This is a genomic window from Citrobacter sp. Cc139 (genome assembly GCF_030334645.1).
Lineage (GTDB): Bacteria > Pseudomonadota > Gammaproteobacteria > Enterobacterales > Enterobacteriaceae > Citrobacter > Citrobacter werkmanii.
The window spans coordinates 113,486-170,067 of sequence record NZ_JAOWDM010000090.1; the positions used below are offsets into that span (position 1 = coordinate 113,486).

Annotated in this window: 59 protein-coding genes and 1 pseudogene (2 of these 60 running past the window's edge); 29 read left to right on the plus strand and 31 right to left on the minus strand. The window is 52.1% G+C overall.

Annotated elements, in window-relative coordinates:
- Positions 1-735: the 3' end of an alpha,alpha-trehalase gene (locus tag OGV69_RS16720; protein WP_286469413.1), read on the plus strand. It extends 978 nt beyond the left edge of the window; the window shows 735 of its 1,713 coding nt (coding positions 979-1,713); its start codon lies off the left edge, out of view; its stop codon occupies positions 733-735.
- Positions 736-781: 46 nt separating this feature from the next.
- Here OGV69_RS16720 and OGV69_RS16725 read toward each other — a convergent pair whose 3' ends face one another.
- Positions 782-1,036 carry a GlsB/YeaQ/YmgE family stress response membrane protein gene (locus OGV69_RS16725; protein ID WP_069324680.1) on the minus strand — a complete coding sequence of 85 codons (255 nt, stop codon included), beginning with the start codon at positions 1,034-1,036 and terminating at the stop codon, positions 782-784.
- A 198-nt stretch (positions 1,037-1,234) separates the two neighbouring features.
- Here OGV69_RS16725 and ycgR point away from each other — a divergent pair, with 198 nt between their 5' ends.
- Entirely contained in the window at positions 1,235-1,969 is a 735-nt protein-coding gene (gene ycgR / locus OGV69_RS16730) for a flagellar brake protein YcgR (protein ID WP_038641216.1), read from the plus strand.
- A gap of 11 nt (positions 1,970-1,980) precedes the next feature.
- Here ycgR and emtA read toward each other — a convergent pair whose 3' ends face one another.
- A complete protein-coding gene (emtA, locus tag OGV69_RS16735; RefSeq protein ID WP_069324681.1) occupies positions 1,981-2,592 on the minus strand; it encodes a membrane-bound lytic murein transglycosylase EmtA in 612 nt (203 codons plus the stop codon).
- A 98-nt stretch (positions 2,593-2,690) separates the two neighbouring features.
- On the opposite strand from emtA, the gene ldcA reads away from it, so the two are divergent.
- The gene (gene ldcA / locus OGV69_RS16740) at positions 2,691-3,605 is read left to right on the plus strand and encodes a muramoyltetrapeptide carboxypeptidase (protein WP_069324682.1); all 915 of its coding nucleotides are present in this window, start codon (positions 2,691-2,693) and stop codon (positions 3,603-3,605) included.
- Positions 3,606-3,702: 97 nt separating this feature from the next.
- Positions 3,703-5,436 carry a potassium/proton antiporter gene (locus tag OGV69_RS16745; RefSeq protein WP_038641221.1) on the plus strand — a complete coding sequence of 578 codons (1,734 nt, stop codon included), beginning with the start codon at positions 3,703-3,705 and terminating at the stop codon, positions 5,434-5,436.
- On the opposite strand, the pseudogene OGV69_RS25365 reads toward OGV69_RS16745, so the two are convergent.
- From OGV69_RS25365 to OGV69_RS16755, 3 genes and pseudogenes are all read right to left on the minus strand, one after another.
- A pseudogene (locus tag OGV69_RS25365) lies at positions 5,374-5,526 on the minus strand (hypothetical protein); the annotation flags it as partial. The gene OGV69_RS16745 and the pseudogene OGV69_RS25365 overlap by 63 nt on opposite strands.
- Positions 5,487-6,557, minus strand: a complete 1,071-nt coding sequence (dadX, locus tag OGV69_RS16750; RefSeq protein ID WP_069324683.1) for a catabolic alanine racemase DadX — start codon at positions 6,555-6,557, stop codon at positions 5,487-5,489. The gene dadX and the pseudogene OGV69_RS25365, both read right to left, overlap by 40 nt.
- A 12-nt stretch (positions 6,558-6,569) precedes the next feature.
- Positions 6,570-7,868: a D-amino acid dehydrogenase gene (locus tag OGV69_RS16755; protein ID WP_069324684.1), complete on the minus strand. Its 1,299-nt coding sequence runs from the start codon at positions 7,866-7,868 to the stop codon at positions 6,570-6,572.
- 322 nt (positions 7,869-8,190) lie between these two features.
- On the opposite strand from OGV69_RS16755, the gene OGV69_RS16760 reads away from it, so the two are divergent.
- On the plus strand, positions 8,191-9,723 hold the full coding sequence (locus tag OGV69_RS16760) for a SpoVR family protein (protein ID WP_069324685.1): 1,533 nt from the start codon (positions 8,191-8,193) through the stop codon (positions 9,721-9,723).
- Positions 9,724-9,816: 93 nt separating this feature from the next.
- Here OGV69_RS16760 and fadR read toward each other — a convergent pair whose 3' ends face one another.
- Positions 9,817-10,536: a fatty acid metabolism transcriptional regulator FadR gene (gene fadR / locus OGV69_RS16765; RefSeq protein WP_038641229.1), complete on the minus strand. Its 720-nt coding sequence runs from the start codon at positions 10,534-10,536 to the stop codon at positions 9,817-9,819.
- Between the two features lie 237 nt (positions 10,537-10,773).
- On the opposite strand from fadR, the gene nhaB reads away from it, so the two are divergent.
- From nhaB to OGV69_RS16780, 3 genes are all read left to right on the plus strand, one after another.
- Positions 10,774-12,318, plus strand: a complete 1,545-nt coding sequence (nhaB, locus tag OGV69_RS16770) for a Na(+)/H(+) antiporter NhaB (RefSeq protein WP_069324686.1) — start codon at positions 10,774-10,776, stop codon at positions 12,316-12,318.
- Between the two features lie 141 nt (positions 12,319-12,459).
- Complete coding sequence (dsbB, locus tag OGV69_RS16775) at positions 12,460-12,990, plus strand: disulfide bond formation protein DsbB (RefSeq protein WP_042307884.1); 531 nt, start codon at positions 12,460-12,462, stop codon at positions 12,988-12,990.
- 110 nt (positions 12,991-13,100) lie between these two features.
- Positions 13,101-13,442, plus strand: a complete 342-nt coding sequence (locus OGV69_RS16780) for a TehB family protein (protein WP_069324687.1) — start codon at positions 13,101-13,103, stop codon at positions 13,440-13,442.
- Positions 13,443-13,471: 29 nt separating this feature from the next.
- Here OGV69_RS16780 and ycgN read toward each other — a convergent pair whose 3' ends face one another.
- The 3 genes from ycgN to OGV69_RS16795 form a co-directional block, all read right to left on the minus strand.
- Entirely contained in the window at positions 13,472-13,918 is a 447-nt protein-coding gene (ycgN, locus tag OGV69_RS16785; RefSeq protein WP_069324688.1) for a cysteine cluster protein YcgN, read from the minus strand.
- Positions 13,919-14,010: 92 nt separating this feature from the next.
- Positions 14,011-14,670 (minus strand): fumarylacetoacetate hydrolase family protein, encoded by a 660-nt coding sequence (locus OGV69_RS16790; RefSeq protein WP_038641240.1) that lies wholly within the window; start codon positions 14,668-14,670, stop codon positions 14,011-14,013.
- 69 nt (positions 14,671-14,739) lie between these two features.
- Positions 14,740-15,033, minus strand: coding sequence for a YcgL domain-containing protein (locus tag OGV69_RS16795; protein WP_038641242.1), 294 nt, complete (start codon positions 15,031-15,033; stop codon positions 14,740-14,742).
- 126 nt (positions 15,034-15,159) lie between these two features.
- On the opposite strand from OGV69_RS16795, the gene minC reads away from it, so the two are divergent.
- Genes minC through minE form a run of 3 tightly spaced genes read left to right on the plus strand, consistent with a single transcriptional unit; the run spans position 15,160 to position 16,973 of the window.
- Positions 15,160-15,867 carry a septum site-determining protein MinC gene (minC, locus tag OGV69_RS16800; RefSeq protein WP_286469414.1) on the plus strand — a complete coding sequence of 236 codons (708 nt, stop codon included), beginning with the start codon at positions 15,160-15,162 and terminating at the stop codon, positions 15,865-15,867.
- Between the two features lie 23 nt (positions 15,868-15,890).
- Positions 15,891-16,703 (plus strand): septum site-determining protein MinD, encoded by an 813-nt coding sequence (minD, locus tag OGV69_RS16805; RefSeq protein ID WP_038641246.1) that lies wholly within the window; start codon positions 15,891-15,893, stop codon positions 16,701-16,703.
- Between the two features lie 3 nt (positions 16,704-16,706).
- Positions 16,707-16,973 (plus strand): cell division topological specificity factor MinE, encoded by a 267-nt coding sequence (minE, locus tag OGV69_RS16810; RefSeq protein ID WP_003833739.1) that lies wholly within the window; start codon positions 16,707-16,709, stop codon positions 16,971-16,973.
- Between the two features lie 86 nt (positions 16,974-17,059).
- On the opposite strand, the gene OGV69_RS16815 is transcribed toward minE, so the two are convergent.
- Entirely contained in the window at positions 17,060-17,977 is a 918-nt protein-coding gene (locus OGV69_RS16815) for a LysR family transcriptional regulator (protein ID WP_038641248.1), read from the minus strand.
- A gap of 103 nt (positions 17,978-18,080) precedes the next feature.
- Here OGV69_RS16815 and OGV69_RS16820 point away from each other — a divergent pair, with 103 nt between their 5' ends.
- Entirely contained in the window at positions 18,081-19,166 is a 1,086-nt protein-coding gene (locus tag OGV69_RS16820) for a tartrate dehydrogenase (RefSeq protein ID WP_069324690.1), read from the plus strand.
- 48 nt (positions 19,167-19,214) lie between these two features.
- On the opposite strand, the gene rnd is transcribed toward OGV69_RS16820, so the two are convergent.
- The 5 genes from rnd to yoaA form a co-directional block, all read right to left on the minus strand.
- On the minus strand, positions 19,215-20,330 hold the full coding sequence (gene rnd, locus OGV69_RS16825) for a ribonuclease D (RefSeq protein WP_038641255.1): 1,116 nt from the start codon (positions 20,328-20,330) through the stop codon (positions 19,215-19,217).
- An 84-nt stretch (positions 20,331-20,414) separates the two neighbouring features.
- Positions 20,415-22,100, minus strand: coding sequence for a long-chain-fatty-acid--CoA ligase FadD (gene fadD / locus OGV69_RS16830; protein WP_123261005.1), 1,686 nt, complete (start codon positions 22,098-22,100; stop codon positions 20,415-20,417).
- A 204-nt stretch (positions 22,101-22,304) separates the two neighbouring features.
- A complete protein-coding gene (locus tag OGV69_RS16835) occupies positions 22,305-22,889 on the minus strand; it encodes a Slp family lipoprotein (RefSeq protein ID WP_038641259.1) in 585 nt (194 codons plus the stop codon).
- 95 nt (positions 22,890-22,984) lie between these two features.
- Positions 22,985-23,680: a tRNA (adenosine(37)-N6)-threonylcarbamoyltransferase complex dimerization subunit type 1 TsaB gene (tsaB, locus tag OGV69_RS16840; RefSeq protein WP_227409083.1), complete on the minus strand. Its 696-nt coding sequence runs from the start codon at positions 23,678-23,680 to the stop codon at positions 22,985-22,987.
- Positions 23,681-23,738: 58 nt separating this feature from the next.
- Positions 23,739-25,649: a DNA repair helicase YoaA gene (gene yoaA / locus OGV69_RS16845; RefSeq protein ID WP_038641263.1), complete on the minus strand. Its 1,911-nt coding sequence runs from the start codon at positions 25,647-25,649 to the stop codon at positions 23,739-23,741.
- Between the two features lie 140 nt (positions 25,650-25,789).
- Here yoaA and OGV69_RS16850 point away from each other — a divergent pair, with 140 nt between their 5' ends.
- On the plus strand, positions 25,790-26,134 hold the full coding sequence (locus OGV69_RS16850; RefSeq protein WP_042307863.1) for a RidA family protein: 345 nt from the start codon (positions 25,790-25,792) through the stop codon (positions 26,132-26,134).
- A 6-nt stretch (positions 26,135-26,140) separates the two neighbouring features.
- On the opposite strand, the gene OGV69_RS16855 is transcribed toward OGV69_RS16850, so the two are convergent.
- Positions 26,141-26,320, minus strand: coding sequence for a YoaH family protein (locus OGV69_RS16855; protein ID WP_003020986.1), 180 nt, complete (start codon positions 26,318-26,320; stop codon positions 26,141-26,143).
- A gap of 83 nt (positions 26,321-26,403) precedes the next feature.
- Between OGV69_RS16855 and pabB the strand changes: the two genes are divergently transcribed.
- From pabB to pdeD, 4 genes are all read left to right on the plus strand, one after another.
- A complete protein-coding gene (gene pabB, locus OGV69_RS16860) occupies positions 26,404-27,765 on the plus strand; it encodes an aminodeoxychorismate synthase component 1 (RefSeq protein ID WP_038641267.1) in 1,362 nt (453 codons plus the stop codon).
- 3 nt (positions 27,766-27,768) lie between these two features.
- On the plus strand, positions 27,769-28,347 hold the full coding sequence (locus OGV69_RS16865; protein WP_069324692.1) for a CoA pyrophosphatase: 579 nt from the start codon (positions 27,769-27,771) through the stop codon (positions 28,345-28,347).
- A 183-nt stretch (positions 28,348-28,530) separates the two neighbouring features.
- Positions 28,531-29,895, plus strand: coding sequence for an L-serine ammonia-lyase (sdaA, locus tag OGV69_RS16870; protein WP_038641271.1), 1,365 nt, complete (start codon positions 28,531-28,533; stop codon positions 29,893-29,895).
- A 130-nt stretch (positions 29,896-30,025) separates the two neighbouring features.
- Positions 30,026-31,627, plus strand: a complete 1,602-nt coding sequence (gene pdeD, locus OGV69_RS16875; protein ID WP_069324693.1) for a cyclic di-3',5'-guanosine monophosphate phosphodiesterase PdeD — start codon at positions 30,026-30,028, stop codon at positions 31,625-31,627.
- 6 nt (positions 31,628-31,633) lie between these two features.
- Here pdeD and yoaE read toward each other — a convergent pair whose 3' ends face one another.
- Both yoaE and OGV69_RS25370 read right to left on the minus strand, forming a co-directional pair.
- On the minus strand, positions 31,634-33,193 hold the full coding sequence (gene yoaE / locus OGV69_RS16880) for a CNNM family cation transport protein YoaE (RefSeq protein ID WP_038641275.1): 1,560 nt from the start codon (positions 33,191-33,193) through the stop codon (positions 31,634-31,636).
- Positions 33,181-33,390 carry a protein YoaL gene (locus OGV69_RS25370; RefSeq protein ID WP_072014731.1) on the minus strand — a complete coding sequence of 70 codons (210 nt, stop codon included), beginning with the start codon at positions 33,388-33,390 and terminating at the stop codon, positions 33,181-33,183. The genes yoaE and OGV69_RS25370 overlap by 13 nt, the downstream gene beginning before the upstream one ends.
- Positions 33,391-33,652: 262 nt before the next feature.
- Here OGV69_RS25370 and manX point away from each other — a divergent pair, with 262 nt between their 5' ends.
- From manX to mntP, 5 genes are all read left to right on the plus strand, one after another.
- Positions 33,653-34,615 carry a PTS mannose transporter subunit IIAB gene (manX, locus tag OGV69_RS16885; protein ID WP_005122176.1) on the plus strand — a complete coding sequence of 321 codons (963 nt, stop codon included), beginning with the start codon at positions 33,653-33,655 and terminating at the stop codon, positions 34,613-34,615.
- Between the two features lie 58 nt (positions 34,616-34,673).
- Positions 34,674-35,474 carry a PTS mannose/fructose/sorbose transporter subunit IIC gene (locus tag OGV69_RS16890; protein ID WP_005122174.1) on the plus strand — a complete coding sequence of 267 codons (801 nt, stop codon included), beginning with the start codon at positions 34,674-34,676 and terminating at the stop codon, positions 35,472-35,474.
- Between the two features lie 12 nt (positions 35,475-35,486).
- Positions 35,487-36,338, plus strand: a complete 852-nt coding sequence (locus tag OGV69_RS16895; RefSeq protein WP_006684184.1) for a PTS mannose transporter subunit IID — start codon at positions 35,487-35,489, stop codon at positions 36,336-36,338.
- A 60-nt stretch (positions 36,339-36,398) separates the two neighbouring features.
- Positions 36,399-36,857 (plus strand): DUF986 family protein, encoded by a 459-nt coding sequence (locus OGV69_RS16900; protein WP_038641277.1) that lies wholly within the window; start codon positions 36,399-36,401, stop codon positions 36,855-36,857.
- 432 nt (positions 36,858-37,289) lie between these two features.
- Positions 37,290-37,856, plus strand: coding sequence for a manganese efflux pump MntP (gene mntP / locus OGV69_RS16905; protein WP_038641279.1), 567 nt, complete (start codon positions 37,290-37,292; stop codon positions 37,854-37,856).
- Here the strand turns inward: mntP and rlmA are convergent.
- The 6 genes from rlmA to mgrB form a co-directional block, all read right to left on the minus strand.
- Positions 37,853-38,662 (minus strand): 23S rRNA (guanine(745)-N(1))-methyltransferase, encoded by an 810-nt coding sequence (rlmA, locus tag OGV69_RS16910; RefSeq protein ID WP_069324694.1) that lies wholly within the window; start codon positions 38,660-38,662, stop codon positions 37,853-37,855. The genes mntP and rlmA overlap by 4 nt on opposite strands.
- 63 nt (positions 38,663-38,725) lie before the next feature.
- The gene (gene ftsI2 / locus OGV69_RS16915) at positions 38,726-40,471 is read right to left on the minus strand and encodes a peptidoglycan DD-transpeptidase FtsI2/PBP3(PARA) (RefSeq protein WP_038641283.1); all 1,746 of its coding nucleotides are present in this window, start codon (positions 40,469-40,471) and stop codon (positions 38,726-38,728) included.
- Positions 40,472-40,690: 219 nt separating this feature from the next.
- Positions 40,691-40,900, minus strand: a complete 210-nt coding sequence (cspE, locus tag OGV69_RS16920) for a transcription antiterminator/RNA stability regulator CspE (protein WP_001062678.1) — start codon at positions 40,898-40,900, stop codon at positions 40,691-40,693.
- 12 nt (positions 40,901-40,912) lie between these two features.
- Positions 40,913-41,056 carry a DUF2627 domain-containing protein gene (locus tag OGV69_RS16925; RefSeq protein ID WP_006684179.1) on the minus strand — a complete coding sequence of 48 codons (144 nt, stop codon included), beginning with the start codon at positions 41,054-41,056 and terminating at the stop codon, positions 40,913-40,915.
- Between the two features lie 634 nt (positions 41,057-41,690).
- Positions 41,691-41,975, minus strand: coding sequence for a YebO family protein (locus OGV69_RS16930; RefSeq protein ID WP_069324695.1), 285 nt, complete (start codon positions 41,973-41,975; stop codon positions 41,691-41,693).
- 74 nt (positions 41,976-42,049) lie between these two features.
- A complete protein-coding gene (gene mgrB, locus OGV69_RS16935; protein ID WP_038641290.1) occupies positions 42,050-42,193 on the minus strand; it encodes a PhoP/PhoQ regulatory lipoprotein MgrB in 144 nt (47 codons plus the stop codon).
- A gap of 164 nt (positions 42,194-42,357) precedes the next feature.
- Between mgrB and OGV69_RS16940 the strand changes: the two genes are divergently transcribed.
- The gene (locus OGV69_RS16940; RefSeq protein WP_038641292.1) at positions 42,358-42,597 is read left to right on the plus strand and encodes a YobH family protein; all 240 of its coding nucleotides are present in this window, start codon (positions 42,358-42,360) and stop codon (positions 42,595-42,597) included.
- A 114-nt stretch (positions 42,598-42,711) separates the two neighbouring features.
- Here OGV69_RS16940 and kdgR read toward each other — a convergent pair whose 3' ends face one another.
- Complete coding sequence (kdgR, locus tag OGV69_RS16945; RefSeq protein WP_006684175.1) at positions 42,712-43,503, minus strand: DNA-binding transcriptional regulator KdgR; 792 nt, start codon at positions 43,501-43,503, stop codon at positions 42,712-42,714.
- A 174-nt stretch (positions 43,504-43,677) separates the two neighbouring features.
- Here kdgR and OGV69_RS16950 point away from each other — a divergent pair, with 174 nt between their 5' ends.
- Positions 43,678-45,051 (plus strand): MFS transporter, encoded by a 1,374-nt coding sequence (locus tag OGV69_RS16950; protein WP_038641296.1) that lies wholly within the window; start codon positions 43,678-43,680, stop codon positions 45,049-45,051.
- A gap of 46 nt (positions 45,052-45,097) precedes the next feature.
- Here OGV69_RS16950 and htpX read toward each other — a convergent pair whose 3' ends face one another.
- The 4 genes from htpX to msrC form a co-directional block, all read right to left on the minus strand.
- A complete protein-coding gene (htpX, locus tag OGV69_RS16955) occupies positions 45,098-45,979 on the minus strand; it encodes a protease HtpX (RefSeq protein WP_003034964.1) in 882 nt (293 codons plus the stop codon).
- A gap of 192 nt (positions 45,980-46,171) precedes the next feature.
- A complete protein-coding gene (prc, locus tag OGV69_RS16960) occupies positions 46,172-48,220 on the minus strand; it encodes a carboxy terminal-processing peptidase (RefSeq protein ID WP_069324696.1) in 2,049 nt (682 codons plus the stop codon).
- Between the two features lie 19 nt (positions 48,221-48,239).
- The gene (gene proQ / locus OGV69_RS16965; protein WP_003833781.1) at positions 48,240-48,926 is read right to left on the minus strand and encodes an RNA chaperone ProQ; all 687 of its coding nucleotides are present in this window, start codon (positions 48,924-48,926) and stop codon (positions 48,240-48,242) included.
- 96 nt (positions 48,927-49,022) lie between these two features.
- Complete coding sequence (msrC, locus tag OGV69_RS16970) at positions 49,023-49,520, minus strand: free L-methionine (R)-S-oxide reductase MsrC (RefSeq protein ID WP_038641301.1); 498 nt, start codon at positions 49,518-49,520, stop codon at positions 49,023-49,025.
- A gap of 128 nt (positions 49,521-49,648) precedes the next feature.
- On the opposite strand from msrC, the gene yebS reads away from it, so the two are divergent.
- The 5 genes from yebS to OGV69_RS16995 all read left to right on the plus strand — a co-directional run bounded on the left by yebS (position 49,649) and on the right by OGV69_RS16995 (position 55,666).
- A complete protein-coding gene (gene yebS / locus OGV69_RS16975; protein ID WP_038641303.1) occupies positions 49,649-50,932 on the plus strand; it encodes a membrane integrity lipid transport subunit YebS in 1,284 nt (427 codons plus the stop codon).
- Entirely contained in the window at positions 50,901-53,534 is a 2,634-nt protein-coding gene (locus tag OGV69_RS16980; RefSeq protein ID WP_069324697.1) for a PqiB family protein, read from the plus strand. The genes yebS and OGV69_RS16980 overlap by 32 nt, the downstream gene beginning before the upstream one ends.
- 79 nt (positions 53,535-53,613) lie before the next feature.
- Entirely contained in the window at positions 53,614-55,035 is a 1,422-nt protein-coding gene (gene rsmF, locus OGV69_RS16985; RefSeq protein WP_071888146.1) for a 16S rRNA (cytosine(1407)-C(5))-methyltransferase RsmF, read from the plus strand.
- Between the two features lie 100 nt (positions 55,036-55,135).
- Complete coding sequence (locus OGV69_RS16990; RefSeq protein WP_029139506.1) at positions 55,136-55,372, plus strand: YebV family protein; 237 nt, start codon at positions 55,136-55,138, stop codon at positions 55,370-55,372.
- Between the two features lie 102 nt (positions 55,373-55,474).
- Complete coding sequence (locus OGV69_RS16995; protein WP_032939629.1) at positions 55,475-55,666, plus strand: YdfD/YebW family protein; 192 nt, start codon at positions 55,475-55,477, stop codon at positions 55,664-55,666.
- Here the strand turns inward: OGV69_RS16995 and pphA are convergent, their stop codons facing one another.
- Together pphA and OGV69_RS17005 are read right to left on the minus strand one after the other, a co-directional pair.
- The gene (gene pphA / locus OGV69_RS17000) at positions 55,667-56,308 is read right to left on the minus strand and encodes a protein-serine/threonine phosphatase (protein ID WP_069324698.1); all 642 of its coding nucleotides are present in this window, start codon (positions 56,306-56,308) and stop codon (positions 55,667-55,669) included. It abuts the gene before it with no gap.
- A gap of 73 nt (positions 56,309-56,381) precedes the next feature.
- Positions 56,382-56,582, minus strand: partial view of a hypothetical protein gene (locus tag OGV69_RS17005; protein WP_069324699.1) — the 3' portion only. 1,080 nt of this gene lie beyond the right edge of the window; the window shows 201 of its 1,281 coding nt (coding positions 1,081-1,281); its start codon lies off the right edge, out of view; the stop codon is at positions 56,382-56,384.

Consider the following 56,582-nt stretch of genomic DNA (forward strand, 5'->3'; position numbering starts at 1 on the left):
AACCAGCTAGGTACCCTGCGTACCACCAGCATTGTGCCGGTCGATCTCAATGCGCTGATGTACAAAATGGAAAAAATGATCGCCCTCGCCAGTAAAGCCGCTGGTGATGATGCCAAAGCTGCTCAATATGACGGTTTTGCCAATGCCCGACAAAAAGGGATCGAAAAGCACCTGTGGAACGACAAAGAAGGCTGGTATGCCGACTACGATCTAAAGAGCCACAAAGTACGTAACCAACTCACTGCCGCCGCCCTGTTCCCGCTGTATGTTAATGCAGCGGCAAAAGATCGCGCCAGTAAGGTCGCCGCGGCAACCCAGGCACATTTGCTGCAGCCCGGCGGTCTAGCTACCACCTCGGTGAAAAGCGGTCAGCAATGGGATGCGCCAAACGGCTGGGCCCCTCTCCAGTGGGTCGCGGCATCCGGGTTACAGAATTACGGTCAGGATAACGTCGCCATGGACGTAACCTGGCGATTCCTCACCAACGTGCAGCACACTTACGATCGCGACAAAAAGCTGGTTGAAAAGTATGACGTGAGTACCACTGGCACCGGCGGCGGTGGCGGTGAATATCCGTTGCAGGATGGGTTCGGCTGGACTAACGGCGTAACGCTAAAAATGCTCGACCTGATTTGCGCCAAAGAAAAACCGTGTGACAGCGTCCCCGCATCGCGTCCAGCCCCGGCTGGGACGGCATCAACTGAGCCTCAAAAGCAGACGCAACCGACGCCATAACGAACTTTCTATTCCAAAGAAACGGCCCCCAGAGGGGGCCGCTCACTCAATCTCGTCGCACAAGCCGGAAAACACCCAGCACAACAATCGCGCCGACTACGGCCACCAGGAAGCTGTGGAGATTAAATCCGCTGACATCACCGCCGATACCAAACATTGTTGCCAGCCATCCGCCGACCACAGCGCCGACAATACCGAGAATACAGGTCAGGATAAATCCACCGCCATCGCGCCCCGGCATAATCAGTTTGGCGATAATACCTGCAATCAGACCAAAAACAATCCAGGCAATAATTCCCATTTTCAGGCCCTCTTTCCAGTGAATGTGCGCTCGTTATTCCCGCGCCAGTGCATTAAGTATAGGCAAGCTGTTGGATGACGTTTTTCCACATAGACTTAATTCATTGGCTTTGGCAAAAAATTTCATTCATTTGTCTTAAGTTCCGTCGTTTGATGCCGATAATCCAACGATAAACCAGGCATCCAGGAGTCATTAGGTGTGAGCAACTACAATGAGCAGTTCCTGAAGCAAAATCCGTTAGCGGTGTTAGGCGTTCTCAGGGACTTAAATTCGCAGCAGGTTCCGCTGCGTATCTCCTGGTCAGGTGGCCAGTTCATTAGCAAAATACTGGCGGTCACCCCGGACGAACTGATCATGGACTTTGGCAGTCAGGAATATGAAAACCAGGCCGTGCAGCGGGCCAGCCAGATCTCAATTATCGCCGAAACGCAGGGCGCCAAAGTGGAATTCACGCTGCCGCAGCTTAAAAAAGGCGAGTATCAGCGACTACCGGCATTTATCTCAACGCTGCCGCCTTCCCTGTGGTTCATACAGCGTCGGGAGTATTTCCGTATCGGCGCGCCGCTGCATCCTCCCTATCGCTGCGCGGCAAAGATGCCGGACAACAGCATTCTGCATTTTCGCCTGTTCGATTTGTCTCTCGGCGGCATGGGTGGACTGTTAGAAACGGCAAAGCCAGAGGGACTGGTAGAAGGCATGCGCTTCTCACAAGTTGAACTGAACATGGCGCAATGGGGTGTGTATCACGTTGACGCCCAGCTGATTTCCATCAGCGAGCGCGTGGTTATCGACAGCAAAAACGAAACCATTACCACTCCCCGCCTGAGCTTTCGTTTTCTCAACGTCGGCCCGGCGGTGGAGCGGAACTTACAGCGGATTATTTTTTCCCTTGAGCGCGAAGCCCGGGAAAAAGCCAATAAGGTGCGCGGGTAGCATTACATGAACTACATGACATCCAGCGCTTGCTGGAGCTTCCAGATATAGCGTGGAGCCTGCGGCGCCGGATGATTATCAGCCACATGTTCAATAAATTCATCCGCGCTGAGATCGTTGATCTTATTAATGGCTTTTTTTCTGTCGGAGGAGAATGTTCGCAGCAGTGCGCCCGCCCCGTTAGCGTACGACACCACCAGCGCATATTGCATCACCTGAGGATCTTCAATTCCGGCCAGAGGCCCGGTCTCAAGAATACTCAGGTAGGCGGCTCCCATCGAAATATTACGCTCAGGATTTTTCAGCTCGCTGGTCGACGGCTCTCCGCTCCATCCCATACGACGGTAAACATCGCGTCCTGACGTGGACGCTTTTAACTGCATCAGACCAATCGCATTCGATTTACTGACCGCATTCGGGTTTCCGCCAGATTCAATGGCGATGATAGCGGTAATCAATTGTGGGCTGACACCCCAGGCCGCACCGGCTTTTTCACTGATCGGCATCCATTGCATTGCGCGTTTGACCGGAACTTCAGCATTCCATGGCGGATTTTTGTAATCCTGTTTTGAACTACAGCCCGCAAGTAATACAACCAAAAAAGCAAACCATCTCAATTTCACGTCATCTATCCTTATAGCCGGAACCTGTCGCTGAGGTGACAACGACATACCTACGCGGCATGATATACATTTGGTTTTAGTTGTAGCAAGGAAATGCCATGTCCCGGTTTCACTTAATTGCCCCTTCGGGCTACTGTATCAACCAGCAGGCTGCATTACGTGGGCTTGCGCGGCTTACTGAGGCCGGTCACCAGGTCGATAATTCAGCGGTTATTGCGCGCCGCTGCCAGCGTTTTGCGGGCACAGAAGCAGAACGTCTGGCAGATGTGAACTCGCTCGTTAATCTGCACACGCCTGACACTATTGTGATGGCGGTACGCGGCGGCTATGGCGCGAGCCGTTTACTGGAAGGGATCGACTGGCAGGGACTGGCTGCTCGTCAGCAACAAAACCCGCTACTGCTGTGCGGGCACAGCGATTTTACGGCGATTCAGTGCGGTTTGCTGGCGCAGGGCAATGTGATTACCTTCAGCGGCCCAATGCTGGCGGCTAACTTCGGGGCCGAGGAGATGAACGCGTTTACCGAGCACCATTTCTGGCAGGCTTTGCGTCATCCCCAATTTACCCTCGAATGGCAGAGTAACGGCCCGGCGTGTGCGACCGAAGGTACGCTATGGGGCGGAAATCTGGCGATGATCATTTCGCTGATGGGCACGCCGTGGATGCCCGCTATCGAAAACGGTGTGTTGGTGCTGGAAGACATTAATGAGCACCCATTCCGTATTGAACGCATGCTGCTGCAGCTATACCATGCGGGAATACTGGCCCGGCAGAACGCCATTATTCTTGGCAGTTTTAGCGGCAGTGCGCCCAATGACTATGACGCCGGATACAGCCTTGATTCGGTTTGCGCTTTTCTACGCGACAGATTGTCAGTTCCGTTAATCAGCGGTCTTGATTTTGGTCATGAACAACGTACCGTCACCCTGCCTTTGGGTGCCAATGCGGTGCTGAAAAACGATAAAAATGGCGCTCAGCTCACCATAAATGGTCATCCGGTACTTAAATCGTAAAAAAAGCTGCCAACAGGGCTAAGTAAAACGCTGTTTCTGTCGTTATTATGTTAGGGTTTGTTAATACGAAACAGCGTAATTCAGGAGTAAACGAACGTTGGATGCCGCAGCAGTTATTAGCCTTTTTATTTTGGGTTCCGTTCTCGTCACCTGCAGTATCTTACTCAGTTCATTCTCATCACGTCTTGGCATCCCTATTCTGGTGATATTTCTCGCTATCGGGATGTTAGCGGGGGTGGATGGTGTAGGCGGTATTCCTTTTGACAACTACCCATTTGCCTACATGGTGAGCAACCTGGCGCTGGCAGTTATCCTGCTCGACGGCGGCATGCGCACCCAGGCCAGCTCTTTTCGCGTCGCGCTGGGTCCGGCGCTATCGCTGGCGACCGTCGGGGTACTGATTACCTCCGGACTTACCGGCATGATGGCCGCATGGTTGTTTAATCTGGATCTCATTGAGGGGCTATTGATTGGCGCGATAGTCGGTTCCACCGATGCGGCGGCGGTCTTTTCCTTGCTTGGTGGTAAGGGGCTTAACGAACGTGTTGGCTCCACGCTGGAAATTGAATCCGGGAGTAATGACCCGATGGCGGTATTTTTGACTATCACGCTTATCGCCATGATCCAAAACCACGAGACCGGTTTAAGCTGGATGTTCGCGGTGCATATACTCCAGCAGTTTGGTTTAGGGATTGTGCTGGGTCTGGGCGGCGGCTATCTGCTGCAGCAAATGATTAACCGCATTTCGTTGCCTGCCGGGCTGTATCCGTTACTGGCTTTAAGCGGCGGGATCCTCATTTTTGCCCTGACTACCGCACTGGAAGGCAGCGGTATTCTGGCGGTTTATCTGTGCGGTTTCCTGCTGGGTAATCGCCCGATTCGCAACCGATTTGGTATTCTGCAAAACTTCGATGGTCTGGCCTGGCTGGCGCAAATCGCCATGTTCCTGGTGCTGGGGCTACTGGTCACGCCTTCCGACCTGCTGCCTATCGCGATTCCAGCGCTGATTTTGTCCGCATGGATGATTTTCGTGGCTCGTCCGCTGTCGGTCTTCGCCGGACTGCTGCCGTTCCGTGGCTTCAATCTGCGCGAGCGTATTTTTATCAGTTGGGTGGGCTTGCGCGGCGCGGTGCCGATCATCCTTGCCGTCTTCCCGATGATGGCCGGCCTGGAAAATGCGCGTCTGTTCTTTAATGTGGCGTTCTTCGTGGTTCTGATCTCCCTGCTGTTTCAGGGAACGTCACTTTCCTGGGCGGCTAAAAAGGCCAAAGTGGTGGTTCCCCCGGTCGGCTGGCCCGTTTCGCGTATTGGTCTGGATATTCACCCGGATAACCCCTGGGAGCAGTTTGTTTATCAGCTCAGTGCGGATAAGTGGTGTGTGGGAGCCGCATTGCGCGACCTGCATATGCCGGAAGAAACGCGAATTGCCGCCCTGTTTCGTGACAATGTCTTGTTTCATCCGTCGGGCAGCACGCGCCTGCGTGAAGGTGACGTGTTGTGCGTCATTGGTCGCGAGCGCGATCTCCCCGCTCTCGGCAAGCTATTCAGCCAGTCGCCGCCGGTATCGTTAGACCAGCGCTTCTTTGGCGATTTTATTCTCGAAGCCAGCGCAAAATATGCCGACGTGGCGCTGATCTATGGCCTCGACGATGGCACAGAGTATCGCGATAAACAGCAAACGCTGGGTGAAATCGTTCAGCACCTGTTAGGCGCCGCGCCGGTCGTTGGTGACCAGGTTGAATTTGCTGGCATGATCTGGACGGTGGCCGAGAAAGAAGATAATGCGGTGCTGAAGGTTGGTGTTCGCGTTGCTGAAGATGAGGATGAGTGACGTAGCTGTTTTTGCCGGGTGGGGGCTGCGCCTGACCCGGCATCCAAAAGTTACACCGTCACAACCGGTACGCGCAGCGCCAGCGAACACATCAGTTCGTAGCCCACCGTACCCGCAGCAGCGGCCACATCGTCAATTTTGATCTCTTTGCCCCACAGCTCTACCGGCGTGCCGATCCCCGCCTGAGGACATGGCGTCAGGTCAACCGCCAACATATCCATTGAGACCGTTCCGACCGTTTTGGTGCGTACACCGTCCACCAGTACTGGCGTGCCGCTCGGCGCATGGCGCGGATAACCATCTGCATACCCGGTCGCCACAATGCCGATGCGTTGCTCCCCGCTGGCGGTGTAACGCCCGCCGTAACCGACCCGATCGCCGGCTTTCAGCGTTTGTATGCCGATAATTTCGCTGCTTAACGTCATCACAGGTTTCAGGCCCGTATTGGCGATGTCTCGCCACTGTCCAGACGGCGATGCTCCGTACAAAATGATGCCCGGACGAACCCAGTCATAATGCGCTTCAGGATGCCACAGCGTCGCAGCCGAATTGGACAGTGACCGTCTGCACTCCAGCCCTTCCGTCGCCTGCGCAATACGTGTCATCGCTTCCTGAATGCCATTCGGGTGTTCTGCATCAGCGAAGTGCGACATCAGCGTCATTTCACCGACATTGGGCATGGCCCGCAGCTGTTGCCAGACCGTGGAAACTCTGTCTGGTAAGAAACCCAGCCGGTTCATGCCGCTGTTCACCTTCAGATAAACATCGAGCGGTGCGTTCAGGCGCGCATTCTGCAATGCTTTTAGCTGCCAGTTACTGTGCACACACGTTGTCAGACGATATTTGTCATATATCGTCAGGTCGTCGGCGTGGAAAAAACCCTCCAGCATTAATATCGGGCCTTTCCATCCCCGCTCGCGCAGGGTTATCGCCTCTTCAAGATTGAGCATGGCAAAACCGTCGGTTGTGCCCAGCGCATTCCATACTCGTTCAATGCCATGTCCGTAAGCATTGGCTTTCACTACCGACCAGACGCGGGCGTCCGGCGCGGCCTGGCGAGTAATGGCCAGATTTTGTTTCAACGCCTGCAGGTCAATGCTGGCCAGTATCGGGCGGGTCATCTCTCATCCTTATCAGTTATGTGCGCCGTGTAAATGCCGTGGCCGAGAGGGGGTAAACCCCGGGCTGTAACGCGCCACGCTCAAATCGTCGTAAGGAATGGCTGGGGTACGACCAGATAAAATATCGCTCAGCAGCTGGCCGGATCCACAGGCCATGGTCCAGCCCAGTGTGCCATGCCCCGTATTAAGCAGCAGATTTTTAAAGCGGGTTCGTCCCACGACCGGCGTACCGTCCGGGGTCATCGGACGCAGTCCGGTCCAGAATGTAGCCTGCTCCACATGACCGCCGCGCGGGAAAAGATCGTGTACAACCATCTCCAGCGTTTCGCGGCGAGGCTGCAGCAATTCGGTATTGAAGCCAACAATCTCCGCCATGCCGCCAACGCGAATACGGTTATCAAAGCGGGTTATGGCGATCTTGTAGGTTTCATCAAGGATAGTAGAAACCGGGGCCCCATCATCCTGCGCCACCGGAATGGTCAAGGAATAACCTTTAAGCGGATAGACCGGAATATCAACAATACCTTTGAGCATCGCCGTGGAGTAAGAGCCAAACGCCATCACATAAGCATCGGCTTTAATAATTTCATCCCCACACTGGACGCCATATATTTGCTCCCCCTCGCTGAGTAGCTTATCGACCGGGGTGTTAAAGCGGAACGTGACGCCCGCTTGCTCGGCCATCTGCGCCAGGCGCTGGGTAAACAACTGGCAATCACCGGTTTCGTCATTTGGTAAACGCAAGCCGCCGGTCAGCTTATGCGCCACTTCCGCCAGCGCCGGTTCGACTTCCGCCAGGCGGTTTGCTTCCAGCAACTGATATGGCACGCCCGCATCTTCGAGCACGGCGATATCGCGGGTGGCGTTCTCATACTGTTGAGCAGTACGGAACAGCTGTAACGTTCCACCCTGACGTCCTTCATACTCAATGCCGGTAGAGGCGCGCAGCGCTTTCAGGCAATCACGGCTGTATTCCGCCAGCCGTACCATGCGTCCTTTGTTTTCCATGTAGTGGCTGGTGTCGCAGTTACGCAGCATTTGCCACATCCATTTCAACTGGAACTGAGTCCCGTCGAGACGGACGGCCAGCGGGGCATGGCGCTGAAACATCCATTTAATTGCTTTAAGCGGTACGCCGGGCGCCGCCCATGGTGCTGCATACCCTGGAGAGATTTGTCCGGCGTTTGCCGCACTGGTTTCCAGTGCCGGACCGGGCTCACGATCAATGACGGTGACATCATGTCCAGCCTGACTTAAGTACCAGGCGCTGGTCACGCCAACGACACCACTTCCCAGTATGACAACTCGCATAGCCACTCCGTTAACAGTAAAAGAACAATCATCTAATTACATCTTGATAACTCAGTTGAAAATATTATTCAACATATGGCTTTTTTATGGTGACTTATCTCACATATAGCAGTGATTGCTGGGAACTCCCGGCTTTGGAATCTCATGCTGTGCGTTATTTTTATCCAGCATAAAATTTTGCGGATATGCCTTTTTTCTGCGCTTCGCTAACGTGAAATCGCAAAGAAAAAATTTCTGCCGCAGCACGTTTTTTAACACCATGATCTATGCTTGAAATGAGGTACTCCACACAGAGAGTGCCGCCAACAATGAGGGTGCGCGAATGGCTACGATTGATTCCATGAACAAGGACAGCACACGGTTAAGCGATGGACCCGACTGGACGTTTGATCTGCTGGATGTCTATCTGGCGGAAATAGACCGCGTGGCGAAACTCTACAGACTGGATACCTACCCGCACCAAATCGAGGTGATCACCTCCGAACAGATGATGGATGCCTACTCCAGCGTCGGGATGCCAATCAACTATCCGCACTGGTCGTTTGGTAAGAAGTTTATTGAAACCGAGCGCTTGTATAAGCATGGTCAGCAGGGGCTGGCCTATGAAATCGTCATTAACTCCAATCCGTGTATCGCGTATCTGATGGAAGAGAACACCATCACCATGCAGGCGCTGGTGATGGCGCATGCCTGCTACGGACATAACTCTTTCTTCAAAAATAACTACCTGTTCCGTAGCTGGACGGATGCCAGCTCCATTGTCGACTATCTGATCTTCGCGCGAAACTACATTACCCAGTGTGAAGAGCGTTACGGTGTGGATGAAGTCGAAAAGCTCCTCGACTCCTGCCATGCGCTGATGAACTACGGCGTGGACCGTTACAAACGACCGCAAAAAATCTCGCTGCAGGAAGAGAAAGCCCGGCAGAAAAGCCGTGAAGAGTATCTACAAAGCCAGGTGAATATGCTGTGGCGCACGCTGCCGAAGAAAGAGGAAGAGAAAACCATTTCCGAAGCGCGGCGATATCCTTCCGAACCGCAAGAAAATCTGCTCTATTTTATGGAAAAAAACGCGCCGCTACTGGAGTCCTGGCAGCGTGAGGTCTTACGCATCGTGCGCAAGGTCAGCCAGTATTTTTATCCGCAGAAACAGACGCAGGTGATGAATGAAGGCTGGGCCACCTTCTGGCATTACACCATCCTTAACCACCTTTATGATGAAGGTAAAGTTACCGAGCGTTTTATGCTGGAGTTTCTACACAGCCATACCAACGTGGTTTTCCAGCCGCCGTACAATAGTCCGTGGTATAGCGGGATAAACCCTTACGCGCTGGGCTTTGCGATGTTCCAGGATATCAAGCGTATCTGTCAGTCCCCCACCGAGGAAGACAGGTACTGGTTCCCGGATATTGCCGGTTCCGACTGGCTGGAAACGCTGCATTTCGCGATGCGCGATTTTAAAGATGAGAGCTTTATCAGTCAGTTCCTGTCACCAAAAGTGATGCGCGATTTCCGCCTGTTCACCGTGCTGGATGATGATCGCCACAATTACCTGGAGATTTCCGCTATCCATAATGAGGAAGGATATCGTGAAATTCGTAGCCGACTGTCGTCGCAATATAACCTCAGCAACCTGGAGCCGAATATTCAAGTCTGGAATGTCGATCTGCGCGGCGACCGTTCGCTCACCTTGCGTTATATTCCGCATAACCGTGCCCCGCTGGATAAGGGACGCAAAGAGGTACTGAAACATGTGCACCGGTTATGGGGTTTTGACGTGATGCTGGAGCAGCAGAATGAAGATGGCAGCGTGGAGCTGCTGGAGCGTTGCCCGCCGAGGATGAACGGTCTGTAAATCTTATTGCCGGAGGCGGTGTAAACACCTTATCCGGCCTGCGCATTCGAGGCCGGATAACACGCTTTAGCGTCGCCATCCGGCATTGCGTAATTAGCGTCCCTGAATAGCTAAATCGCCCGGCAGGTTTTTCTGCATACGATGCCAAATCTCGCCGCTGTCGTGACCATAGCGGCGCACCGTTTCATAAACCTGCTCATGAGCGCCCTGCTCGCACAGTTCTGACAGCTTACGATAGAAGCTCAGCGCCAGACCACGCGCTTCTGGATTGGCAAAATAATGACGACCAATACGGGTATATAACCCTTTCATTCCGTTGAGGATCAGACCGTATATGGGGTTACCGGACGCAAATGCCAGACCGCGAAAAATGTTGTAGTCCAGATCGGCGAACGCATCAGCGTGGTCAGCTACCTGATTTGCTGTCGCCAACACCTCCTGCGCTTTGTCAGGATGCTGGCGAAACGCGGTGCGGATAAAGATGGTTGAAATGTTGGTGCGCACAGACAGCAGATTATCGATCAACTGCGGTACGCTCTCGTGATCGAGGCGCGCCAGCGTTTCAAGAATATTCAACCCGGAGGTTTCCCAGAAGTTATTCACCTTCGTCGGTTTGCCGTGTTGAATGGTCAACCAGCCGTCCCGCGCCAGACGCTGTAATACTTCGCGCAACGTAGTACGTGTCACTCCGATCAGTTCAGACAGTTCACGTTCAGCGGGCAAAATAGTGCCAGGTGGGAAGCGGTTATTCCAGATACTCTCAATGATGTACTCTTCCGCGAACCCCGCCGGGCTTTGCGCCTTAATGACCATAGTAATAATTCCATTACACAGCAAAACATAGTTACAGTTATCATACCAGACGGGTTTCATAGCTGATAGCTGACGAAATGAAGAAAAAGTGGATCAAGGCTTCATTTTCCAGATAACGCTGATACTCACTCCCCCCTTGCCATTCACGTGAAGAGCTTGCCTGCGCCCCCTCCTCCCGCTAAGCTTTGCGGTCAAACATAAAAACATCATTTCATTTTTAAAGGTAGGGAAATCACCATGGAGCTATCATGGAGCCGCGCGATGTGGCGCAATTTTTTAGGTCAGTCGCCAGACTGGTATAAACTTGCACTGCTCATCTTCTTAGTCGCTAACCCGATTATTTTTTTCATCAATCCCTTTATTGCAGGCTGGTTGTTGGTGGCCGAGTTCATTTTTACGCTGGCAATGGCGCTAAAATGTTATCCACTGCTGCCGGGCGGGCTGTTGGCAATTGAAGCTGTCATCATTGGCATGACCAGCGTCGCGCATGTACGTGAAGAAGTTGCCGCCAACCTTGAGGTGTTACTGCTGCTGATGTTTATGGTGGCAGGCATCTACTTTATGAAGCAACTGCTGTTGTTTATTTTCACCCGTCTTCTGCTCAGTATTCGTTCCAAGTCACTGCTTTCGCTCTCCTTTTGCATTGCTGCCGCCTTCCTGTCCGCGTTCCTTGACGCGTTGACCGTCGTTGCCGTGGTGATAAGCGTAGCGGTCGGTTTTTATGGCATCTACCATCGCGTGGCCTCTTCCCGTGGGGAAGATAACAATATGCTCGATGACAGCCATATCGATCAGCACAACAAGGTCGTTCTGGAGCAGTTCCGTGGTTTTCTGCGTAGCCTGATGATGCACGCAGGCGTCGGTACGGCGTTAGGCGGCGTAATGACCATGGTTGGTGAACCGCAAAACCTGATTATCGCCAAAGCAGCTGGCTGGCACTTTGGCGACTTCTTCCTGCGCATGTCACCGGTCACCGTTCCGGTGCTGATTTGCGGTCTGCTAACCTGCGTGCTGGTCGAGAAATTACGTTGGTTCGGCTATGGCGAAACGCTGCCGGAGACCGTCCGCGATGTCCTGCAAAAATTTGACGATCAGAGCCGTCAGCAGCGAACCCGCCAGGACAAGATCAAACTGATTATCCAGGCGATTATCGGCGTCTGGCTGGTGGTCGCCCTGGCACTGCATCTGGCGGAAGTGGGATTAATTGGTCTGTCAGTGATTATTCTGGCAACGTCGTTAACCGGCGTTACCGACGAACATGCTATAGGCAAAGCCTTTACCGAGTCGCTGCCCTTCACCGCCCTGCTGACCGTGTTCTTCTCTGTTGTTGCGGTGATCATCGATCAGCAGCTCTTTTCGCCGATTATTCAGTTCGTTTTACAAGCCTCTGAACACGCACAATTAACGCTGTTCTATCTGTTTAATGGTCTGCTGTCGTCTATTTCTGATAACGTCTTTGTCGGCACTATCTACATCAACGAAGCCAAAGCGGCCCTGGAACAGGGGACTATCAGCCTTAATCAGTATGAACTGTTAGCGGTGGCGATTAACACCGGGACCAACTTGCCTTCCGTGGCCACACCAAACGGGCAGGCGGCGTTCCTGTTTCTGCTGACTTCCGCCCTGGCACCATTGATTCGCCTCTCTTATGGTCGCATGGTATGGATGGCTCTGCCTTATACCCTTGTCCTGACGCTCGTCGGGTTGCTTTGCGTGGAGTTCACACTTGTTCCAATGACCGAATGGATGACCCAGTCGGGCTGGTTAGCTACACTTTCATAACAATTAGCCGGGCAAATCACTGCCCGGTTTGACTTTTTGCATGATAATTATCCGATTACGCAAATTTTCAATTCCCGCTAGTGGCGCATAAAGTGAATTGGTTTAAACTGCGGTCTCTACGCATGTTGCAGGGAAATTATTATGTTGCGATTTTTAAACCAGTGTTCCCGTGGTCGTGGAGCGTGGTTATTGTTGGCGTTTACCGCCTTTGCGCTGGAACTCGTTGCGTTGTGGTTCCAGCACGTCATGCTGCTAAAACCTTGCGTGTTGTGTATTTATGAACGTAGCGCATTATTTGGCGTGATGGGTGCGGGACTGGTGGGGGCTATCGCGCCAAAAACACCGCTGCGCTATGTGGCAATGGTTATCTGGATTTACAGTGCCTGGCGCGGTCTTCAGTTAGCGTATGAACACACCATGATTCAGCTTCACCCGTCACCATTTATGACCTGTGATTTTGCCGCGCGCTTTCCGAGCTGGTTACCGCTGGATAAATGGCTGCCGCAGGTGTTTGTGGCATCGGGCGACTGCGCTGAGCGTCAGTGGTCGTTTTTAACCCTCGAAATGCCGCAGTGGCTGCTTGGGATCTTCGCCGCATATCTTGTTGTGGCAATACTGGTCGTCATAGCACAACCGTTTAAACCGAAAAAACGTGACCTTTTCGGTCGCTAACAGAGACGCTCCTTCGGGAGCGTTTTTTTTGGCTTAAATTCATTGCCTGCTGGCATCTATAAGATGTATATTAAATACATCTTATAGATGCCACACGAAGGAGATGTCTTATGTCCCATTTACGCATCCCGGCAAACTGGAAAGTTAAACGCTCTACTCCCTTCTTTACGAAAGACAATGTTCCTGCGGCACTGCTCTCCCACCACAACATCGCTGCGGGGGTGTTTGGGCAGCTCTGCGTGATGGAAGGCACAGTAACGTATTATGGCTTTGCCAATGAAGACGCAAAAGAACCCGAAGTGACAGTAGTGATTAATGCCGGCCAGTTCGCGACCAGCCCACCACAATACTGGCATCGCGTTGAATTAAGTGACGATGCGCAATTCAACATCAATTTCTGGGTTGAAGACGACAACCATGGAGATGAGATGTATCAGGCGAAAAAATCTTAACCCTTAACGCCTGTTAATCGATGGGCGGCTCAGTCCGCCCATGAAGGTTTGTTCAGGATATGATCCTGCCAGTCACGAACTTCTGATTCTTTTACCGCAATATGACGTACCGAAATACGTTCGCCATGCATTGCCGCTTTCGACCCGGTCAGCAACGGATGCCATTCTGGCAACTCTTTTCCTTCCGCCAGCAGACGATAGGCGCAGGTCATCGGCAACCATTCAAAGGTAGGCAGATTATCACGCGTGAGTTTGATACAGTCCGGCTCGTATTCGAATCGACGTTCGTAGTTACGGCACTGACAGGTTTTAATATTGAGCTGCTTACAGGCGACGTTGGTAAAATAGATTTCGTCGGTGTCTTCATCCATCAGCTTATGCAGGCAGCATTGACCACACCCATCACATAATGACTCCCACTCGGCATCGGTCATTTCATCAAGGGTTTTACTTTGCCAGAAAGGTATGTCGCTCATCAGGGTATCCGCTATCGTAATAAAGCTGCACCTTATAACCAGTCTGGCACGCTGATGCAAGTTTTGCCGCCCGAAAAGGCGGCAAGCAGAGATTACAGCACTCGTGTGGTCAGTGTTTGTCCATGGAAACTGATAGCCAGTTCATCACCACTACTTAACGGTCCAACCCCTGCTGGCGTACCCGTCAGCACCACATCGCCCGCTTTGAGCGTAAAGAAACGGCTCATATAGGCAATCAAAGGAACAATGGGATGGATCATATCTGCCGTCGAGCCGTGCTGACGCGTTTCGCCGTTTACCGTCAAGCCGAGCATTGTATCCTGCGGATCACCATCAAATTCCGCCACCGGGATAAATCCTGACAGCGGGCATGAGTTATCAAAGCCCTTGGCTTTTTCCCACGGCTGACCGGCTTTCTTCATTTTGCCCTGAATATCGCGCAGGGTTAGATCCAGCGCTACGCCATAGCCAGCGATGGCTTTACGCACATGTTCTTCTGTCGCCTGGCGTAAGGTTGCGCCAATCAGTACCGCCAGCTCAACCTCATGGTGAACCGACCCCATATCGGATGGGATCGCCAGCGGCTGGCGCAAATCACACAGCGCAGTTTCCGGTTTGATAAACAGTACCGGCTCTTCCGGGGTGGTTCCCCCCATCTCTTTTATATGGTTGGCATAGTTACTGCCTACGCAAACCACCTTACTCACCGGATAATCCAGCAGAGCACCATGCCAGTTGTGATGTTGATACATTACTTTCCCCTAACGTAGTCATAGATTTCAGGTACTGCATCGATGGAACGTGCTGCTGCCGGATGCAGTTTAACGTTTAGCGTCTGATGTATTTTGTTTGGCCGCTGCCAGATGCTGTTTGAGCAAATCTTCTGGCGGTGGCGGTATTTGTAAATAATAGCCCTGCTCGATTAGCGCCTGTTTTACTTTTTCAAGATCGGCATTAACCAGTTTTTTTCGACCATCAAGCGGTAACATCATTGCCAGCGTTGGCTGACCAAATCCTTTCATCAGTTCTTCAGGAACTCGCGAGAAATCGTCTTTTTTTTCGACATATAAATAAGTCTGGTCACGTTTGCTGCTTCGGTAGATCACACAAAACATATCTTTTACTCTGAATTCACGGAATGGTGGCTTGCCTCAATATAATACTGACTATAACATGCCTTATAGTCTTCGGAATATCACCCCGCGCTGGGGATGATAAATAGCAAAATGAGTAAGGCCAGGATGTCAAACACGCCAATCGAGCTTAAAGGCAGTAGCTTCACCTTATCAGTGGTTCATTTACATGAAGCAGAACCCGAGGTTATTCGTCAGGCGTTGGAAGACAAAATCGCGCAGGCCCCTGCATTTTTAAAACATGCGCCCGTGGTGGTTAACGTGAGTGGTCTTGAAAGCCCGGTAAACTGGTCGGCGCTGCAGGAAGTTGTCGCGTCTACCGGCTTGCGCATTATCGGCTTTAGCGGATGCAAAGACGCCCGATTAAAGGCTGAAATTGATGAAATGGGACTTCCTTTACTGACTGAAGGTAAAGAAAAAGCGCTTCGTCCCGCGCCTGTTGAGGCTTCAGTTCCCGTCCCGCCGCCGCAAAACGTTACTCCCATCACAAAAACACGATTAATAAATGTACCGGTTCGTTCCGGTCAGCGCATTTATGCTCCACAATGTGATCTGATTGTTACAAGCCACGTCAGTGCGGGCGCAGAGCTTATCGCTGATGGCAATATTCATGTTTATGGGATGATGAGAGGTCGAGCGCTGGCAGGCGCAAGCGGTGACCGGGAAGCGCAAATTTTTTGTACCCACCTGACGGCGGAACTGGTGTCTATCGCAGGTGTTTATTGGCTGAGTGATAAAATCCCAGCAGAATTTTATGGCAAAGCGGCACGTCTGCAATTAGCAGAGAACGCTTTGACAGTTCAACCGTTGAATTGATCCCTTTTTAACAAGGAATTTCTATGGCACGCATTATTGTTGTTACTTCGGGTAAAGGGGGCGTTGGCAAAACCACCTCCAGCGCGGCCATCGCTACAGGTTTGGCCCAGAAGGGAAAGAAAACTGTCGTTATTGATTTTGATATCGGCCTGCGTAACCTTGATCTGATTATGGGTTGTGAACGCCGCGTCGTTTACGACTTCGTCAACGTTATTCAGGGCGATGCGTCGTTAAATCAGGCGTTAATCAAAGATAAGCGTACCGAGAATCTCTTTATTCTTCCGGCTTCACAGACCCGCGATAAAGACGCGCTGACGCGTGAAGGCGTCGCAAAAGTTCTGGACGATCTGAAAGCGATGGACTTTGACTTCATCGTCTGCGATTCCCCGGCGGGTATCGAAACCGGCGCGCTGATGGCCCTGTATTTTGCTGATGAAGCCATTATCACCACAAACCCGGAAGTCTCTTCTGTACGCGACTCAGACCGTATTCTGGGTATTCTGGCGTCGAAATCCCGCCGCGCAGAAAACGGTGAAGAGCCGATTAAAGAGCATCTGTTGCTTACGCGCTACAACCCTGGCCGCGTAAATAAAGGTGACATGCTGAGCATGGAAGACGTACTGGAAATTCTGCGAATCAAGCTGGTTGGCGTGATTCCTGAAGATCAGTCAGTCCTGCGCGCGTCTAACCAGGGTGAGCCGGTTATTCTCGACATCAATGCTGATGCCGGTAAAGCCTATGCTGATACCGTAGACCGTCTGTTGGGAGAAGAACGTCCTTTCCGCTTCATTGAAGAAGAGAAGAAAGGTTTCCTCAAACGCCTGTTCGGAGGATAAGTTATGGCATTACTGGATTTTTTTCTCTCGCGGAAAAAGAGCACAGCGAACATCGCTAAAGAGCGACTGCAGATTATTGTTGCGGAACGTCGTCGTAGTGACGCCGAGCCACATTATTTACCGCAGTTAAGGAAGGATATTCTCGACGTTATCTGCAAGTATGTACAAATTGATCCAGAAATGGTCACCGTACAGCTTGAACAAAAAGACGGCGATATTTCGATCCTCGAGCTGAACGTAACATTACCTGAAGCAGAAGAGTCTAAATAACCTTTTGTGTAAATGCGTCATGGTTGCAAAAAAGGCAGATTATTCTGCCTTTTTTAATTTTCGTCCTTTGCCAATCTGCAACACATTTATTCCAACGTAAACTTCGGGTAGTTTTCGGCAAAATAGCGGCGCAAATACTCAACGGTAATACGGATTTTTGCCGACGTCGCCAGGCGCGAAACATAAACCGCCCAAATATTTGCTGGTTGATAATACTCAGGCAATATGTGTATCAGATGTCCGCTGGCAATGTTGCCACAGACATCCCACCACGAACGCAGAGCAATTCCCTGGCCGTCAAGACACCATTGATGCACCACTTCGCCATGATTAGATGACAGAGGCCCGGTCACTTTAATTGAGTGAGTCCCCTCTTTATTGCGCATTTGCCAGATACCAAACGGATGGTCACGCTCTTTAATGACCAGACAGGGAAAAGTAGAGAGATCGTTCAGTTGCTTCGGCATTCCATGCTGCGCCACAAACTCCGGCGAGGCGCAAAGAATGCGATAGTTAGTTGCCAGTTTACGGGCAATCAGATTAGGTGCGATATCATCCCCGATACGAATATCGAGATCGACGCCCTCATTCACCAGATCCACCAGACGGTCTTCAACATCGAACCTCAGCTCGAGCTGCGGGTACTCTTTCGCCAGCGCAGACAACGCAGGAGCCACCACCCGGCGGCCAAAACCAAAACTGCTGATAATACGTAACATCCCTTGCGGGATCTGCCTGACATCGGACAGCTCGTCCATCATCTGATCGACATCATGCAGGATCCGCTGCGCCCATTCGTATATCCGCTCCCCCTCTTCCGTGATGGTCACCCGCCGTGTTGTCCGGTGTAATAGCACCACGTTCAGCGTCTGCTCCAGGAGGGCTACACGCTTACTGATATAAGCCGGTGATACACCCAACTCTTCGGCGACGGCGGCAAAACCCGCGCGGCGCGCAACCAGCATAAAGACGCGCAAATCATTTAACAGCGGCAGATTATTCATGATCTGTGTTTTATGTTTCACCAGTTAGGGGGATTATCTATCGTTCAGTCAATTATAGGATGAGGGGAAAGTCAATTTTGATGGCGTACAAGTGAGAGCTGCTATGAAGAAAACCTATCGTATTGCCGCTATCCCCGGAGATGGCATTGGTAAAGAAGTCCTGCCTGAAGGCATTCATGTGTTACAGGCAGCCGCTGAACGCTGGGGTCTGTCGCTTAGCTTTGAACAAATAGAGTGGGCCAGTTGCGAATACTACGCCCATCACGGCAAGATGATGCCGGATGACTGGCGTGAACAGCTGCAATCCTTCGATGCGATCTATTTTGGTGCCGTGGGCTGGCCGGACACCGTCCCGGACCACATCTCACTCTGGGGTTCACTGCTTAAGTTTCGCCGCGAATTCGATCAGTACGTTAACCTGCGCCCGGTGCGGCTGTTTCCCGGTGTCCCTTGTCCGCTGGCGGGCAAACAGCCGGGTGACATTGATTTCTACGTCGTGCGTGAGAACACCGAGGGGGAGTACTCTTCCCTCGGCGGACGTGTGAGCGAAGGTACCGAACACGAGATGGTGATCCAGGAGTCGGTTTTCACCCGTCGTGGTGTCGACCGTATATTGCGTTACGCCTTTGAACTGGCGCAAAGCCGCCCGCGCAAAACGCTAACTTCAGCGACTAAATCAAACGGTCTTGCCATCAGCATGCCTTACTGGGATGAGCGCGTCGAAGCGATGGCGGCCAACTATCCCGGGATCCGCTGGGATAAACAACATATTGATATTCTCTGCGCCCGCTTTGTGATGCAGCCGGAACGTTTTGACGTCGTGGTCGCTTCCAATCTGTTTGGCGATATTCTCTCCGATCTCGGTCCGGCCTGTACCGGTACAATTGGCATTGCGCCATCTGCCAACTTAAACCCGGAACGCACCTTCCCGTCCCTGTTCGAGCCGGTACACGGTTCAGCCCCTGATATCTACGGTAAAAATATCGCCAACCCAATCGCGACAATCTGGGCTGGCGCGATGATGCTCGACTTCCTTGGTCACGGTGATGCCAACTATAAGGCCGCCCACGACGGCATTCTGGCGGCAACTGAGCAAGTTATTGCCAGCGGCCCGAAAACGCCAGATATGAAAGGTAACGCCACCACACAGCAGGTTGGTGAGGCCATTAGTCGGGCACTGCGCAGTTAACCTTCATGTCATTAAAAACGGGAGCACCCGGCTCCCGTTTTAGCTTGCTTACTGCGGATACTCCAACAGCAGCGCGTTAAGACGCTCAGCCATCAGTTCGCCACGCCAGCCGGAAATCAGCTCAGGCAGGGATTGCTGCGGCTTTAATTTCCAGTGCCAGTTGAGCAACTGGTTGATCTGGCGACGTGAAGCCAGCAGCTCGACGCTGAGATTTTGCTCCGCACTGACTTCGGCAACCAGCGCCTTAATGGCTTTGAACGCCTTGCGGTAGCCTGGCATATCCATCAAATTCAGTAGCGGTTGCGGCAGCGACGCCTCCGGTAAAGCCTGCGCTTTCTCGACAAGGGAAATCAGCGTCTTGCCGTGGAAGCGAATTTCGCTGCCGGAAAGACCCAGGCTGTCCAGTTCGCCCAGACTACCCGGCATATAACGCGCCACCGCCCATAAGTGTTCTTCACGCACCACAAAGTTTACCGCCAGATCGCGCTCGCGCGCTTTACGCAGTCGCCAGTCGGCAAGCAGTTGCAGACAGGCCAACTGACGGGTGCGCAGTTGCCAGGCGTTGGTGATCTCACGCCAGGCATCCTCGGGTGCCAGAATCTCCTGGCGACGCTGCTGCATTAAGCGACATTCGTCCAGCGCGGCGGGCAGCCAGCCGCTGGCTTCGGTTTCAGCCATCAGCGTTGTGGTGATCGGTAACAAATACCAGACGTCAGCCGCCGCGTATTCACACTGACGCTCGGTCAGCGGCCTGGCCAGCCAGTCGGTACGGGATTCGCTTTTGTCCAGGGCTATGCCGGTAAACTCTTCCACCATCGCGGCAAACCCCCACGACAGCGGACGACCGCAAAAAGCGGCGAGGATTTGCGTGTCAATCAACGGCTGAGGGAGTTCACCAAAGGCATTGAGAAACACCTCCAGATCTTCACTACCGGCATGCAGAAACTTGGTTATCGCCGTATCACGTAAAATATCGCGTAGTGGTGACCAGTCAGTGATCCCCTGTGGGTCAATCAGAGCAACGTGTTTGCCATCAAACAGCTGAATCAGCCCCAACTGCGGGTAATAGGTACGTGTGCGAACAAATTCGGTATCCAGGGCTATCGCCGGAAATTCACGGACGGCTTCGCACAGCGTGGCCAACGCGTCGTCCGTAGTGATCATTTGATAATTCAAATCGTGCTCTCTTAGGTTTACGCCAAAAAAAACGCCGGATTACCCGGCGTTTTCTGCTGGCTGACTTAACGCTCAGCCTTTATTGTCCACTTTGGCGCGTGCTTCGTCACGTAATTCTCGTCGCAAAATCTTACCAACGTTAGATTTTGGCAACTCATCACGAAACTCCACCAGCTTCGGTACTTTATAGCCCGTCAGATGGCGACGACAAAAAGTAACCAACGCTTCTTCGGTTAACGAGGCATCCTTCTTCACCACGAAGATTTTCACCGCCTCACCGCTGCTGCCCGATGGAACGCCAACCGCAGCGACTTCCTGTACGCCAGAATGTTGCATCACCACGTCTTCAATTTCATTCGGATAAACGTTAAAGCCGGACACCAGGATCATATCTTTCTTACGATCGACAATCCGCAGGAAGCCTTCATCATCCATCACCGCAATATCGCCAGTGTGCAACCAGCCGTCTTTGACGATTTCATCGGTCGCATCCGGTCGCTGCCAGTAACCCAGCATCACCTGCGGACCTTTCACGCACAGTTCGCCCGGCTCTCCCGGCGGCACTTCGTTATCGTCGTCATCCACCAGCTTGACCTCGGTGGAAGGAACCGGTAAACCGATACTGCCACTGTGATAGTCGATATCGTGAGGGTTAACACTCACCAGCGGGGCGCACTCCGTCAGACCATAGCCTTCCAGCAGATACTGACCCGTCAGCTTCACCCAACGCTCGGCCACCGCCTGTTGAACCGGCATGCCGCCGCCTGCAGAAAGATGCAGTGAGGAGAAATCCAGTTGCTGGAACTCTTTGTTATTCAGCAGCGCGTTAAACAGCGTGTTAACGCCAGTCATCGCGGTGAAGGGGTATTTCGCCAGCTCTTTGACCAGTCCCGGAATATCGCGCGGATTCGTAATCAGCAGGTTTTGACCGCCCAGCTCAATAAACAGCAGGCAGTTCATTGTCAGCGCGAAAATGTGATACAGCGGTAAGGCCGTTACCACCAGCTCTTTACCCGGATGCAGCAACGGTCCGTAGGTGGCGTTAACCTGCTCAAGGTTAGCCAGCATGTTGCGGTGCGTGAGCATCGCGCCTTTCGCCACACCGGTTGTCCCGCCGGTATATTGCAGAAACGCCAGATCTTCCGACACCACTTCAGGCTTCACATACTGCATGCGATAACCGTTTTGCAGCGCACTGCGAAACGAGATGGCATCCGGCAGGTGATATTTTGGCACCAGGCGCTTAATGTACTTCACGACAAAGTTAACCAGCGTCCCTTTGGCGGTAGAAAGTTGATCGCCCATACGCGTCAGGATCACGTGTTGCACCGACGTTTTATCGACCACCTTCTCCAGCGTGTGAGCAAAGTTAGACACGATGACAATCGCCGACGCGCCGCTGTCATTGAGCTGGTGTTCCAGCTCGCGAGGCGTGTACAGGGGGTTCACGTTCACGACAATCATGCCAGCACGTAAAATCCCAAACAGGGCGACCGGATATTGCAGCAGGTTAGGCATCATCAGCGCGACGCGATCGCCCTTTTTCAGCCCGAGCCCTTGTTGCAAATAGGCCGCAAACGCCCGGCTGCGCTCTTCAAGCTTGCGGAAAGTCATCACCTCCCCCATGTTTACAAACGCGGGCTGATCGGCATAGCGCCTTACTGAGTGTTCAAAGAGTTCCACCAGGGATTGATAACGGTCAGGATTGATCTCCGCAGGAACACCAGCGGGATAACGGTTAAGCCAAACCTTTTTCAATACATCACCTCTAAAATGCATATTCGTCGTCATCACAACCCCAGGCAATAAACAAACTGTTAACATAATATTAACTCAGCGTACCAGTTTGTTTATTACACAACGACAAGGTTGCGAAGCACGTCACTATTTATTTTTCTTATATCCACATTAATGCAGAAACAGCGGACGAGCCGCTGTTTCTTTTACTAATAAAACAAAGAGTTACTCAGTTACTATGGTCTGAACCTGTGCCGGACCGGGATTGTACCATCCCCATCCGCCGTAGCCACCGTAAGGCCAGCCACGCGCGCCGTAGAACCAGGGGTCGATCGGCTGAGGCGGCATAACAATCTGCTGAGTAATATGCCAGCGTTTATAACCGGTTACCTGCATCAGCATGAATTTATACGGCGTACTGCCAATTTTTCCGTCCACTGTTCCGCTAATCGGACCGACGACGGTAACCAGTTGACCACGAAAATCCACCGGGTCGAGAAAGCCGTTTACATCGGCAAAAATTCGTCCGCGAGAGGCTTCGCCCAGCACGGGGCGCGCCCCGCTATCGAGAGGAACCGTGGCAATTTCCAGACGGGATTTCCCCTGCTGGTTCTGAATATCCACCACTTTGCCGCCGAAACGCGCTTCCTGTCCGACATAAAGCTGCGGCGCATTCATCACCCGCACCAGATCCTGCTGTGGCGTAGGGCTTGAGCCTTTAATCGCATCCGGGATGGTAACGCAGCCGCTTAGCATTAACGCCAATACGCCCGCCAACACACCTTTCACTACCTGCTTTTGCACCGCCATATTGCGACTCCCTCTTCTTAGCGCCTGCCCCGGAAAATTCACCGATGCGGGTCACTGACGACTGCGCGAATTAACCGGGGATGTACTACTAAGATTCATTCTTTACCGGGAAGTTTCTTCCACGCCACGGTGTTACGTAAATAAACCGGTTCAGCATGTTCAACCGCCACGGTCTTACCGGCAGCCAGCAATTGCGTGGCGACAGGCAGCATGTCTTCAGCCGCCGGCAGCAGAACAGCGCCATCGCTCAGCGTCAGGCCGCTGTCTTTACTCAGTTCAGGCCAGGCAGGCCAGCCCGTTCCGACAGTGACCCATTCGCCAGACAGTTGCAGCAAGCGTTCATGTACTTGTTCAGGCGTTAACACGGCTTCGGTTTCTTCACCGCGCCAGATGCCATTTTCATCACGCTGGTATTCGGCCCAGTAAACCTCGCCCATTCGCGCATCAATCGCCGCCAGCACGCGGGTGGCGCCAGACTTACGCCAGGCCCCCTGCGCCATGGTCGCCAGGGTAGAGACGCCGATCATCGGTAAATTCGCGCCTAACGCCAACCCCTGAGCAATGCCAATCCCGATACGTACGCCGGTGAAACTGCCTGGGCCGCGACCAAACGCCAGGGCGTCGATATCGGATAAGGCTAATTCGCCAGCGGCCAGGATCTCCTGGACCATCGGTAAAATTCGTTGGGTATGTTCTCGTGGGCAAAGCTCGAAATGAGCTTTGATAGTACCGTCATTCCACAGGGCAACAGAGCACGCCTCTGTGGCGGTATCGATAGCCAGAATTCGCATGGGTGTTTGTGATCAGATCAATAAATTTGGCGCGCATCTTACCACACTCCGTAACAAATTACTCAGTCGATGGTATGGCAAGAAAACGGACAGCACGCGCAATGTCACGCGTGCGCGGCGCAGGCGGAAGACTCGCCAGGAAGGTAGCGCCGTAGGGTCGCATCACCAGGCGGTTGTCGCAAATGACCAGCACGCCGCGATCGTCTGCGTCACGAATCAGTCGTCCTACCCCCTGTTTCAGGGTGATTACCGCATCCGGGAGTTGAACCTCGTCGAAGGGATCGCCGCCGCGCAGGCGACAGTCTTCCATCCGGGCTTTTAACAGCGGGTCATCCGGCGAAGTGAACGGCAATTTATCGATAATGACCAGCGACAGTGTATCGCCACGCACGTCTACCCCTTCCCAGAAGCTGCTGGTAGCAACCAGTAACGCATTACCTGCGCTGACAAACTGCTGTAACAGTTGCCCTTTACTGGTTTCGCCCTGCAACAGGACCGGCAGCGTCATGGTGGCGCGGAATTGTTCTGCCAGATCGCGCATCATCGCGTGTGAGGTACACAGCATAAAGCAGCGACCGTTGTTTGCTTCAATAATGGGACGCAGCATTGACGCTAACTGGCGCGCGGCTCCCGGCTGGTTGGTTTGCGGGAGATTACGCGGCACGCAGAGCAGCGCCTGACGCGTGTAATCAAAAGGACTCGGCAACAGCATCGACTCGGCGTCATCTATGCCCAGCCGCGCGGTGAAATGATGAAGGTCATCGTTTACCGACAGCGTCGCGGAGGTAAAAATCCAACAGCCCGGCTTTTGTTCCATCACTTCTTTGAATTTATCCGCCACGGTGAGCGGCGTTAGCGCAAGAGTGAAATGGCGGGAGGTGCATTCATACCAATAGCTGAAGCCTGGCTGGTTAATCTCTTTCAGGCGCTTCAAACGGGCGCGATAAAGCGTGGCACGCTCAAACGCAGCATCCAACAACGCCGAACGTCCAAGAGACAGTTTCGCCACGTCGTAACACAGCTCCAGTGTGTCATCGAGCAACAAAAACGCGCGCTGCACACGCTGGTCAGCCAGCAGTTCGCGCAGATTGCCGCGATAGCCCGGCTCGCCAAGTTGCAGGCGGAAGTCCTGCGCGCTTTGCGCCAGGCGATCGGCGCACTTCTGCAACTGCTGAGTGTCTTTCAGCTCGGTGCGATAGGCAATGGTGATGTCTTTCGCCAGGTCTAACAACTGACGACTGGAGAGCGATTGGCCAAAGTACTGGCTGGCGATATCCGGTAACTGATGCGCTTCATCGAAGATCATCACTTCAGCTTCGGGGATCAGTTCGCCAAACCCGCTCTCTTTCACCACCATATCAGCGAGAAACAGATGGTGGTTGACCACAACCACATCTGCCTCCATCGCTTTTTTACGCGCTTTAACGACAAAACACTCTTTGTACAGCGGGCAGTCGCTGCCCAGACAATTGTCGTTGGTGCTGGTGACCAGCGGCCAGGCCTGAGAATCTTCCGCCACGCTGACGCAGGTACTGATGTCGCCATCAAGCGTTTGATTTGACCAGGAGCGCAGCAGAATGACGTCGCTTAAGGTTTGTACCGGCAGGTCGCCGCCCGCCAGCGCCTGCTGTTCAAGGCGTTCCAGACACAGATAGTTGGAGCGCCCTTTCAGCAGCGCCAGTTTGCCGGTGAATTCCAGCGCCTTTGCGACGGTCGGGAGATCGCGGCTATAAAGCTGATCCTGCAATGCTTTCGAACCGGTAGAGACGATGACCTTTTTACCCGCACGCAACGCAGGTGCCAGATAAGCGTAGGTTTTACCCGTTCCGGTTCCGGCTTCTACAACAAGCGGCTGTGATTTTTCAATGGCATGGCTAACGGCGAAGGCCATCTGCCGCTGTGGTTCACGCGGTTTAAAACCCGGTATCGCTTTAGCCAACTGACCGTCTGCTGCAAAATCGTCCGTCACACTGCCCCCTGTTCATTTGAACAGGGATTATGTCAGGCCAGCGGGTCTTTCGCCAGTTGAAGAGGTGACGTAGGCACAACATTATGGCAGTCTTGGCGCAACCTGAAGCCATTATGAAAAACGTAAATGAGGAATGATTTATGACAATTGTGCGCATTGATGCCGAAGCGCGTTGGTCCGACGTGGTTATCCATAACAACACGTTGTATTACACCGGTGTACCGGAAAACCTGGATGCAGACGCCTTTGAACAAACGGCGAATACGCTGGCGCAAATTGACGCAGTTCTGGAAAAACAGGGCAGCAACAAGTCACGTATTCTTGATGCCACCCTTTTTCTGGCAGATAAAAGTGACTTTGCCGCGATGAACAAAGCCTGGGACGCGTGGGTCGTCGCCGGTCACGCGCCGGTACGTTGTACGGTCCAGGCCGGGTTGATGAACCCGAAATACAAAGTAGAGATCAAGATTATCGCTGCGGTGTAAGCGACGTTACTCGTCTTCATCTTCGAAACGCGCCACGATCCGCTCACCGGTATGGCTGGCGCGTAACTCTTCAGCAACCAGAGCAATCGCTTGTCCGCTGCTCATCCCTTGCGACATCAGTTCCTGAATACGCTCGACTGCTTTTTGCTGCTGCTCATGACTGAGTGAAGGTAAACCTGCAAACATTGTTAACTCCTGCTAAATTGTCTGCGCTAATTATTTCATGCTACCGGGCGGTTAGCCAGTAGAGTAGCAACGAGTCAGGACAGATGAAGACGTTATCTCCCGCAGTAATCACATTACCCTGGCGTCAGGACGCCGCTGAACGCTATTTTTCGACCTTAAGCCATCTCCCCTGGGCGATGCTGTTGCATTCGGGTCATGCTGACCATCCACATAACCGTTTTGATATTCTGGTGGCGGATCCCGTCGCCACGCTGGTTACGCGCGCAGAAGAAACCGTTGTCTATGACGGACACGCAACTGTACGCACGCTTGATGACCCAATGACGGTATTACATTCAGCGCTCAGCGCACGGGGGATTCACCCGAGCTATCACCCCAATCTGCCGTTTCAGGGCGGCGCGTTAGGTCTGTTTGGCTACGATCTTGGCAGAAGATTTGAATTGCTGCCCACGATTGCCACGCGCGATATTGCCCTGCCGGATATGGCCGTCGGCATTTACGACTGGGCGCTGATTGTCGATCATCAGCTGCAGACCGTATCCCTGCTCAGCCATACCGATGTCGAAGCGCGGCTGCAATGGCTCAACGCGCAACAATCATCAAAACGTGAGCCATTTACATTAACCTCGGCGTGGCAGTCCAATATGAGCCGTGCCCAGTACGGCGAAAAATTTCGCCAGGTCCAGAGTTATCTGCACAGCGGCGACTGTTATCAGGTCAATCTTGCTCAACGTTTTCAGGCGCATTATCAGGGCGATGAGTGGCAGGCATTTGTACGACTCAATCACGCTAATCGTGCGCCGTTTAGCGCGTTCATTCGTCTTGAGGAAGGCGCAATCCTCAGCCTTTCACCCGAACGGTTTATTCTGTTGGAAAACCAGCACATCCAGACGCGTCCTATTAAAGGGACGTTGCCAAGACGTGAAGAGGCTGATGCCGATCGTGAGCAGGCCCAACTGCTGGCGAACTCACCGAAGGATCGTGCGGAAAACCTGATGATCGTCGATTTAATGCGCAATGACATCGGTCGCGTTGCCGTGCCGGGTTCGGTACAGGTTCCGGAGCTGTTTGTAGTCGAGCCGTTCCCTGCCGTTCATCATTTAGTCAGCACCATTACCGCACGTTTGCCGGAATCTTTGCACGCTACCGACCTGCTGCGCGCCGCCTTCCCCGGCGGCTCCATTACCGGCGCGCCGAAAGTGCGGGCGATGGAAATTATAGATGAGCTGGAGCCGCACCGACGTAATGCCTGGTGTGGCAGCATTGGTTACCTGAGCTTTTGCGGCAATATGGACACCAGCATCACCATTCGCACACTGACGACGACGGGCGGACAGATTTACTGTTCAGCCGGTGGTGGCATTGTGGCGGACAGTCAGGAAGACGCGGAGTATCAGGAAACATTTGATAAAGTGAATCGTATTTTGCACCAACTGGAGAACTGACACGTGGACTACAGCAGCCTGACGCTTGATGATTTTTTATCGCGCTTCCAACTCCTGCGCCCGCAGGTCAACCATGCCGCGTTAAACCAGCGCCAGGCAGCCGTGCTGATCCCCGTCGTCCGCCGACCACAGCCGGGGCTGCTGCTAACCCAGCGATCCGTTCATCTACGCAAACATGCCGGCCAGGTCGCCTTTCCCGGCGGCGCGGTGGACAGCACCGATGCCTCGTTGATCGCCGCAGCCCTTCGCGAGGCGCATGAAGAAGTCGCCATTCCGCCGTCATGCGTTGAGGTGATCGGCGTCCTGCCGCCGGTCGACAGCGTCACCGGTTTTCAGGTTACCCCGGTCGTCGGCATTATCCCGCCTAATCTGCCGTATCGCGCCAGTGAAGATGAGGTTTCCGCGGTGTTTGAAATGCCGCTGGCGCAGGCGTTACATTTGGGGCGTTACCATCCGCTCGATATTTATCGTCGCGGTGATTCTCATCGCGTGTGGCTTTCGTGGTATGAGCAATATTTCGTCTGGGGAATGACCGCCGGGATAATTCGTGAGCTGGCTCTGCAAATTGGCGTCAAGCCCTGACTATACTTATCTTTACGCACGCCATAGACAACTTGAAACTCAAGTCACAACATTAGTAAAACCGCGGTGATCTATTAGTTTAATTCATGTGAATAGTTAAGCCGATCGCCGCGTTCCCTCTTACACTATGCGCAGTTATAACATCGTTACTGGAAAGCCCAGTCGCCCTGTAGGAGTATTATCGTGATTAGTCTATTCGACATGTTTAAGGTGGGGATTGGTCCCTCATCTTCCCATACCGTAGGGCCTATGAAGGCGGGTAAACAGTTCGTCGATGACCTGGTCGAAAAAGGATTACTGGACAGCGTTACTCGTGTTGCCGTCGACGTGTATGGTTCACTGTCGCTCACGGGTAAAGGTCACCACACCGATATCGCCATTATTATGGGTCTGGCAGGCAACGAGCCTGCTACCGTAAACATTGACAGCATTCCCGGATTTATCCGCGATGTAGAAGCGCGTGGACGCCTGCTGCTTGCACAGGGTCAGCACGAAGTGGATTTCCCGCAGAATGATGGAATGCGTTTTCATAACGGCAACCTGCCGCTGCATGAAAACGGTATGCAGATCCATGCGTATAATGGCGAAACCGTCATTTACAGCAAAACGTACTACTCAATCGGCGGTGGATTCATCGTTGATGAAGAACATTTTGGTCAGGATACCGCCAATGAGGTCAGCGTACCTTATCCGTTCAAATCCGCCACTGAAATGCTGGAATACTGCAACAGCACCGGCCTGTCCCTCTCTGGCATGGTGATGCAGAACGAACTTGCTCTGCACAGCAAAAAAGAGATTGAAGAGTACTTTGGCAACGTCTGGCAAACCATGCAGGCCTGTATCGATCGTGGGATGAACACCGAAGGCGTTCTGCCTGGGCCGCTGCGCGTTCCGCGTCGCGCCTCTGCCCTGCGTCGTATGTTGGTCTCCAGCGACAAGCTCTCCAACGATCCGATGAACGTGATCGACTGGGTGAACATGTTTGCGCTGGCCGTTAACGAAGAAAACGCCGCGGGTGGTCGCGTTGTCACAGCGCCAACTAACGGTGCCTGCGGTATCGTGCCTGCGGTCCTGGCCTATTACGATCATTTCATTGAGTCCGTCAGCCCGGATATCTACACCCGCTATTTCCTGGCGGCCGGTGCAATTGGCGCACTGTACAAAATGAATGCATCTATCTCCGGTGCTGAAGTCGGCTGTCAGGGTGAAGTTGGCGTGGCTTGTTCTATGGCGGCTGCCGGTCTGGCTGAGCTACTGGGTGCAAGTCCTGAACAGGTGTGTGTTGCGGCAGAAATCGGTATGGAGCATAACCTCGGTTTAACCTGTGACCCGGTTGCCGGTCAGGTTCAGGTTCCGTGCATCGAACGTAACGCCATTGCTTCCGTGAAAGCTATCAATGCCGCACGTATGGCAATGCGCCGTACCAGTGCGCCACGCGTTTCACTGGATAAAGTCATTGAGACCATGTACGAAACGGGTAAAGACATGAACGCCAAATACCGCGAAACGTCACGTGGTGGTCTGGCAATCAAAGTTCAGTGTGACTAATACTTAATTTTCGCCCATCTGCGACGGATGGGCGAATTTATCTCCCCTTCCTCGTCTACTGTAATTTTCCCCACTACACTTGCTCTGTTGCTTTTGGCTTTTGTGACCAACGGCTTATCGGGCGGCCCGCATGCATACAGCACAACGGATCATTAAAAACTATCGCCGGAATCGCTTATTTGTTTGCACCCTATGTGCCCTGGTAACGCTTATCCTCACGTTAACGGTCCGATTTATTTCGGAGCGTAATTTAAATCATCGAAATACCGTAACCTTTGCCAACCACGCGGTTGAAGAGTTGGATCACGTGCTTTTGCCCCTTCAGGCCGGACGAGATGTGCTGTTGCCGTTGATTGGTCTCCCCTGTTCAGTCGCGCGTTTACCGTTGAGCAAGCATGCTGCCAGGCTGCAAACGGTACGCTCTGTCAACCTGGTTAAAGATGGGATTCTGTATTGCTCCAGCATTTTTGGTTATCGCAATGAGCCTGTTCGTCAACTGGAGCCTGAATTACCAAGCCAGGAGTCGCTACTGCTGTTATCAACCGACCATTCGATAATTAAAGACAGTCCGATTCTGACACAATGGTATCCATCCTCTGCCGATGGTGAAGATGGCGTGCTGGAAATCGTCAACATTGAGTTATTATCATCCATGTTGCTTGAGCCACAACTGCCGCAGATCACCCATGCCAGCTTAAGTGTCGGCAATCGCCATCTGCTCTACGGACAAGGTGTTGTCGATACGCTACCTGAACTAAAGAATGAAAAACGCTACCAGCTCTCATCACAGCATTTCCCGTTTACTATCAGCGTTACCGGTCCGGGCGCCAGTGAACTGGCGATTAAACATCTGCCAACACAACTGCCGCTGGCGGTGATCCTCAGTCTGTTAGTGGGGTACCTGGCGTGGCTGGCAACCGCCAACAGAATGAGTTTCTCCTGGGAGATAAATCTGGCCCTTGCCGCCCGGGAATTCGAGCTGTTCTGCCAGCCGCTGCTCAATGCGCAAACGCAGCAATGCATGGGGGTGGAAATCCTGTTACGCTGGAATAATCCGCGTCAGGGTTGGATCTCTCCCGAAGTGTTTATTCCCATCGCCGAGGAGCACAACCTGATCGTGCCCCTGACGCGTCACGTCATCGCAGAAACCATTCAGCAACGACACGTCTTCCCCATGAGCAGTCAGTTTCATATCGGGATCAATGTCGCCGCCAGCCATTTTCGCCACGGCACGCTGTTAAAAGATCTCAACCAGTATTGGTTTAGCCAGCATCCCATTCAGCAGTTAGTCATCGAACTTACCGAACGTGATGCGTTACTGGATGTGGATTATCGGGTTGTACGCGAGCTAAATCGCCTTGGCGTAAAACTGGCGATTGACGATTTTGGCACTGGCAACAGCTCGCTCTCCTGGCTGGAAAAACTCCGCCCGGATGTACTGAAAATTGATAAATCATTTACTTCTGCGATCGGTACCGATGCCGTGAACTCAACCGTTACAGACATCATCATCGCGCTGGGAAAAAGACTGAATATCGAACTGGTGGCGGAAGGGGTTGAAACGCAGGCGCAGGCACAGCATTTGCGCCGGCACGGTGTACATTTATTGCAAGGTTTTCTGTATGCGAAGCCAATGCCGCTACGCGATTTTCCAAAATGGCTGGCGGGCAGCACGCCGCCGCCCACCCGGCATAACGGGCGACATAGTATGCCCGTTATGCCGTTTCGCTAAACCCGATTACTCGTCTTCGTCGTGAGCAGGTTGTTCTTTAACAATGCGAACTAAATCCACACGATAGTCATTCGCTTCGACAATCGTAATACTCAGCGGCGCAACCTCGATAACATCGCCGACGCGCGGAATATGACCGTTAGCCGCGATGACTAAACCTGCCACCGTCGCGATATCTTCGTCTTCATCCACCAGCGTATCCACGTCCAGCGCCTGCTGCAATGCATGCAGGTCGGTTCCGCCTTTCACCAACCAACCGCCTGCATCAGCAATAATTTCAGGCGTTTCATCGGCATCGGGGAACTCACCGGCGATAGCTTCTAATACGTCCAGCGGTGTAACCAGCCCCTGCACGACACCAAATTCGTTAGTGACGATCACGAAACTACCGCGGGCACGACGCAGAACGCCCAACAGATTGATCGGGTCCAGCGTTTCCGGCACCACGATAGCCGGAGAGGCTGAGGCAATCGCCGCCACATCCACACCCTCTTCCAGCGCCACCAGCAGTTCTTTGGCACGGACGATACCGATAATTTCGTCCAGTTCACCGCGACATACCGGGAACAGGCTGTGCGGTGACGAAAGCAATTGCTCGCGAATTTCCGCTACGCTCAGGTCCGCATCAACCCAGCTAATCTCGCCACGAGGCGTCATAATGCCACGTAATGAACGCGAGGCCAGGGAGAGTACGCCGTTGATCATATAGCGTTCTTCTTCCACGAATGCGCCTTCCGGAACGGGCACAGGTACCGGATTGTCGGATTCCATCTGCGCGCTGGCCTGACGTTTACCGCCCATCAGACGCAGGATTGCATCCGCAGTCCGCGCACGCAGCGGCAGGGTCGACTGGTGGCGAATAAAGTTACGACGGGCAATCTGGTTAAACAACTCGATGATGATCGAGAAGCCAATCGCCGCATACAGATAACCTTTCGGAATGTGGAAGCCAAACCCTTCGGCAACCAGACTCAGACCAATCATCAACAGGAAGCTCAGACACAGCACCACCACCGTCGGATGCTGGTTCACAAATCGCGTCAACGGCTTGGAAGCCAGCAGCATCACGGCCATAGCTATCACGACCGCCGCCATCATGACCGGCAGATGGTTGACCATACCGACCGCAGTAATCACCGCATCCAGCGAGAACACCGCATCAAGGATGACAATCTGCGTCACCACAACCCAAAAGCTCGCATAGCCTTTCGTCTGCCCGGTATCATGTTCACGGTTTTCCAGCCGCTCATGCAGCTCTGTCGTTGCCTTGAACAAGAGGAAGATACCGCCCAGCAGCATTATCAGATCGCGTCCCGAGAACGCATAGTCCATTACCGTAAACAGCGGCTTTGTCAGCGTTACCATCCACGAAATCACGGACAACAAGCCCAGACGCATAATCAGTGCCAGTGATAAACCGATTAAACGCGCTTTATCTCGCTGTTTCGGCGGCAGCTTATCAGCCAGGATCGCAATGAAGACCAGGTTATCAATACCCAGAACAATTTCGAGAACGACAAGCGTGAGCAAACCCACCCAAATCTGCGGGTCCATTAATAATTCCATGACAAGCTCCTGCTTAAGGAATGACCAAACTGCGCGCTGAGGATCTCAGGCGTTAAAGCATTATGCAGAGAAAATTTGTGGCAAAAAGTGCCAATCTGACAGGCGCAAAGCGGCCTGAGGGTGAAATGACGTCGGTGACGATCCATATGGTGGGCTACTGCCCTATACTCCTGAGTAATTAAACAGATGCTAAACATAACAGAGACAACCGGTTTTTAGCAAAGATTTACCTTCCTTTGCAATAAGTTGTTTCGGAGATATTTTACCCTTCGAAATTTCTTTTCATCGGAAGTTAAATTACGGATCTTCATCACATAAAATATTTTTTTCGATATCTAAAATAATTCACGAAAATCATAGGTTTTTCTTTGTAACCCTTATCTGAATCGATTCGATTGCGGACGACGATTCAAATACATCTTTACGCTGATGTGTTAACGATAATAAAGGAGGTAGCAAGTGACCATTGCTATTGTAATAGGCACACATGGTTGGGCTGCAGAGCAGTTACTTAAGACAGCAGAGATGCTGTTAGGCGAGCAGGAAAACGTCGGCTGGATCGATTTCGTTCCAGGCGAAAATGCCGAAACGCTGATCGAAAAATACAACGCTCAGTTGGCAAAACTCGATACCAGTAAAGGCGTGCTGTTTCTCGTTGACACATGGGGAGGCAGCCCGTTTAACGCTGCGAGCCGCATTGTCGTCGATAAAGAGCATTACGAAGTTATCGCCGGTGTGAACATTCCCATGCTGGTTGAAACCTTCATGGCGCGTGATGACAACCCGAGCTTTGATGAATTAGTGGCACTGGCCGTTGAAACCGGTAGCGAAGGCGTGAAAGCGTTGAAAGCGAAACCGGTGGAAAAAGCCGCTCCTGCCCCCGTTGCGGCACCAAAAGCAGCAGCACCGGCGAAACCGATGGGCCCGAACGATTATATGCAGATCGGTCTGGCGCGTATCGATGACCGTTTAATTCATGGTCAGGTAGCCACTCGCTGGACCAAAGAAACCAACGTAACGCGCATTATCGTCGTCAGCGATGAAGTTGCCGCCGATACCGTGCGTAAAACGCTGCTGACTCAGGTAGCACCTCCGGGTGTGACGGCGCATGTGGTTGATGTCGCGAAAATGATCCGCGTCTACAACAACCCGAAATATGCAGGCGAGCGTGTGATGCTGTTGTTCACCAACCCGACCGATGTGGAACGTATCGTTGAAGGTGGTGTGAAAATTACCTCTGTAAACATTGGCGGTATGGCTTTCCGTCAGGGTAAAACACAGGTAAACAACGCAATTTCTGTTGATGAAAAAGACATCGAAGCCTTCAAAAAACTCAACGAACGCGGTATTGAGCTCGAAGCGCGTAAAGTTTCGACCGATCAGAAACTGAAAATGATGGATTTGATTGCCAAGGCGAAATAATTCCCTGGCATTTACTTAGTTTTCACACTTAAGTCTGTATAGCAATAGGAGAAGTACAATGGAGATTACCACTCTTCAGATTGTGCTGGTGTTCATCGTCGCATGTATCGCGGGTATGGAGTCGGTACTCGATGAATTTCAGTTCCACCGTCCGTTGGTGGCCTGTACGCTTATTGGCGCCGTTCTCGGGGATATGAAAACCGGTATTATCATCGGTGGTACCCTGGAAATGATCGCCCTGGGCTGGATGAACATCGGTGCTGCGGTTGCACCAGATGCCGCACTGGCGTCAATTATCTCTACCGTTCTGGTTATCGCGGGTCACCAAAGCATTGGTGCCGGTATCGCGCTGGCTATCCCGCTGGCAGCAGCAGGCCAGGTTCTGACCATCATCGTTCGTACTATCACCGTAGCATTCCAGCACGCAGCGGATAAGGCGGCCGAAAACGGCAACCTGACGGCGCTCTCCTGGCTGCACGTGTCCTCACTGTTCCTGCAGGCTATGCGTATCGCTATCCCGGCGGTAATCGTGGCGATTTCTGTAGGTACCAGTGAAGTTCAGAGCATGCTCAACGCCATTCCGGAAGTCGTCACCGGCGGCCTGAACATCGCAGGCGGTATGATCGTAGTGGTTGGTTATGCGATGGTCATCAATATGATGCGCGCGGGCTACCTGATGCCGTTCTTCTACCTCGGCTTCGTCACCGCGGCATTTACTAACTTCAACCTGGTTGCTCTGGGTGTGATTGGCGCAGTGATGGCAATCCTCTACATTCAGCTGAGCCCGAAATATAACCGCGTCGCCGGTGCGCCAGTTCAGGCAGCTGGTAACAACGATCTTGATAACGAACTGGACTAGCAGGTGAGCGAAATGGTTGATATGACTAAAACTACCACCGAGAAAAAACTCACTCCGAGTGACATTCGTGGCGTGTTCATTCGTTCTAACCTGTTTCAGGGTTCATGGAACTTCGAACGTATGCAGGCGCTGGGTTTTTGTTTCTCCATGGTACCGGCTATCCGCCGTTTGTACCCGGAAAACAACGACGCACGTAAGCAGGCTATTAAGCGTCACCTGGAATTCTTTAACACCCATCCGTACGTAGCCGCACCTGTGCTGGGCGTTACGCTGGCGATGGAAGAGCAGCGTGCCAACGGCGCAGAGATTGACGATGGTGCTATCAACGGTATCAAAGTTGGTCTGATGGGACCGCTGGCAGGCGTCGGCGACCCAATCTTCTGGGGTACCGTACGTCCGGTATTTGCTGCGCTTGGCGCTGGTATCGCGATGAGCGGCAGCCTGCTTGGACCACTGTTGTTCTTCATCCTGTTTAACCTGGTGCGTCTGGCAACCCGTTACTACGGTGTGGCATACGGCTACCGTAAAGGGGTCGATATCGTTAAAGATATGGGCGGCGGCTTCCTGCAGAAACTGACTGAGGGGGCGTCAATCCTCGGCCTGTTTGTCATGGGGGCATTGGTTAACAAGTGGACGCACGTGAATATCCCGTTGGTGGTCTCCACTATCACCGGTCAGGATGGTCAGACTCGCGTCACCACCGTGCAGACTATCCTTGACCAGCTGATGCCGGGCCTGGTTCCCCTGCTGCTGACTTTCGCTTGTATGTGGCTGCTGCGTAAGAAAGTGAACCCGCTGTGGATTATCGTTGGCTTCTTCATCATCGGTATCGCGGGCTACGCTGTCGGCCTGCTTGGCCTGTAAGACTGTTGTACACCACCGGGGGCTTGCCCCCGGTTTTTCTATTTAGAGGATTGAGGATTCATGACTATCACGGACCTGGTGCTGGTTCTTTTTATCTTTTCGCTGCTGGCGTATGCCATTTACGATCAGTTCATCATGCCCCGCCGTAATGGCCTTACTCTGCTGACGGTCGCCCTGCTTCCTCGCAGCCGTGTTGACAGTGTTATCTTCATTGGCCTGGTAGCTATTCTTATTTACAACAACGTCACCAGCCACGGGGCGCAATTCACCACGTGGTTATTATGCGCACTGATATTGATGGGGTTGTATCTGTTCTGGATCCGTACGCCGAAAATCATCTTCAAGCAAAAAGGGTTTTTCTTTGCCAACGTCTGGATTGAATATAACCGCATTAAAGAGATGAATTTATCAGAGGACGGCGTGCTGGTGATGCAATTAGAACAGCGGAGATTGCTGGTTCGCGTACGAAATATAGACGATCTTGAAAAAATATATAAGCTTCTCATTTCAAATCAGTGAATTAGAAAGATAGCCTGAACTATGTTTTTTATATATTTTTGAAAACAAAACATAGCTAAGGCTATATTACAACGTCCGTAATGTTATTTATTTTAACGTTCTGTTTATAAATAAATCTAAATGAAAATCGTTTTCAATTAGAAGTCAAATATTATTTCCCTGTTTCTTGTTTTATATTCTCAATATATGTTAAGGTTGCGCCCGTCGTTGGGGAGTAGCCGATTTCCAGACTCCGGAAATGTACGTGTCAACATACTCGTTGAAAAACGTGGCGCGTACGGACTGAACATACAGCTTCAGTCAGGCGAGACCATAGGCACATCAACTGCAATGCATACCTGAATGGCACGATATATTTCGTGATTTTAATCTGTGTGCATGGTTACTGGGGGCAGTGATGTGTTTTATGGATACCCCGGTCAGGACGCTGTTATGAATCTCACCGCTACTGTACTTCTCGCTTTCGGCATGTCGATGGATGCTTTCGCTGCATCAATTGGCAAAGGCGCCACCCTGCATAAACCCAAATTTTCTGAAGCTCTGCGCACCGGTCTCATTTTCGGCGCAGTTGAAACCCTGACGCCGCTGATTGGCTGGGGAATGGGCATGCTGGCAAGCAAATTCGTGCTGGAGTGGAACCACTGGATCGCTTTCATTCTGCTGATTTTCTTAGGTGGGCGAATGATAATCGAAGGTTTTCGCGACAACGGTGATGAAGATGAAGAACCGCCGCGCCGCCACGGATTCTGGCTGCTGGTCACCACCGCTATAGCCACCAGTCTCGACGCGATGGCCGTCGGGGTGGGTCTGGCGTTCCTGCAGGTTAACATCATTGCGACTGCGCTGGCCATCGGCTGCGCCACGTTGATGATGTCCACGCTCGGCATGATGATCGGTCGTTTTATTGGTCCGATGCTGGGCAAACGAGCTGAAATCCTGGGCGGGGTGGTACTGATTGGTATCGGCGCCCAGATCCTCTGGGCACACTTCCACGGTTAATTCAGGCGCTGCCAGATGTGAATACTAAAATCTGTCTGGCAGTCAAACGTCGTTTTTCCTGCCAGCGTTTCCCACACTTCCGGTTTTGCCCGCCAGGCGAACGGCGTCATTTGCAGTAATGCAACGGCTTCGCTGCCCTGGAGCTGCATCTGATAGCCCAGCGCAATACTTTGCTGCAGAATAAAACCGTCCAGTTGTTCGGTATGTGGCGCATGCAAACGCACCTCATCATAAATCAGCCCTTTCAGCTCCATTAAATGACGCGGCCCGGGCGTGGCGGTGATTACCCATCCGCCCGGTTTCACCACGCGAGCCAGCTCTTGCGCTTTACAAGGCGCGTAGATCCTGATGATGGCATCCATGGACGCATCGGCAAACGGCAGACGATGGCTGGAAGCCACGCAAAAGGTGACCTGCGGATAACGACGGGCTGCGGCCTTAATCGCCACTTTAGAAACGTCGAGGCCAACAGTCTTGCCGCCAGTCAGCGTATCGGCAAAGGCATGGGTGTAATACCCTTCTCCACAGCCGATATCCAGAATCGCCGCGTTCGCTGAACTCAGCGTCTGCGCAAGCACATTCACAATCGCGTCACGCAGCGGTTGATAGTGTCCGGCATCAAGAAACGCCCGCCGCGCCTGCATCATCTCAGCGCTGTCACCCGGATCGCGCGACCGCTTATGCTGAACCGGCAGTAAGTTGACATACCCTTCTTTCGCCACGTCAAACTGGTGCCGCTCAGGGCAAATAAAACTGTTTTTCGTTTGAGTAAGAGGCTGGTGGCAAAGAGGACAGGAAAACGACATGACAACTCCGGCAGGTGATTTGAGGGCGCAAGTGTAACGCGAATTGCGCCCCGGGAAAATAACTTACAGCGTCGGCGAGGATACGCTGTCGCCATGCATCACCAGCAGGTGATCGGAGTCGGCAGGCATACCGTCTGGTTTAACATTTTCCAGGCGTAAGACATCACCCATTATCTGGCTGAATACCGGCGCGGAGACGGCGCCCCCATAGTAAGCACCGTTTTGTGGATTATTAATAACCACGACTAAGGCGAATTTCGGGTCGCTCGCTGGCGCAACGCCTGCCGTATAAGCCACGTATTTATCAACATATTTACCATCATCGCCAATTTTTTTCGCCGTCCCGGTCTTCACCGCAACCCGATAATCCCTGACCGCGGCCTTGGTTCCCCCACCGCCGGGTAACGCGACGCTTTCCATCATATGTTCAACCTGATGAACCAGCGCCTCGGGCATCACCCGCGTCCCTATTACCGGCGGATCAATACGCGTGATAGAAAGGGGGCGATAGATGCCAAAACTACCGATGGTGGCATAGACATGCGCCAACTGGAGCGGCGTCACCATGAGCCCATAACCGAATGCAAAGGTGGCGCGATCCAAATCGCTCCAGTAGCGGCGTTGAGGCATTAAACCACTGCTTTCGCCGGTTAATCCCAACCCGGTTGGGTCGCCAAAGCCAAAACGTTTATAGGTATCCAGCAATTTCTGCACCGGCATAGCTAACGACAAGTGCGAAACGCCCGTGTCGCTCGATTTCTGCAAAATGCCGGTCAGCGACAGCTCCGGGTAAAATCCGACATCGCGAATACGATGCCCGTCGACATTAAAAGGATGGGTATCAATGACGCTGTCCGGTTGCACAATCCCCTGCTGGAGCGCGGTCATGATCACCAGCGGCTTAACGGTTGAACCGGGTTCAAAGGTGTCGCTAATGGCACGGTTACGAAAATCATCCAGTACCGCGCCGTCTCGATTGTTGGGGTTAAAGTCGGGGAAGCTTGCCATGGAGAGAATTTCGCCGGTGTCAATATTAACCAGTACCGCGGCCCCGGATTCCGCTTTATTCCATGTAACGGCATTGTCCAGCGCGTCTTCAGTGACCGTCTGCAAACGCTCATCAATACTGAGTTGTAACTCATGTGCAGGCACCGGCATCACTTCGGTGATATTTTCGATGACATGACCAAATTTGTCTTTACGGACCAGGCGGGAGCCGGGTTTGCCCATCAACTGGCTATTGAAGCTTTTCTCCAGGCCTTCAATACCCTGGCCATCAATATTGGTGAAACCAATGAGATTAGCCGCAACATGTCCGGCGGGATAAAAGCGGCGTGATTCTTCACGCAGATTGATCCCCGGAAGATTAAGGTTATCGATCCATTCAGCCTGCTGAGGAGAGATCTGGCGCGCCAGATAAATAAAGCGTCCCGCAGGATTACTGTTAACACGCTCAGCCAGAGAACTGAGCGAAATGTTCAGCGTCTTTGCTAACGCCTGCCAACGTTCGTTGTAGCCCACGCCTCCCTTGCTGATAATGGTTTTAGGGTCTGCCCAGACGGCATTCACCGGGACACTTACCGCCAGCGGTCGCCCTTCTCTGTCGGTAATCATTCCGCGTGGCGAGGCAATGGTAACCTCGCGTAACGAACGCATATCTTCCTGTTTTACCAAAGTTGTCGGCGTGACAATTTGTAGCCACGCCACGCGCCCCAGCAGCAATCCCAGGCTTAATAATATCGCCACACAAAGCAGGGCAAAACGTACGGGAGTAAAATTGCGCGCATCTATGTCGTTTTTCTTTTTCACCTGGACTCCCGCATGATAGTTTTTCAGGTGTCTGATTTAACGAGAAATGCCGCGAGAATGCGGGGAAAACTATGCTACGAACATCACGCCTTTGCAACAAAGCGCTAATGGATGGGCTTTCAGAAATATTTTGACGTAATTTGAATTAAAAAGCCCCGCATAAGCGAGGCTTTATATCTGAGATGGTTGCGCAAGAGCGCATCAAATCAGTGGTGTCGATCAGATAGCTGTTACGTTTACAGCAGCCGGACCTTTCTGGCCGTCCTGAATTTCGAACTCAACGTTCTGGCCTTCAGCCAGAGTTTTGAAGCCGTTACCCTGGATAGCGGAGAAGTGTACGAACACATCTTTGCTGCCATCAGCCGGAGTAATGAAGCCAAAACCTTTAGACTCGTTGAACCACTTAACTTGACCTTTAATCTTTGCCATTTGCAAAATTCCTTAGAGTATTTTCTTCGCCCGCGGGCATAACATAGATAAAACTGAGACATTACTGCTTGAGGCACTAATATAAGGTTCGGCAGAGAAGCGGTATTCAACGTCAACGTGTTTACTCAGGACTTCTTTACTGAAAATGCCACACATAAACAGAACTGTACCTCGTTTAACCCAAAACGTGTTATCACATACAACGTAAATAATGGCAAGCCATTTTTAAACGTGTCTCGATCGGTCGCACAAATCCTGTTGTTCATCAAACAACCACTGCACAGTTATGCGCCAGACCGAGCAGAGTTATATTCTCACCTCTCTCCCCTTGCCCCGTCAGGCTTGCACCGTCACAGGGACATTTCTACCATAGCTCAATAGCTTCGGTTGTTCCAGGTTATCTGTCACAGGGGCTGGTGGATATCATTTTTTATGCTTAGTAATGCATAAAATGTCACAAGCGTAAAAATGAGATCCGCCTTCTGGTTTTGCACTAAAATAATGAAAGAATGATGACAATGCACAAAAAAGTAAGAGAAACGTTTCGCTGTGAATAAGACGATCGCTATCACAAAAATGACATAATCATATTTTTAACGTATGGGAAAATATATTAGATCAGACCGCACATAAGATATTAATTGGATAGAGTATCTGAAAATACTCAGGTAACAGGCGACGCCGAACGCTAATTACGCGGCGAGAGCAGAAGAAAATGATCTGACATGTTGACGACAGGATGAGGTATCTGCGAACCGCATCAGCAGACCTTCACCCTGCCATACTGTTTTTAGCGCTCAGCTACCAGGCGGATGATGTCGTCATCTTCATCCTTCGCAGCAACCGCTGCAGGTTCTGCCGTTTTTTCTGGTTCGTTAGCTTCACAAAGGCGACGGAGCAATGCGTTCTGTCTTTTTTGCTGGTCTAACAATGCTTCAAGCAGTTCTATCTGCTCGTTAGTACGCGAACTTGCCCGATTGACGAAAAACCACAACACAAGCCCAACAACCAAAACCACCACCGATACCGCTAAAGACGCAAAACTTAACGCGCCAGAATTCAAAACTTCGTTCATTTCACCACCTCAATGTAGACAGCGTAGTTTACCACTGCCGCACAAGAAGGTAATCAACTGTTGTAAAAATGCGCTTACCAGGGAATAAATTTATTGATGGCACAAATACCGCTGAAAAATTGTACGTCCTGATCGCACATGATGTTAAACACCTGCGCCCACATCAATATGCATACCAGCACGATAACAATCAGTACCACCCAGCGTATTTTTTTCACTCCAGCTCCACTCTTCAACTCTACATCTTATGACTATAAATTATCATGCGTTACCTAAACCCAGCGTTAACTGTAACGGCATTCCATCTTTTTAGGAATGATTGACTTGTTTCATCCCGTGTACAGACTAATCTACTAATAACGAGAAAAGATAAGAGGTTGTAATGCGTCTGATTATCCGCGCTATTGTGTTGTTAGCTCTGGTTTGGATCGGTTTATTACTCAGCGGCTATGGCATTTTGATTGGGAGTAAAGAGAATGCGGCCGGTCTGGGTCTGCAATGCCAATATCTGACCGCTCGCGGGACCAGCACCGCACAATATGTCCACTCAAACAGCGGCCTTATTGGCCTTTCAGATTGCCCTGTATTGCGGAAAAGTACTGTCGTTATCGATAACGGTTAAGATAGAAGCAATACATTCTCAATGCTATTTGCGCAAAACAGCGTTAATTTTATTCATTAAAAAACCCCAGGTACGCAATACCTGGGGTTTTACACTTAGCGCTATTGCTGCGGATTAGAACGGATAGTCGTTATAGCCCATTTGTTCAGAAATCTTACGCGCTGCCGTATGCAGCATCGCCACATATTCGTGTAAACGCTCTTCGGAAAAGCGCAGCGTCGGGAATGAGATACTCAAGCCCGCAATCACCACGCCAAAACGGTCAAACACTGGAACACCGATGCAGCGCAGGCCTTCTTCCTGCTCTTCGTTATCTTCGCCGTATCCCTGTTCACGTACTTTATCTAACAATACCAGCAATTCATCAGTATTCGTGATAGTACGGTCGGTGCTGCGTTTATACTCGATGCCGTCAAGAATTTCCTTCACTTCATCGCGGTCACGCCATGCCAGAAGAACTTTACCGATAGCCGTGCTGTACAATGGGTTACGACGACCGACGCGGGAATACATACGCAGATTGTACATGGAGTCGATTTTATGAATGTAGACGATGCTGTCTTCATCCAGCGCACCAAGGTGTACGGTCTCTTTGGTCAAACGTGAAAGTTCACGCATCTGGATGTCAGCACTACGGATCAGATCAACGTTTTGTAACGCGCGCGCACCCAGTTCGAATAATTTCAGGGTCAGGGAGTATTTCTCTGACTCCCCTTCTTGTGCCACATAACCCAGCGTTTTCATGGTCTGCAAAAAGCGATAAACGGTGCTTTTCGACATCATGACGCGTTGCGACAGCTCGGTAATACCAATTTCGCGCTCTTCACCCAGCGCCTGCAGGATGCCAAAAACTTTCAGCACGGAAGATACAGAATCAGGTTGTTTATCCAGATCTGCGATTGCCATTTATCACCTCATTACGAGTGTTTTATAAAAATCAGAACCGGTTTTTATTATAATTTCACGGACCTGCCCTCGCAATCGCTCTTTGCTTACTTAGTTACAAATCTGCGACCTAACGCCTGTATATCAATGCTAAGATTATTATTCTCATCATAATTCCCGATAAAATGACCCCTTATGGAAAAAATTCAGGCTGATGGCCTGCCATTGCCCCAGCGATATGGTGCAATTTTAACCATTGTTATTGGCATCTCTATGGCAGTACTCGACGGAGCAATAGCTAACGTGGCACTTCCGACGATTGCTACCGACCTTCAGGCGTCACCCGCCAGTTCAATCTGGATCGTTAACGCCTATCAAATCGCCATTGTCGTTTCACTGCTGTCACTCTCATTTTTGGGTGATATGTTTGGTTATCGACGCATTTATAAATGTGGTCTCGTCGTATTCCTGCTTGCCTCGCTGTTCTGTGCTTTATCAGACTCGCTACAAATGTTAACTCTGGCCCGCGTGGCTCAGGGGTTTGGCGGCGCGGCGCTGATGAGTGTAAATACAGCATTAATTAGACTTATTTATCCCCAGCGTCAGCTTGGTCGGGGGATGGGAATTAACTCCTTCATCGTGGCGGTATCCTCAGCGGCAGGCCCCACCATTGCCGCGGCGATCCTCTCTATCTCGTCATGGAAATGGCTGTTTCTGATTAACGTCCCGCTGGGAATAATTGCCCTGCTGCTGGCTATGCGCTTTTTGCCACCTAATTCGTCCCGCAGCAATAAACCACGCTTTGACCTGCCAAGTGCGGTAATGAATGCCTTAACGTTTGGCTTGTTAATTACCGCGCTCAGTGGATTTGCGCAAGGGCAGTCGCTAAAATTGATTGGCACCGAGCTTGTGGCGCTTATCGTGGTCGGTTTTTTCTTTATCCGCCGCCAGTTGGCGTTGCCGGTACCGTTATTACCGGTTGACCTGCTGCGCATTCCGCTGTTTTCACTCTCGATTTGCACGTCAATCTGTTCATTTAGCGCGCAAATGCTGGCGATGGTTTCTCTGCCCTTCTTTCTTCAAACCGTGCTCGGTCGTAGCGAAGTCGAAACGGGCCTGCTATTGACCCCATGGCCGCTGGCAACCATGGTGATGGCGCCGCTGGCCGGATATCTTATCGAACGCGTCCACGCGGGGCTATTGGGTGCACTGGGTATGGCCGTGATGGCAAGCGGATTATTTGCCCTGGTGTTACTTCCCTCTGCGCCCTCCGATATTAATATCATCTGGCCGATGATATTGTGCGGCGCGGGTTTTGGTCTATTTCAGTCACCGAATAACCACACCATCATCACCTCCGCACCGCGTGAACGCAGCGGCGGGGCGAGCGGGATGCTGGGGACTGCGCGCTTGTTAGGGCAAAGTACCGGCGCGGCACTGGTGGCGTTAATGCTCAATCAGTTTGGTGACAGCGGAACACATATGTCGCTGATAACTGCGGGTGTACTGGCAACGGCTGCCGCCATAGTGAGCGGCTTACGTATCACGCAGCCGCGCGTTCAGGCATAAAAAAAGCGCGTCTGACGACGCGCTTTTTCTTCCAGACTTCTTCGGGTTACTTCAGGTATTCCCCACTACGCAGCGCTTCAATACGCTTATCCAACGGCGGGTGAGTCATAAACAGCTCACTCAACGATTTAGATTTACCGTTGATGCAGAACGCCATCATGCTGGTTGCTTCCTGCGGTTCATAGCTGGTTTTCAGACGCTGCAACGCGGCGATCATCTTCTCACGGCCGACCAGTTTGGCAGAACCGGCATCCGCATGGAATTCACGGTGGCGTGAGAACCACATGGTAATAATGCTGGCCAGAATACCAAACACCAGTTCCAGCACCGTCGCCACCGCAAAGTAGATTAATGGGTTACCGTTGCTGCCCTCGCCCTCATCGCGGTTACCGCCCATAAATCCGGCGGCAATTTGCGCCAGAATACGGGAGATAAAGATAACGAAGGTGTTGACCACCCCCTGAATGAGGGTCATGGTCACCATATCGCCATTGGCAATGTGGCTGATCTCGTGCGCGATAACTGCTTCGGCTTCGTCCGGGCTCATGTTTTGCAACAGGCCAGTACTCACAGCCACCAGCGAAGCATCCCGGCGCGCACCGGTAGCAAACGCGTTAATATCTGGCGCATGGTAGATTGCAACCTGCGGCATAGCGATACCCGCCTGACGGGCCTGATTCGCTACCGTATTCATCAGCCAGCGTTCTCTTTCATTACGGGGCTGTTCGATCACTTCCCCGCCAACGGACTTTAACGCCATCCATTTGGACATCAGCAGCGAAATGAAGGAACCACCAAAACCAAACAGCAGTGCCATGATCAACAAGCCTTGAACGCTGCTTGACTGAATCCCTGTCAGGCTCAATACCAGCCCGAAAACGACCATCACAGCCAGGTTCGTCAGCAGGAAGAGCGCGATTCGCATCATAATTTTCTTTTAACCTCAATTTAACAAAACGCACTATGCGATTACCCATATCGTATGGGTCTTATGGCTATTTTCAAGCATCCATAGGTGCTAAGTCACCAGAAAGACACAACTTTACATTTTATCGTATCAGACTGACGTCTTCATGCGGTTGTTAAAAAAACAGGCACAATTTCTTGTGCCTGTTGGAGGTTATTGACTGGTTGCGGGCTGTTCCGCTGGCTTCTCTTTTTCAAGATGCGCCAGGTCGAGCGCGATTTTTACCGTTTCATCCAGATACGGATCCGGCTCCTGGTAATCTTTCGGCAGATCGTCCAGTTTCTTCAACAACGGTTTGCCTTCACGCTTAAACCGGTCGTTGATGCGCGCCAGACGCAGTGCATCATCTTCGTTATTCTCTTTCTCACGCTGAGCGTAATTCAGAGAAGCAATGCTGCGCTTATCCTTCATTGCATTAAATCGCGCAATGTCCTTCATGATGTACTGGAACTCAGGATCGTTCGCAATACGTGCATTGTGCTCTTTTAGCAATTCAGGTCCAAATGGCGTCAGGTTATCAGACTTTGTATAGGTTGCCGCGTCAATGCTATCCCACGGCAGCGCGTTATCTTCAAACTTCTCACCGGTTTCAGTTTCTTCATTACCTGTCGGCATGATGATATCCGGCGTAACGCCCTTACGCTGCGTACTGCCACCATTTACACGGTAGAATTTCTGGATCGTGTACTGAACGGAACCCAGTGCTGGCCATTCCGGACGCAGCATCTGATCGTAAATACGGTTCAGAGAACGATACTGCTGTACGGTGCCCTTGCCAAAGGTCGGTTCACCGACGATCAGCGCACGGCCATAATCCTGCATTGCCGCGGCAAAAATTTCCGATGCCGAGGCACTGAAGCGATCGACTAACACCACCAGCGGACCTTTGTAATACACAACACCGTCGGTATCGCTGTCTTCACGCACTTTGCCGTTATTGTCACGAACCTGAACCACCGGGCCGGAAGGAATGAACAGACCAGAAAGCGAGACCGCTTCGGTCAGTGCGCCACCACCGTTAGTACGCAGATCGATAATCACGCTGCTGACATTCTGTTTTTCCAGTTTCTGCAGTTGAACTTTTACGTCATCCGTCAGGCCAACATAGAAACCAGGAATATCCAGTACGCCGACCTTTTCTTTGCCAACGGTTTTCACAGACATTTTAACAGCGCGGTCTTCGAGACGAATGCGTTCACGCGTTAGCGTGACAATGCGCGTCTTGGTGCCTTTACCAGCAGGCAGGATTTCGAGGCGAACTTTGCTGCCTTTAGGTCCTTTGATCAGCGCCACAACATCATCCAGACGCCAGCCAATCACATCGACCATGCCTTTTCCGGTCTGGCCCACGCCGACAATACGGTCGCCAACGCTTATCGCTTTGCTCTTGGCTGCCGGGCCGCCTGCCACCATGGAGTTAATGACGGTGTAGTCATCATCCATTTGCAGAACTGCGCCAATACCTTCCAGAGACAAGCTCATTTCAGTATTAAACTGTTCTGTGTTGCGCGGAGAAAGATAGTTAGTATGCGGGTCTATTTCACGAGCAAAAGCCGTCATCGCCAGTGAGAACACATCTTCACTGTTCGTCTGCGCCAGGCGGCGAATGGCAAATTTATAGCGACGTGTCAGCGTTTCGCGAATTTCCGCATCGGTTTTACCGGTCAGCTTCAGGCTGAGTTCGTCAAATTTTACTTTGCCGTCCCACAGCGCATTGAGCTCTGCTTCGCTCTTCGGCCAGGGAGCTTTGCTCCGGTCGAGGTTAAAGGTGTCAGTCCCGGTAAAATCCATTGGACGCGCCAGCACGCTTAGCGCGTACTGATATCGTTCAAATCGGCGTTTTTGCGCCAGATTATAAAGATCGTAAAAGACATCCAGCTTGCCCGTGCGCAGTTCATCGCCGAGGACAGTTTTCTTTTTTGCATACTGTTCGATATCGCTCGCCAACAGCACGTTATGGCTGTAGTCGAGCAGATTCAGATAGCGGTCAAAAATTTTTGCCGAAAACGCCTGATCCAGATCGAACTGGCGATAGTGTGAACGTGTAAAACGTGAAGTTACACGTTCACTCACCGTCGCATGCTGGGTTTCTTCCTTTAAAACGGGGATTTGATCGGCACGCGTGATGTCTTCTACAGCAAGTGCCTGGCCTGCTAATGCAAGCAGACCAGCTAACGCAGTAAGCCTAAAAAAAGTGTTCATGCCAGGCCTGGCCTCCGTTTCAGAACACCAGGTGTTCTGCGCGTACAATCAAAGACATACCCGAATTCAGCTGTACACGGACGCCATCTTTGGTGATTTCTAATACGGTGGCATCCATCGCATTATTACCTGCTTTCACCTTCAAGGACTGCCCTACCGTCAGCACTGAAATATCAGATACCGGGGTATGCTGTTCTTCACGAGGAGCACGCGGTGCTTTTGCTGCTGGTTTTTCAGCGCGAGGTTTACGTTCAGCCCCTTCTTTACGACGCGGAGCAGGACGCGGCTTACGCTCGCGACGCGGTGCGTCTTCTTTTTCGCCGGCAGCAGCGGCCGCTTCGCGTTTTTTCGCCTGTTGCTCTGCACGTTGCGCCTGAACGCGAGCTTTAGCTTCTTCCAGCTGTTTGCGAGCATGTTCAACATGTTGCTCATCCAACTCACCACATGGGTTGCCGTCGAGATCAACACGCGTTGCGCCCAATTTAACGCCATACAGATAGCGCCAGCTTGAAGTATAGAGACGTAAGGCAGAACGGAGCTGTGTCTTGCTGAGGTTCATTTCGCCCTCAACACGCTCTACCAAATCCTGAAAAATGCCAATTTTCAGTGGGCGCGCTTCGCCTTCAGCACTAAAACACTGCGGGAAGCGTTCGGCCAGAAACGCGATGACTTCTTTACTGCTATTCAACTTAGGTTGATTTTCCATGAAATTTCCTGATTACAACGGACGTAGCCAACAAGCGCAGGCATGAACAGGCGACATTATAATGACGTCATCAGTAATTGCTACGTTATCCGTTGATTATCCTGCGACGCTCGCAAAGAATTTTTTGTAATCCGTCGTTGCAAGCACGGTTTCAAGCTGTGCCACAAGCGTACGCAGCCCCTGTTCGTCTTCTTCAGTGAAGCGACCAAACGCAGTACTATCAATATCCAGCACGCCGATTATCTGATTTTCAACGGTGACAGGCAGAACGATTTCCGCGTTGCTGGCGGCATCGCATGCGATGTGCCCGTCAAACGCGTGCACGTCTTCAATACGCTGCACCTGATTGCGCGCCACCGCGGTTCCGCATACACCACGCCCTACCGGGATCCGCACACAGGCAATTTTGCCCTGGAAAGGGCCAAGTACCAGAGTCTCGCCCTCAAGCAGGTAAAAACCGGCCCAGTTTACTTGTGCCAGACGCTCGTACAACAATGCGCTGGTATTTGCCAGCGTTGCCAGAAAACTGGTTTCACCTGCCATTAATGCCTGAAAATCACGGTTCAGATCCGTGTATAGCTCTGATTTGTTCATTATGTAATCACTTAGTTGTCTTACTTAAAACTGCAGCCTACTAAAATAAACATTAAATGCGTTAATGCTCAAGATCATTCCCGTCATGAGTTAAGATAACATTACTTCAACATTTTGATACGCGATACATGGCCCTTACGACATCACGCATCACGCCAACTAAAAAAATAGCCATCAGGTCTATCGGCGAGGCACTACCGCGTGCACATTATCATCGTTGTCCTGAATGCGACCTGATATTTAGCTTGCCTAAAATGCGCTCGCACCAAAGCGCATTCTGCCCACGCTGTCAGGCAAAAATCCGTGACGGACGCGACTGGTCCTTAACGCGGCTGGCAGCAATGGCTGTCACCATGTTGCTGCTGATGCCCTTCGCCTGGGGAGAGCCGCTGTTACATATTTTTTTGCTCGGTGTACGCATTGACGCCAATGTGATGCAGGGTATCTGGCAAATGACCCGCCAGGGTGACCCACTCACCGCATCTTTCGTGCTATTTTGCGTTGCGGGCGCGCCGATTATTCTCGTTACCTCAATCGCTTATCTGTGGTTTGGTAATATTCTCGGGATGAACCTGCGTCCGGTGCTACTGATGCTGGAAAGGCTCAAAGAGTGGGTGATGCTCGATATCTATCTTGTGGGTATCGGCGTCGCGTCAATTAAAGTTCAGGACTATGCTTATTTGCAACCTGGGGTGGGACTGTTTGCTTTTATTGCGCTGGTGATCCTTAGTATTTTGACGTTATCGCACCTCAACGTAGAACAGCTTTGGGACCGTTTTTACCCACAAAGGCCTGCTCGTCGGCCCGATGAAAAGCTTCGCGTTTGCCTTGGTTGCCACTTTACAGGGTATCCGGACGCCCGCGGCCGCTGCCCTCGTTGCCACATACCGTTGCGCTGGCGCAGAAATCAAAGTATTCAAAAATGTTGGGCTGCTCTGCTGGCCTCGATTGTCCTGCTGCTGCCTGCTAACCTCCTGCCTATCTCGATTATTTATGTCAATGGCTCCCGGCAGGAAGACACGATCATGTCAGGCATACTGTCTCTGGCGAACAGTAATATCGGCGTGGCGGCGATCGTGTTTATTGCCAGTATTCTGGTGCCATTCACCAAAGTGATTGTGATGTTTACGTTGCTCATCAGCATTCATTTTAAATGTGAGCAAGGATTGCGTACCCGCATCAAACTACTGCGCATAGTGACCTGGATTGGTCGCTGGTCAATGCTGGATCTTTTTGTTATCGCTTTAACCATGTCGCTGATTAATCGCGATCAGATACTTGCTTTTACTATGGGACCGGCTGCGTTTTATTTCGGCGCAGCGGTAATATTGACTATTCTTGCAGTGGAATGGCTGGACAGCCGCTTACTTTGGGATGCACATGAGTCAGGAAACGCCCGCTTCGCAGACTGAAGCGCAGATTAAAACAAAACGTCGTATCTCCCCGTTCTGGCTGCTGCCGTTCATCGCATTGATGATTGCAGGATGGCTTATCTGGGGAAGCTATGAAGATCGCGGTAATACCGTAACCATTGACTTTATGTCGGCGGACGGCATTGTGCCTGGCCGTACCCCTGTTCGCTATCAGGGCGTCGAAGTGGGCACGGTGCAGGACATCAACCTCAGCAAAGACCTGCGTAAAATTGAAGTCCGCGTCAGCATCAAATCAAATATGAAAGATGCACTGCGCAAAGATACCCAGTTCTGGCTGGTCACACCGAAAGCGTCGCTGGCGGGGGTTTCCGGCCTGGATGCGTTAGTTGGCGGCAACTATATCGGCATGATGCCCGGAACCGGCGAGCCAGAGGATCATTTCGTCGCGCTTGATACGCAGCCGAAATACCGTCTGAACAACGGCGATTTGATGCTGCACCTGCGGGCCCCCGACCTCGGTTCGCTTAATAGCGGCTCGCTAGTTTATTTCCGCAAAATCCCGGTAGGTCGGGTCTATGACTACACCATTAACCCAAATAATCAGGGCGTAACCATCGACGTGCTGATTGAACGTCGCTTTACCAATCTGGTGAAAAAAGGCAGTCGTTTCTGGAACGTATCAGGGGTTGACGCAGATGTCAGCCTCAGCGGCGCCAAAGTGAAACTGGAGAGTCTGGCTGCGCTGGTAAATGGCGCCATTGCCTTTGACTCACCGGTAGATTCGCAACCCGCCGTTGCCGACGACACGTTTGGTTTGTATCAGGATCTCGCGCACAGCCAGCGCGGCGTGATCGTTAAGCTCGACTTACCCAGCGGCGACGGACTGAAAGCAGGTTCAACTTCGCTGATGTATCAAGGATTGGAAGTCGGTCAACTGACCAAACTGGATTTAAATCCGGGCGGGAAAGTCACCGGCGAGATGACGGTCGATCCCAGCGTCGTCACGCTATTGCGCGACAACACGCGTATTGAATTACACAGCCCTAAATTATCGTTAAGCGATGCGAATCTCAGTTCGCTGCTGACGGGCAAAACATTCGAACTGATACCTGGCGAGGGCGAGCCGCGTAACCAGTTTGCGGTGATTCCTGCGGAGCAATCATTGTTACACGATCCGGGCGTCATGACGCTAACGCTGACCGCGCCGGAAAGTTACGGTATTGATGCCGGCCAACCGCTGATTCTTCACGGCGTACAGGTCGGTCAGGTGATTGAGCGCACGCTCTCCAGCAAAGGCGTTTCGTTTACCGTCGCCATCGAACCGCAGCATCGCGCGCTGGTGCAAGGCGACAGTAAGTTTGTGGTCAACAGTCGGGTCGATGTCAAAGTTGGGCTTGATGGCGTGGAGTTTCTTGGTGCCAGCGCCAGTGAGTGGATCAGCGGCGGCATTCGTATTTTGCCTGGTACGAAAGGTGAAATGAAAAAAAGCTACCCGCTGTATGCCAACCTGGAAAAAGCGATTGAGAACAGCCTGAGCGATCTGCCAACCACCACGGTCAGCCTGAGTGCCGAGACGCTGCCCGATGTGCAGGCCGGTTCGGTGGTGTTGTATCGTAAATTCGAAGTCGGTGAAGTCATTAGCGTTCGTCCACGCGCCGATGCGTTTGATATCGATCTGCATATCAAACCGGAATATCGCAACCTGCTGACCAGCAACAGTGTGTTCTGGGCCGAGGGCGGTGCCAAGGTTCAGCTTAACGGCAGCGGTTTAACCGTTCAGGCTTCTCCCCTGTCGCGAGCGATTAAAGGCGCAATAAGCTTCGATAACCTGAGCGGCGCCAGCGCCAGCCAACGCAAAGGCGACAAGCGGATTCTGTATGCGTCAGAAACCGCTGCGCGTGCGGTGGGCGGCCAGATAACCCTGCACGCCTTCGATGCCGGTAAACTGGCGGCCGGGATGCCGATTCGCTACCTGGGAATCGATATTGGCCAGATCCAGACGCTTGAGCTGATCACTGCCCGTAACGAAGTTCAGGCCAAAGCGGTACTGTATCCGGAGTACGTACAGACCTTTGCGCGTAGCGGCACACGCTTCTCCGTGATTACCCCGCAAATCTCAGCAGCCGGCGTGGAGCATTTAGATACCATCTTACAGCCGTATATCAATGTTGAACCTGGCCGCGGTAACCCGCGCCGTGATTTTGAGCTGCAGGAAGCTACTATCACCGACTCTCGTTACCTCGATGGTCTGAGTATTGTGGTGGAAGCACCGGAAGCGGGTTCATTAAACATCGGTACGCCAGTTCTGTTCAGAGGTATTGAAGTCGGGACCGTCACCGGGTTGACGCTCGGCTCCCTTTCCGATCGCGTGATGATCGCTATGCGCATCAGCCAGCGCTATCAGCATCTGGTGCGTAACAACTCTGTATTCTGGCTGGCATCCGGCTACAGTCTCGACTTCGGCCTGACCGGCGGCGTCGTGAAGACCGGTACCTTTAATCAGTTCATTCGCGGTGGGATCGCCTTTGCAACCCCGCCGGGTACGCCACTGGCCCCGAAAGCACAGGCTGGTAAACACTTCCTGTTGCAGGAAAGCGAACCGAAAGAGTGGCGTGAATGGGGAACCGCCCTGCCACGATAACCTCTCCCTTTGCTCCGGCGTGCTCGCGCCGGAGCACTTATGCTACACTGCGCACCTGTTTTTTTGCCGGTGGTACCAAGTGGCTTATTTTCCCGACGCCTTTCTGACACAAATGCGTGAAGCAATGCCTTCCACGCTCTCATTCGATGATTTTCTCGCTGCCTGCCAGCGTCCGCTGCGCCGTAGCATCCGCGTCAATACGCTGAAAATCTCTGTTGCCGATTTCCTCACTCTGACAGCACCATATAACTGGTCGCTCACCCCTGTTCCATGGTGTGCTGAAGGCTTCTGGATTGAACGCGATGATGAAACGTCACTGCCGCTCGGCAGCACCGCAGAACATTTAAGCGGCCTGTTTTATATTCAGGAAGCCAGCTCAATGCTGCCTGTCGCCGCGCTGTTTGCCGATGGCAATACCCCGGAACGCGTAATGGATGTCGCGGCAGCTCCCGGCTCCAAAACCACGCAAATTGCCGCCAAAATGAATAATCAGGGCGTGATTCTGGCGAATGAGTTTTCCGCCAGTCGCGTCAAAGTCCTGCATGCCAATATCAGCCGTTGCGGTATCAACAATGTCGCCCTGACCCATTTTGACGGGCGGGTATTCGGCGCGGCATTACCAGAAACATTCGATGCCATATTGCTGGATGCTCCATGTTCCGGCGAAGGCGTGGTACGTAAAGATCCCGATGCGCTGAAAAACTGGTCCATAGAAAGTAATCTGGAAATTGCCGCAACCCAGCGTGAGCTCCTCGACAGCGCTTTTCACGCTCTGCGTCCCGGCGGCACATTGGTTTATTCAACCTGTACGCTGAACCGTGACGAAAACGAAGCCATTATGCAGTGGTTGATTGAAACCTACCCGGATGCCGTTGAATTTTTACCGTTGGGCGATTTATTCCCGGAGGCTGAACGCGCCCTGACGCCGGAAGGATTCCTGCATGTGTTCCCGCAGATCTACGATTGTGAAGGATTCTTCGTCGCGCGTTTGCGCAAAACGGCCGCCATTCCTGCTCTACCCTCACCGAAATATAAAGTGGGTAACTTCCCGTTCAGCCCGCTGAAAGGACGTGAATCCGCGCTTGTTGCCCAGGCCGCTAACGCCTGCGGATTACAATGGGCAGACAATTTGCGCCTGTGGCAGCGCGATAAAGAGATCTGGTTATTTCCGACAGAGATTGAACCCCTGATTGGCAAAGTTCGTTTTTCCCGCCTCGGGGTTAAACTGGCTGAGACCCACAACAAAGGGTATCGTTGGCAGCATGAAGCCGTCATCGCCCTCGCCGATCCAGGCCATAGCCATGCGTTCGAACTGAGCCTTGCCGAAGCGGAAGAGTGGTATCGCGGTAGAGATGTTTATCCGCAAACTTCACCCACAACTGACGACGTGTTGGTTACCTTCCAGCATCAGCCGATCGGCCTGGCAAAGCGTATTGGATCGCGATTGAAGAATAGCTATCCACGCGATCTTGTCCGGGATGGCAAACTCTTTACAGGATAACGCACGTTTTGACTGGCGCTTTTGCTAACGTTGACTACGCTGAAAAATGGACGGCCTAACTGGTCGTACCACAATCAGCAGATAAACGGAGAGCACGATGATGAAAACCAGTGTGCGCATTGGCGCTTTTGAAATCGACGACGCCGAGTTGCATGGCGAATCGCCGGGGGACCGAACGTTAACCATTCCATGTAAATCCGATCCGGATTTATGTATGCAACTGGACGCCTGGGATGCCGACACCAGCGTCCCGGCCCTTCTGAATGGAGAACATTCTGTTCTGTTTCGCGAGCACTACGATCGTAAGTCAGATGCCTGGATCATGCGCCTTGCCTGATTCAAAAAGAACCCGTCGCCAGACGGGTTATTTCCTGGCTAATTTCCCTCATCTATCAACATCTTCTACACTAGAGGTATGGCTTTACCATTAGAGGATGGAATGTTCACGCTGGTTCTTTTTGTGTGCTACCTTGACGGCGGTTGTGAAGATATCGTGGTTGATGTCTACAAAACTGAGCAGCAATGCCTTGTATCGATGGACGATCAGCGCATTCGTAACGGCGGATGTTTGCCTGCGGACGATTATATCGACAGCTTCTGGCGTCCGGCCCAGGAATACAGTGATTTCTGATTATTGCAGTTGCACCAGCGTTAATTCGCCGCCAAATACCGCACCGGTATCAATATAGTGCAGATTGTCGCGATCCAACCGATGCCGCAGCGGCGTATGGCCAAACCAAAAGTGATCCGCGCCGCGTATGCCGTTACCATTGTTCATCAACCGCGCACGATCCCACAGTACCCGCTGTAAATCGACCTCTTTTTGCCACTGGTAATCATCATCCGGGTAATCAGCATGAGCAACAACGTGTATACCACTCCGGCAGCGTAGTTCCAGAATCCAGGGTAACTTTCGGCACGCTTCCAGTGCTAACCTCGCCGCGGGCTGATCCGCGTGAGCAAACCACGCGCCGCCGTTCATAAACCACGACAGTTGCTGCCCCGTCGCCAGTGCATCCAACGCCATCTGCTCATGATTGCCCCTGACTGCCACAATCCAGCTTTTACGCATCAGGCGCAGGCAACGGAGACTGTCAGGGCCACGGTCGATAACATCGCCCACTGAAACCAACAGATCCTGCCAGGGATCAAAATGGCACTGGCGCAGTTTAACCATCAATAAAGAGAAGCAACCGTGGAGATCCCCAACGACCCAGACGTGTCGCCAGTTTGTTGCTGCGATCCGCTGGTAGATATTGTCAGGCTGTCCCATTTGACCTCCTGCATACAAATATTACCCTTCACTTAATTAAACCATAGCAGCAAAATTCCGAACGATGCTGGTGTCACGACCCTATGTGATCAGCCCGCCTAACAGGCACCTGGGCAACAGCTTCCAGCTCTTCTTCCAGTTCTGTAACAATAGATTGCAGGTCATAAGTGGGTGCATTTCGCGTGCTGGCTCTTTCTTCTCTTTTATGTTTGCTAGTTATTTTTATATAAAAATCAATAACCTCAGGTATGTCTGCTGTGATTTTTTTCACGTC

Bases quoted from the DNA above. Each gene is read 5' to 3' on its own strand.
- pphA (WP_069324698.1), bottom strand. From the start codon at position 56,308: ATGGGACAGCCTGACAATATCTACCAGCGGATCGCAGCAACAAACTGG.
- OGV69_RS16900 (WP_038641277.1), top strand. From the start codon at position 36,399: ATGACTATCACGGACCTGGTGCTGGTTCTTTTTATCTTTTCGCTGCTG.
- OGV69_RS16855 (WP_003020986.1), bottom strand. From the start codon at position 26,320: ATGTTTGCAGGTTTACCTTCACTCAGTCATGAGCAGCAGCAAAAAGCA.
- yoaE (WP_038641275.1), bottom strand. From the start codon at position 33,193: ATGGAATTATTAATGGACCCGCAGATTTGGGTGGGTTTGCTCACGCTT.
- OGV69_RS16755 (WP_069324684.1), bottom strand. From the start codon at position 7,868: ATGCGAGTTGTCATACTGGGAAGTGGTGTCGTTGGCGTGACCAGCGCC.
- OGV69_RS16850 (WP_042307863.1), top strand. From the start codon at position 25,790: ATGACAATTGTGCGCATTGATGCCGAAGCGCGTTGGTCCGACGTGGTT.
- dadX (WP_069324683.1), bottom strand. From the start codon at position 6,557: ATGACCCGCCCGATACTGGCCAGCATTGACCTGCAGGCGTTGAAACAA.
- mntP (WP_038641279.1), top strand. From the start codon at position 37,290: ATGAATCTCACCGCTACTGTACTTCTCGCTTTCGGCATGTCGATGGAT.
- minE (WP_003833739.1), top strand. From the start codon at position 16,707: ATGGCATTACTGGATTTTTTTCTCTCGCGGAAAAAGAGCACAGCGAAC.
- OGV69_RS16795 (WP_038641242.1), bottom strand. From the start codon at position 15,033: ATGTTTTGTGTGATCTACCGAAGCAGCAAACGTGACCAGACTTATTTA.
- kdgR (WP_006684175.1), bottom strand. From the start codon at position 43,503: ATGGCAATCGCAGATCTGGATAAACAACCTGATTCTGTATCTTCCGTG.
- yebS (WP_038641303.1), top strand. From the start codon at position 49,649: ATGGCCCTTACGACATCACGCATCACGCCAACTAAAAAAATAGCCATC.
- OGV69_RS16760 (WP_069324685.1), top strand. From the start codon at position 8,191: ATGGCTACGATTGATTCCATGAACAAGGACAGCACACGGTTAAGCGAT.
- dsbB (WP_042307884.1), top strand. From the start codon at position 12,460: ATGTTGCGATTTTTAAACCAGTGTTCCCGTGGTCGTGGAGCGTGGTTA.
- OGV69_RS16780 (WP_069324687.1), top strand. From the start codon at position 13,101: ATGTCCCATTTACGCATCCCGGCAAACTGGAAAGTTAAACGCTCTACT.
- OGV69_RS16990 (WP_029139506.1), top strand. From the start codon at position 55,136: ATGAAAACCAGTGTGCGCATTGGCGCTTTTGAAATCGACGACGCCGAG.
- OGV69_RS16950 (WP_038641296.1), top strand. From the start codon at position 43,678: ATGGAAAAAATTCAGGCTGATGGCCTGCCATTGCCCCAGCGATATGGT.
- htpX (WP_003034964.1), bottom strand. From the start codon at position 45,979: ATGATGCGAATCGCGCTCTTCCTGCTGACGAACCTGGCTGTGATGGTC.
- OGV69_RS16980 (WP_069324697.1), top strand. From the start codon at position 50,901: ATGAGTCAGGAAACGCCCGCTTCGCAGACTGAAGCGCAGATTAAAACA.
- OGV69_RS16940 (WP_038641292.1), top strand. From the start codon at position 42,358: ATGCGTCTGATTATCCGCGCTATTGTGTTGTTAGCTCTGGTTTGGATC.
- OGV69_RS25370 (WP_072014731.1), bottom strand. From the start codon at position 33,390: ATGTTTAGCATCTGTTTAATTACTCAGGAGTATAGGGCAGTAGCCCAC.
- ldcA (WP_069324682.1), top strand. From the start codon at position 2,691: ATGTCCCGGTTTCACTTAATTGCCCCTTCGGGCTACTGTATCAACCAG.
- OGV69_RS16925 (WP_006684179.1), bottom strand. From the start codon at position 41,056: ATGTGTGGCATTTTCAGTAAAGAAGTCCTGAGTAAACACGTTGACGTT.
- fadR (WP_038641229.1), bottom strand. From the start codon at position 10,536: ATGGTCATTAAGGCGCAAAGCCCGGCGGGGTTCGCGGAAGAGTACATC.
- proQ (WP_003833781.1), bottom strand. From the start codon at position 48,926: ATGGAAAATCAACCTAAGTTGAATAGCAGTAAAGAAGTCATCGCGTTT.
- ycgN (WP_069324688.1), bottom strand. From the start codon at position 13,918: ATGAGCGACATACCTTTCTGGCAAAGTAAAACCCTTGATGAAATGACC.
- OGV69_RS16725 (WP_069324680.1), bottom strand. From the start codon at position 1,036: ATGGGAATTATTGCCTGGATTGTTTTTGGTCTGATTGCAGGTATTATC.
- OGV69_RS16815 (WP_038641248.1), bottom strand. From the start codon at position 17,977: ATGAATAATCTGCCGCTGTTAAATGATTTGCGCGTCTTTATGCTGGTT.
- pdeD (WP_069324693.1), top strand. From the start codon at position 30,026: ATGCATACAGCACAACGGATCATTAAAAACTATCGCCGGAATCGCTTA.
- OGV69_RS16820 (WP_069324690.1), top strand. From the start codon at position 18,081: ATGAAGAAAACCTATCGTATTGCCGCTATCCCCGGAGATGGCATTGGT.
- OGV69_RS16835 (WP_038641259.1), bottom strand. From the start codon at position 22,889: ATGGCGGTGCAAAAGCAGGTAGTGAAAGGTGTGTTGGCGGGCGTATTG.
- OGV69_RS16995 (WP_032939629.1), top strand. From the start codon at position 55,475: ATGTTCACGCTGGTTCTTTTTGTGTGCTACCTTGACGGCGGTTGTGAA.
- minD (WP_038641246.1), top strand. From the start codon at position 15,891: ATGGCACGCATTATTGTTGTTACTTCGGGTAAAGGGGGCGTTGGCAAA.
- minC (WP_286469414.1), top strand. From the start codon at position 15,160: ATGTCAAACACGCCAATCGAGCTTAAAGGCAGTAGCTTCACCTTATCA.
- OGV69_RS16790 (WP_038641240.1), bottom strand. From the start codon at position 14,670: ATGTATCAACATCACAACTGGCATGGTGCTCTGCTGGATTATCCGGTG.
- OGV69_RS16930 (WP_069324695.1), bottom strand. From the start codon at position 41,975: ATGAACGAAGTTTTGAATTCTGGCGCGTTAAGTTTTGCGTCTTTAGCG.
- prc (WP_069324696.1), bottom strand. From the start codon at position 48,220: ATGAACACTTTTTTTAGGCTTACTGCGTTAGCTGGTCTGCTTGCATTA.
- msrC (WP_038641301.1), bottom strand. From the start codon at position 49,520: ATGAACAAATCAGAGCTATACACGGATCTGAACCGTGATTTTCAGGCA.
- OGV69_RS16890 (WP_005122174.1), top strand. From the start codon at position 34,674: ATGGAGATTACCACTCTTCAGATTGTGCTGGTGTTCATCGTCGCATGT.
- tsaB (WP_227409083.1), bottom strand. From the start codon at position 23,680: ATGCGAATTCTGGCTATCGATACCGCCACAGAGGCGTGCTCTGTTGCC.
- cspE (WP_001062678.1), bottom strand. From the start codon at position 40,900: ATGGCAAAGATTAAAGGTCAAGTTAAGTGGTTCAACGAGTCTAAAGGT.
- nhaB (WP_069324686.1), top strand. From the start codon at position 10,774: ATGGAGCTATCATGGAGCCGCGCGATGTGGCGCAATTTTTTAGGTCAG.
- rlmA (WP_069324694.1), bottom strand. From the start codon at position 38,662: ATGTCGTTTTCCTGTCCTCTTTGCCACCAGCCTCTTACTCAAACGAAA.
- rnd (WP_038641255.1), bottom strand. From the start codon at position 20,330: ATGATCACTACGGACGACGCGTTGGCCACGCTGTGCGAAGCCGTCCGT.
- pabB (WP_038641267.1), top strand. From the start codon at position 26,404: ATGAAGACGTTATCTCCCGCAGTAATCACATTACCCTGGCGTCAGGAC.
- OGV69_RS16895 (WP_006684184.1), top strand. From the start codon at position 35,487: ATGGTTGATATGACTAAAACTACCACCGAGAAAAAACTCACTCCGAGT.